Annotated in this window: 55 protein-coding genes, 1 tRNA gene, 1 rRNA gene and 1 pseudogene (1 of these 58 running past the window's edge); 55 read left to right on the plus strand and 3 right to left on the minus strand. The window is 41.2% G+C overall.

What is annotated here, in order from left to right; translation table 11 throughout:
• Positions 1–92: ribosomal RNA gene (gene rrf / locus CSV74_RS14510) — 5S ribosomal RNA — on the plus strand; the annotation flags it as partial.
• A gap of 932 nt (positions 93–1,024) precedes the next feature.
• On the opposite strand, the gene CSV74_RS14520 is transcribed toward rrf, so the two are convergent.
• Positions 1,025–1,408 (minus strand): helix-turn-helix domain-containing protein, encoded by a 384-nt coding sequence (locus tag CSV74_RS14520; protein WP_051210609.1) that lies wholly within the window; start codon positions 1,406–1,408, stop codon positions 1,025–1,027.
• 932 nt (positions 1,409–2,340) lie between these two features.
• Between CSV74_RS14520 and CSV74_RS14525 the strand changes: the two genes are divergently transcribed.
• The 15 genes and pseudogenes from CSV74_RS14525 (at position 2,341) to rsmI (ending at position 17,357) form a co-directional block, all read left to right on the plus strand.
• Positions 2,341–3,711, plus strand: a complete 1,371-nt coding sequence (locus CSV74_RS14525; RefSeq protein ID WP_233190972.1) for a polysaccharide deacetylase family protein — start codon at positions 2,341–2,343, stop codon at positions 3,709–3,711.
• An 18-nt stretch (positions 3,712–3,729) separates the two neighbouring features.
• Positions 3,730–5,049: a nucleotide sugar dehydrogenase gene (locus tag CSV74_RS14530; protein WP_099692233.1), complete on the plus strand. Its 1,320-nt coding sequence runs from the start codon at positions 3,730–3,732 to the stop codon at positions 5,047–5,049.
• Between the two features lie 15 nt (positions 5,050–5,064).
• Complete coding sequence (locus CSV74_RS14535; RefSeq protein ID WP_099692234.1) at positions 5,065–6,861, plus strand: glycosyltransferase family 2 protein; 1,797 nt, start codon at positions 5,065–5,067, stop codon at positions 6,859–6,861.
• A gap of 32 nt (positions 6,862–6,893) precedes the next feature.
• Positions 6,894–8,612 (plus strand): polysaccharide deacetylase family protein, encoded by a 1,719-nt coding sequence (locus tag CSV74_RS14540; protein ID WP_099692235.1) that lies wholly within the window; start codon positions 6,894–6,896, stop codon positions 8,610–8,612.
• A 34-nt stretch (positions 8,613–8,646) separates the two neighbouring features.
• On the plus strand, positions 8,647–9,921 hold the full coding sequence (locus CSV74_RS14545; RefSeq protein WP_099692236.1) for a helix-turn-helix domain-containing protein: 1,275 nt from the start codon (positions 8,647–8,649) through the stop codon (positions 9,919–9,921).
• Positions 9,922–10,340: 419 nt separating this feature from the next.
• Complete coding sequence (locus CSV74_RS14550; RefSeq protein ID WP_099692237.1) at positions 10,341–11,765, plus strand: aminotransferase class I/II-fold pyridoxal phosphate-dependent enzyme; 1,425 nt, start codon at positions 10,341–10,343, stop codon at positions 11,763–11,765.
• A 15-nt stretch (positions 11,766–11,780) separates the two neighbouring features.
• A complete protein-coding gene (gene tmk, locus CSV74_RS14555) occupies positions 11,781–12,422 on the plus strand; it encodes a dTMP kinase (protein ID WP_029054848.1) in 642 nt (213 codons plus the stop codon).
• A 54-nt stretch (positions 12,423–12,476) separates the two neighbouring features.
• Positions 12,477–12,722, plus strand: a pseudogene (locus tag CSV74_RS14560) (cyclic-di-AMP receptor); the annotation flags it as partial.
• Positions 12,721–13,161, plus strand: a complete 441-nt coding sequence (locus tag CSV74_RS14565; RefSeq protein WP_029054850.1) for a YaaR family protein — start codon at positions 12,721–12,723, stop codon at positions 13,159–13,161. The pseudogene CSV74_RS14560 and the gene CSV74_RS14565, both read left to right, overlap by 2 nt.
• Positions 13,162–13,229: 68 nt before the next feature.
• Entirely contained in the window at positions 13,230–14,240 is a 1,011-nt protein-coding gene (holB, locus tag CSV74_RS14570) for a DNA polymerase III subunit delta' (protein ID WP_099692239.1), read from the plus strand.
• The gene (locus CSV74_RS14575; protein WP_029054852.1) at positions 14,233–15,060 is read left to right on the plus strand and encodes a PSP1 domain-containing protein; all 828 of its coding nucleotides are present in this window, start codon (positions 14,233–14,235) and stop codon (positions 15,058–15,060) included. Before holB ends, CSV74_RS14575 begins: the two co-directional genes overlap by 8 nt.
• A 13-nt stretch (positions 15,061–15,073) precedes the next feature.
• A complete protein-coding gene (gene yabA, locus CSV74_RS14580) occupies positions 15,074–15,433 on the plus strand; it encodes a DNA replication initiation control protein YabA (RefSeq protein WP_029054853.1) in 360 nt (119 codons plus the stop codon).
• A gap of 55 nt (positions 15,434–15,488) precedes the next feature.
• On the plus strand, positions 15,489–16,232 hold the full coding sequence (locus CSV74_RS14585; RefSeq protein ID WP_099692240.1) for a tRNA1(Val) (adenine(37)-N6)-methyltransferase: 744 nt from the start codon (positions 15,489–15,491) through the stop codon (positions 16,230–16,232).
• Positions 16,219–16,482: a GIY-YIG nuclease family protein gene (locus tag CSV74_RS14590; RefSeq protein ID WP_029054855.1), complete on the plus strand. Its 264-nt coding sequence runs from the start codon at positions 16,219–16,221 to the stop codon at positions 16,480–16,482. Before CSV74_RS14585 ends, CSV74_RS14590 begins: the two co-directional genes overlap by 14 nt.
• Positions 16,482–17,357 carry a 16S rRNA (cytidine(1402)-2'-O)-methyltransferase gene (rsmI, locus tag CSV74_RS14595; RefSeq protein WP_099692266.1) on the plus strand — a complete coding sequence of 292 codons (876 nt, stop codon included), beginning with the start codon at positions 16,482–16,484 and terminating at the stop codon, positions 17,355–17,357. Before CSV74_RS14590 ends, rsmI begins: the two co-directional genes overlap by 1 nt.
• 43 nt (positions 17,358–17,400) lie before the next feature.
• Here rsmI and CSV74_RS14600 read toward each other — a convergent pair whose 3' ends face one another.
• Entirely contained in the window at positions 17,401–17,676 is a 276-nt protein-coding gene (locus CSV74_RS14600; RefSeq protein WP_029054857.1) for a transition state genes transcriptional regulator AbrB, read from the minus strand.
• A 267-nt stretch (positions 17,677–17,943) separates the two neighbouring features.
• Between CSV74_RS14600 and metG the strand changes: the two genes are divergently transcribed.
• From metG to CSV74_RS17070, 32 genes are all read left to right on the plus strand, one after another.
• Entirely contained in the window at positions 17,944–19,938 is a 1,995-nt protein-coding gene (metG, locus tag CSV74_RS14605; protein ID WP_099692241.1) for a methionine--tRNA ligase, read from the plus strand.
• Positions 19,939–20,401: 463 nt separating this feature from the next.
• Positions 20,402–21,169, plus strand: a complete 768-nt coding sequence (locus tag CSV74_RS14610; RefSeq protein ID WP_099692242.1) for a TatD family hydrolase — start codon at positions 20,402–20,404, stop codon at positions 21,167–21,169.
• Between the two features lie 132 nt (positions 21,170–21,301).
• A complete protein-coding gene (locus tag CSV74_RS17090) occupies positions 21,302–22,567 on the plus strand; it encodes a G5 and 3D domain-containing protein (RefSeq protein ID WP_304442376.1) in 1,266 nt (421 codons plus the stop codon).
• A gap of 132 nt (positions 22,568–22,699) precedes the next feature.
• Positions 22,700–23,266: a ribonuclease M5 gene (gene rnmV / locus CSV74_RS14620; RefSeq protein ID WP_029054861.1), complete on the plus strand. Its 567-nt coding sequence runs from the start codon at positions 22,700–22,702 to the stop codon at positions 23,264–23,266.
• A complete protein-coding gene (gene rsmA / locus CSV74_RS14625) occupies positions 23,259–24,152 on the plus strand; it encodes a 16S rRNA (adenine(1518)-N(6)/adenine(1519)-N(6))-dimethyltransferase RsmA (RefSeq protein ID WP_099692244.1) in 894 nt (297 codons plus the stop codon). Before rnmV ends, rsmA begins: the two co-directional genes overlap by 8 nt.
• A gap of 143 nt (positions 24,153–24,295) precedes the next feature.
• Positions 24,296–24,562: a biofilm formation stimulator Veg gene (gene veg, locus CSV74_RS14630; protein WP_029054863.1), complete on the plus strand. Its 267-nt coding sequence runs from the start codon at positions 24,296–24,298 to the stop codon at positions 24,560–24,562.
• Between the two features lie 141 nt (positions 24,563–24,703).
• The gene (locus tag CSV74_RS14635) at positions 24,704–24,877 is read left to right on the plus strand and encodes a small, acid-soluble spore protein, alpha/beta type (RefSeq protein ID WP_029054864.1); all 174 of its coding nucleotides are present in this window, start codon (positions 24,704–24,706) and stop codon (positions 24,875–24,877) included.
• A 358-nt stretch (positions 24,878–25,235) separates the two neighbouring features.
• Complete coding sequence (locus CSV74_RS14640) at positions 25,236–26,282, plus strand: S-layer homology domain-containing protein (RefSeq protein ID WP_029054865.1); 1,047 nt, start codon at positions 25,236–25,238, stop codon at positions 26,280–26,282.
• Positions 26,283–26,457: 175 nt separating this feature from the next.
• A complete protein-coding gene (locus tag CSV74_RS14645) occupies positions 26,458–26,661 on the plus strand; it encodes a hypothetical protein (RefSeq protein WP_143560779.1) in 204 nt (67 codons plus the stop codon).
• 29 nt (positions 26,662–26,690) lie between these two features.
• Positions 26,691–27,758 carry an NAD(P)H-dependent flavin oxidoreductase gene (locus tag CSV74_RS14650; RefSeq protein WP_099692246.1) on the plus strand — a complete coding sequence of 356 codons (1,068 nt, stop codon included), beginning with the start codon at positions 26,691–26,693 and terminating at the stop codon, positions 27,756–27,758.
• Between the two features lie 14 nt (positions 27,759–27,772).
• On the plus strand, positions 27,773–28,123 hold the full coding sequence (locus CSV74_RS14655) for a DUF2200 domain-containing protein (RefSeq protein WP_099692247.1): 351 nt from the start codon (positions 27,773–27,775) through the stop codon (positions 28,121–28,123).
• 191 nt (positions 28,124–28,314) lie between these two features.
• Complete coding sequence (gene ispE, locus CSV74_RS14660; RefSeq protein ID WP_099692248.1) at positions 28,315–29,181, plus strand: 4-(cytidine 5'-diphospho)-2-C-methyl-D-erythritol kinase; 867 nt, start codon at positions 28,315–28,317, stop codon at positions 29,179–29,181.
• 58 nt (positions 29,182–29,239) lie between these two features.
• Entirely contained in the window at positions 29,240–30,082 is an 843-nt protein-coding gene (purR, locus tag CSV74_RS14665; protein WP_029054870.1) for a pur operon repressor, read from the plus strand.
• Complete coding sequence (locus CSV74_RS14670; protein ID WP_099692249.1) at positions 30,070–30,444, plus strand: RidA family protein; 375 nt, start codon at positions 30,070–30,072, stop codon at positions 30,442–30,444. The genes purR and CSV74_RS14670 overlap by 13 nt, the downstream gene beginning before the upstream one ends.
• 254 nt (positions 30,445–30,698) lie before the next feature.
• On the plus strand, positions 30,699–30,986 hold the full coding sequence (gene spoVG, locus CSV74_RS14675) for a septation regulator SpoVG (protein WP_099692250.1): 288 nt from the start codon (positions 30,699–30,701) through the stop codon (positions 30,984–30,986).
• 471 nt (positions 30,987–31,457) lie between these two features.
• Complete coding sequence (glmU, locus tag CSV74_RS14680; RefSeq protein ID WP_029054873.1) at positions 31,458–32,816, plus strand: bifunctional UDP-N-acetylglucosamine diphosphorylase/glucosamine-1-phosphate N-acetyltransferase GlmU; 1,359 nt, start codon at positions 31,458–31,460, stop codon at positions 32,814–32,816.
• A gap of 27 nt (positions 32,817–32,843) precedes the next feature.
• Entirely contained in the window at positions 32,844–33,797 is a 954-nt protein-coding gene (locus tag CSV74_RS14685; RefSeq protein ID WP_029054874.1) for a ribose-phosphate diphosphokinase, read from the plus strand.
• Positions 33,798–33,878: 81 nt separating this feature from the next.
• Complete coding sequence (locus CSV74_RS14690; protein WP_037562170.1) at positions 33,879–34,508, plus strand: 50S ribosomal protein L25/general stress protein Ctc; 630 nt, start codon at positions 33,879–33,881, stop codon at positions 34,506–34,508.
• 80 nt (positions 34,509–34,588) lie between these two features.
• The gene (pth, locus tag CSV74_RS14695; protein ID WP_029054876.1) at positions 34,589–35,155 is read left to right on the plus strand and encodes an aminoacyl-tRNA hydrolase; all 567 of its coding nucleotides are present in this window, start codon (positions 34,589–34,591) and stop codon (positions 35,153–35,155) included.
• A 53-nt stretch (positions 35,156–35,208) separates the two neighbouring features.
• A complete protein-coding gene (locus tag CSV74_RS14700; protein WP_099692251.1) occupies positions 35,209–35,427 on the plus strand; it encodes an anti-sigma-F factor Fin in 219 nt (72 codons plus the stop codon).
• A 103-nt stretch (positions 35,428–35,530) separates the two neighbouring features.
• Entirely contained in the window at positions 35,531–39,064 is a 3,534-nt protein-coding gene (gene mfd / locus CSV74_RS14705) for a transcription-repair coupling factor (protein WP_099692252.1), read from the plus strand.
• 83 nt (positions 39,065–39,147) lie between these two features.
• Complete coding sequence (gene spoVT, locus CSV74_RS14710) at positions 39,148–39,684, plus strand: stage V sporulation protein T (protein ID WP_029054878.1); 537 nt, start codon at positions 39,148–39,150, stop codon at positions 39,682–39,684.
• Between the two features lie 575 nt (positions 39,685–40,259).
• Positions 40,260–41,465: an NAD(P)-dependent malic enzyme gene (locus CSV74_RS14715; protein WP_037562171.1), complete on the plus strand. Its 1,206-nt coding sequence runs from the start codon at positions 40,260–40,262 to the stop codon at positions 41,463–41,465.
• A 513-nt stretch (positions 41,466–41,978) separates the two neighbouring features.
• Positions 41,979–42,572, plus strand: a complete 594-nt coding sequence (gene ytaF / locus CSV74_RS14725) for a sporulation membrane protein YtaF (RefSeq protein ID WP_099692254.1) — start codon at positions 41,979–41,981, stop codon at positions 42,570–42,572.
• 51 nt (positions 42,573–42,623) lie between these two features.
• On the plus strand, positions 42,624–44,216 hold the full coding sequence (locus CSV74_RS14730) for a putative polysaccharide biosynthesis protein (protein WP_233190976.1): 1,593 nt from the start codon (positions 42,624–42,626) through the stop codon (positions 44,214–44,216).
• A gap of 5 nt (positions 44,217–44,221) precedes the next feature.
• Positions 44,222–45,682 carry a bifunctional methyltransferase/pyrophosphohydrolase YabN gene (gene yabN, locus CSV74_RS14735; protein ID WP_099692256.1) on the plus strand — a complete coding sequence of 487 codons (1,461 nt, stop codon included), beginning with the start codon at positions 44,222–44,224 and terminating at the stop codon, positions 45,680–45,682.
• A complete protein-coding gene (locus tag CSV74_RS14740) occupies positions 45,679–45,969 on the plus strand; it encodes an RNA-binding S4 domain-containing protein (RefSeq protein WP_099692257.1) in 291 nt (96 codons plus the stop codon). The genes yabN and CSV74_RS14740 overlap by 4 nt, the downstream gene beginning before the upstream one ends.
• 164 nt (positions 45,970–46,133) lie before the next feature.
• Positions 46,134–46,430: a sporulation protein YabP gene (gene yabP / locus CSV74_RS14745; RefSeq protein ID WP_029054884.1), complete on the plus strand. Its 297-nt coding sequence runs from the start codon at positions 46,134–46,136 to the stop codon at positions 46,428–46,430.
• Entirely contained in the window at positions 46,427–46,912 is a 486-nt protein-coding gene (gene yabQ / locus CSV74_RS14750) for a spore cortex biosynthesis protein YabQ (RefSeq protein WP_099692258.1), read from the plus strand. The genes yabP and yabQ overlap by 4 nt, the downstream gene beginning before the upstream one ends.
• 29 nt (positions 46,913–46,941) lie before the next feature.
• Positions 46,942–47,355, plus strand: coding sequence for an FtsB family cell division protein (locus CSV74_RS14755; RefSeq protein ID WP_029054886.1), 414 nt, complete (start codon positions 46,942–46,944; stop codon positions 47,353–47,355).
• 121 nt (positions 47,356–47,476) lie between these two features.
• Positions 47,477–47,902, plus strand: a complete 426-nt coding sequence (locus CSV74_RS14760; protein ID WP_029054887.1) for a S1 domain-containing RNA-binding protein — start codon at positions 47,477–47,479, stop codon at positions 47,900–47,902.
• Positions 47,903–48,170: 268 nt separating this feature from the next.
• Positions 48,171–48,299 carry a hypothetical protein gene (locus tag CSV74_RS17070; RefSeq protein WP_255408347.1) on the plus strand — a complete coding sequence of 43 codons (129 nt, stop codon included), beginning with the start codon at positions 48,171–48,173 and terminating at the stop codon, positions 48,297–48,299.
• Between the two features lie 135 nt (positions 48,300–48,434).
• Here the strand turns inward: CSV74_RS17070 and CSV74_RS14765 are convergent.
• Positions 48,435–48,508, minus strand: a tRNA-Met gene (locus CSV74_RS14765).
• Between the two features lie 208 nt (positions 48,509–48,716).
• Here CSV74_RS14765 and CSV74_RS14770 point away from each other — a divergent pair.
• The 7 genes from CSV74_RS14770 to cysK all read left to right on the plus strand — a co-directional run.
• Entirely contained in the window at positions 48,717–51,116 is a 2,400-nt protein-coding gene (locus CSV74_RS14770; RefSeq protein ID WP_051210614.1) for a SpoIIE family protein phosphatase, read from the plus strand.
• Positions 51,117–51,151: 35 nt separating this feature from the next.
• Positions 51,152–52,561: a tRNA lysidine(34) synthetase TilS gene (tilS, locus tag CSV74_RS14775; RefSeq protein WP_099692259.1), complete on the plus strand. Its 1,410-nt coding sequence runs from the start codon at positions 51,152–51,154 to the stop codon at positions 52,559–52,561.
• Between the two features lie 19 nt (positions 52,562–52,580).
• The gene (gene hpt / locus CSV74_RS14780) at positions 52,581–53,123 is read left to right on the plus strand and encodes a hypoxanthine phosphoribosyltransferase (protein WP_085132333.1); all 543 of its coding nucleotides are present in this window, start codon (positions 52,581–52,583) and stop codon (positions 53,121–53,123) included.
• Positions 53,124–53,254: 131 nt separating this feature from the next.
• Positions 53,255–55,267: an ATP-dependent zinc metalloprotease FtsH gene (ftsH, locus tag CSV74_RS14785; RefSeq protein WP_099671478.1), complete on the plus strand. Its 2,013-nt coding sequence runs from the start codon at positions 53,255–53,257 to the stop codon at positions 55,265–55,267.
• Positions 55,268–55,406: 139 nt separating this feature from the next.
• Positions 55,407–56,171 (plus strand): type III pantothenate kinase, encoded by a 765-nt coding sequence (locus CSV74_RS14790; protein WP_099692260.1) that lies wholly within the window; start codon positions 55,407–55,409, stop codon positions 56,169–56,171.
• A 12-nt stretch (positions 56,172–56,183) separates the two neighbouring features.
• Positions 56,184–57,053, plus strand: a complete 870-nt coding sequence (gene hslO, locus CSV74_RS14795; protein ID WP_099692261.1) for an Hsp33 family molecular chaperone HslO — start codon at positions 56,184–56,186, stop codon at positions 57,051–57,053.
• A 300-nt stretch (positions 57,054–57,353) separates the two neighbouring features.
• Positions 57,354–57,671, plus strand: partial view of a cysteine synthase A gene (cysK, locus tag CSV74_RS14800; protein WP_099692262.1) — the 5' portion only. Its footprint extends 609 nt past the window's final position; 318 of the gene's 927 nt are visible here — the first part of the coding sequence; its start codon is at positions 57,354–57,356; the stop codon falls past the right edge of the window.

The following is a 57,671-nucleotide window of genomic DNA, read 5'->3' on the forward strand; positions in this document are numbered from 1 at the left end:
ACACCCGTTCCCATACCGAACACGGAAGTTAAGCTCTTCAGCGCCGATGGTAGTTGGGGGTTTCCCCCTGTGAGAGTAGGACGTTGCTAGGCACGCGAAGCCATTCCCTTTGGGGAGTGGCTTTTTTGTGTTTTATAGTGGAAAGAGATTGAATTGAGGATGATGTATTATGTACTTTACGCACTTATAGATCTGGGTTATTTGCTCTATTGTGCTGCTTAACTGCTCAATGTATCAAGGTTGGTTAGTGCTCTATCGTTCCACTTAACCGCTTAAAGGGTCACGAGAAGCGCTCAATCGCACTGTGTATCCGCTGAAAGAATCACGTCAAACGCTCAATGAATAATAACCACCGCTCTATCAACCCGCTATACCACTTAATAAACCTCATCAACCACTATACCACTCGAGCACCATCCTCCATAACCATCACCAGTATTCTAATATGAAGTAAAACAGGCTAGAGAATTGAAACAATAATAATAGAATCCATGTCATAAAGCCCATGGATTAGATGATAAATATCTCTATTCAATTAGATTGAAGTTGGCTCATTAATCATACGGAATAGTATATATCGTCTTGACTTTCGTAGCGTACAGCAATGGAATGCCCATTGTCTGATTGGAATTTAAGTGCGGTAGTGTCTAGGTCACCAGTAAGTATAGAAAACGAATGTCGATCTTGTTGGGAGGGTAGAAGAGAATAGTGGATAATATCATGGATAAGAGAAGACATTTCTTCGTACGATGTAAAAATATAATACTCATTGACCATATATGCCGGCATACTGCTCATCTCCTAATATAAATAGAATGAAGACACGAGCGACGGGAAAGGAAAAGTAAATAATTATCTATTCAGCAAGTACTAGAGCGTTGACTTCAAAGTATAAAGCCCGAAGTATACTATATGAATCAACAACTATACATGTGAATAGAAAAATCATTCTACAGTTATTATATAGTAGGTTTATATAAAATACTATTGAGTATTGTCGGAAAAATTAAAATGGTAAAATAGATTATTTTTTTAAATTGTACATAGTTTGCATGAATGCTAACAATGCATTTTTATCTGTGTCAGATAACCTTATACCGTTGAAGGATATTTGTTCTTGCAATAAATTCTCTAGTTCAAGTTCTTTAGACGGCTTATTATTTTTAGATGAAGAGATAGCTTGATCTACTGTTCCATTAGGCAGGTAACCTGCCAATATTAATAACTCATTTTTATCTGCTTCTAACGCTGCTGCTAGTGCACAAATCGTTTCACGAGAAGGGTTGTATCTACCTTTTTCCAATGAAGCGATGAAAGAGTAGCTTAGATCAGCTAGGTCTGCCAAATAACGTAAAGTCATTTGTCTCTGTTCACGTAATTTTCGTAGGCGTTTTCCAAATTCGTTCAAATAGATCCTCTCCTTAGCCATTTGTAATTTAATATTGAAGAGTATGTACTACTATCATAACCTATTTATTGATAAATAACAGAAAATACTGGTATGAATATTTTTAGGTAAAAAGACTTCACTTGAGAATGCACAAAACGTTGAAAAAAATAAATTTGAAAGACTATACTACCAAAAAAAACTAAGTAGAAAAGAAGTTGAATAATTCACTACTAACAAACCGTATTTTATGCTATATAACCATTTTACACAATTTCTATATGTACTTCTATACTCCATGTCCCTCAGTTTAATAATTTATAGAGTAATATCCAACATATTAACCGAAATAAAAGAATAACAAACTTCTCTGTTCATTTCATACTACTATAATTGGTGCAATTAACTAATAAATGTGTTGACAAAAAGTACAAAACAACATATTATGTGTTGTAAGGCTGAACAAAAGTTTTTTTGCTCAATTTGTTTAGAAAAACAACACATAATGAATTACTGGAGAGGGGGTAATAAATAACCTTATTAAAATTGAAAACAACCTTGTACTATGTGAATGTCTATTCTTACATCCATCTGAATGTACTAAGTTCACAGTTCAGTTCCAATGAAGAGCTAGTGGTCTAAGGCATGAACGATAGGTATTGCAATGAAAAGATAGTTATAAGATCTGTAACATAAATCAAATGTACTAATAAAATATTATATTAGCAGCTCTGAATTTCCTATTAATATGAGTCGATTAGTATACTTCCTACAAACTCTGAACTATATATTCAAGTCTTACGTATAAAAGTATCAAAATGATGATGATACGGAAAGTGTAGGTGTTGAGAATGCGTTATGAAAATTGGAAATCTCATAGGCTTAGCAAATTAAAATCTACTTCGCTACTGTTACTTCTCAGTTCCTTATTAGTGGTAGGAGGATGTTCACCATTGTTTGGGGGTGAAAAGAGCGGTGAATCAGCAGCGGTTGCGCTAGCCAGTGAAAAGATAGATCCATATGTGGGTGAGAAAAGTGAAGTTCTTTCTTATGTATGGACTACTAGGAAGGAATTATCTCTTACATTTAACGGAATGGCTGGCAAAAAGACGATGGTTTCACTTTTGGATGCACTAGAGCAAAACAATATTTCAGCCACATTCTTTTTGCCGGGCATTCGGGTAGCAGAAGAGCCTGAAATCGCCAAAATGATTTTGGATCGTGGCCATGAAATTGAAAACAACACATTAAATCAAAAGGACCTTCGGAATATAAGTTATGAGCAACTGTATAGAGAAGTCAAGCTCAGTAATGAAGTAATTCAGAAGGAAACCGGTATAACACCTCGTTATGTCAGAACGAGATCAGGTGAATACAATGAGGATCTTCAAGCCATAACAGCACAGCTTGGCATGGATGCGGTTATCAATTACACGATCAACCCACGGGAAGGGGATATGCAGAGTGCTAAATCAATCGGCGAATATATTGAAAGGTATATAACACGCGGGTCGATCATTTCCATGCATACGGATATTAATCCTGAGGTTGTTGGTGCTATTCCGTATATCGCGAAAGCCGTTGAAAAAATAGGCTATAAATTAATTCCACTAAAAGAACTAGTTGATAGAGGTACTAAGCGTAAGCCACTTGAACAAATCACAGGCTATGATGAAATTAAAATTAATCCAAATTATAGAGATGTTAAACCAAATATCTTCTACGATGCTCCTACAGAAGAAAAAGTGATCGCGCTGACATTTGACGACTGGGCAAGCGATTACACAGTAACAAAGATTCTCGATATTTTGAAAGAGGAGAAAGTGCCTTCCACGTTCTTCTTGATTGGTAAAGGTGTAGAGAAGAACCCAAACTTAGCACGCGCTATTTATGAGCAAGGCCATGAAGTTGCAAGTCACTCTTACGGCCATGAGGTAGTAACAGGGATGACACCTGAAGAACTACAAGAGGATTTGGTTAAAGCGCATAAAGTGATTACAGAAGCGATTCAAGCGAAACCGACTATGCTGTTCCGTCCTGCTACTGGTGAAATAGATGAAAATACAGCGAAAATTGCAATGGCGACAGGTTATAAAAGCATTGCATTATACGATGTCACACCATTTGACTGGGATACAGCAAACGATGCCGATGAAATTGTCAAACGTATTGTCAACAAACGGGGAGATGGAAGTGTCATTGTACTTCACATCTTGGATGGCACGCAGACGATTGAAGCCCTTCCTGAAGTTATCCATACATTACGCGAACAAGGCTACACATTTAAACACATGACAGAATTAATGCGAATGAAGAATAACTAAAAGATGGAGATGGTATGAATGGCCAATTCATTATACGAGCAAATCATGTATAAACAAGAAATCATTGCAGTCGTTGGTTTAGGTTACGTCGGACTGCCAGTAGCTATCGCTTTTTCTGAAGTGGCAGATGTAATAGGATTCGATGTCAGTGAAAAGAAGATTGATCAGTTACTTGCTGGAATTGACGTAACAGGTGATGTTGGAGATGAACGAGTCCGTGATACGAGCATGTTATTTACATCAAATGAAAAGGACTTGCAAGACGCCAAGTTTTTCGTCGTGGCAGTTCCAACACCTATTCAGGCTGGAAATCTTCCCGACTTGAAAGCTCTTCAGTTGGCCAGCCAGGTGGTAGGACGAAATATGAGGAAGGGATCAGTCGTAGTCTATGAGTCAACTGTATATCCCGGAGTTACAGAGGAAGTGTGCATACTTGAACTTGAAGCTGCATCCAACCTGAAATTTGGTACGGATTTCACAGTAGGATATTCACCAGAGCGCATAAATCCAGGCGATCAAGTCCATCGACTTGAAAACATTATTAAAATTGTCTCTGGCAGTGATGAGGAAACACTAAATACTGTAGCAAGTGTATATGAAATGATTATAGACGCTGGCGTATATCGTGCGGAATGCATCAAAGTAGCGGAAGCTGCAAAAGTTATCGAAAATGCACAGCGGGATATTAACATCGCTTTTATGAATGAACTCTCCATGTTGTTCAATCAAATGAAAATCGATACGCAGGCGGTATTGCGTGCAGCAAAAACGAAGTGGAACTTCCTACCGTTTTCTCCCGGATTAGTAGGCGGTCACTGCATAGGAATCGATCCTTATTATTTAACGTATAAAGCAGAGGACTGCGGATATCGATCTAAAATACTACTAGCAGGGCGCCATATCAATGATTCTATGGCTGCGTATATTTCCCAGCAAATTCTCAAGACTCTTGTACAGCAGAAAGTGAATATGAATACTATCAGGGTAGGTGTACTAGGTCTTACTTTTAAAGAAGATTGTCCTGACTTCCGTAACACAAAAGTACTCGATATTATCAAGGAATTAAAGGAGTACGGAATCGAACCAATTGTCGCAGATCCATTGGCGGATCCCCAGGCGGTCAAAGAACAATGTGACATCACGCTTGTCTCCATTGATGAATTCAAAGACTTGCACGCAGTGATCGTGGCAGTACCACATGAAATATACAGGGGGCTAATGTTGGTAGATTTTCAACAAATGTTCAAAACAGAATCTACTCAATTATTGGTAGATATAAAAGGTGTCTTTAATAAAAAACAATTTGAAGACCAGAATATTCGGTATTGGAGTCTATAAGAAAGGTGTGGAATTATGGTGAAAGAAAAATCTAATGCCAAAACAACAGGTAGATACACTAGTGAATCGACCCTTCTTCCAAACATTCCAATACTGCAGAGAGGTGAAGAAGGAGAAATAATCCAAACAAATCGACTGTTGAAGGATTCCTACTCATGTGATTTCAACGTAATAATGAAAAATGAAAAAGTCGGTAGCAAAATGAAAATGAAAGCTATTGAAATATCCAAAAAAGAGCTGATTGTGGACTTCGACTCGTCCATGAATTCACTGAAGGCCGGCGATGTCGTAAACTTACGTTTTAAAATACCTAAAGGAACGATGGAGGAAGAATACGAGTCGACGGTGAGAATTCGAGGAACAGTTAGTTGGCGGGAAGTGAAGATGCCGAATGACAAAATCACTTGGAAGCTGGTCTTCAAATTCTTTCAGTCACTGGATTCTTACTTCCAGCGAGTAAAGTGGAGATTTATTACTACCTTCACACTTGCCAGTCTTTTACTTGTCTCATTCTTTATTGTATTAATGCGCTTTGAAAGTCTAGTCTATTTCAAGTTTAATAAGTTCATTTATTTCTATAGTCTGATTGCAGCTACATTTTTGCTAACCCGGTATATATTTGGTGCTTTCTATAGGAATGTACCAATTAACTCTACTTATCGTCCAGGTGTTTCTGTTATTATTCCGGTTTTTAATGAAGAAGAGTGGATCCAAAAAACGATATACGGTTGTCTGAATCAAAACTATCCAATCGATAAACTAGAAGTAATCGTCGTCGATGATCAGTCTACGGATCTCACGGTAGAAAATATTTGGAAGGCAGTAGAAAAGTTAGAAAGTGAAGACGAAGTATACAGAATTAAAGAACGCTTACATGTCTACGTGATGCCGAAAAATGGTGGGAAACGGAAGGCATTAGTAGATGGTGTCGCAATGGCCAAGCATGATCTAGTCGTTTTTGTCGATTCGGATAGTATCTTGAAACCTAATGCTATTTTGAATTTAGTCCAGCCGTTTCAAGATCCTAAAATGGGGGGAGTCGCAGGGAGGACAGATGTTGAAAATAAATATACAAACAGTATTACTAAATTACAAGTCGTACGTTATTACATTGCTTTCCGCGTCATGAAAGCAGCCGAATCATACTTTGACTGTGTCACTTGTTTATCGGGTCCACTGTCTTGCTATAGAAAGTCTTTGATTATCAAGAACCAAGAGAATTGGCTAAATCAAACTTTCTTAGGACAGCCAGCAACATTTGGTGATGACCGCAGTATGACCAACTATATTCTACAAACACACCGCACGGCATACCAAGATAAGGCAATTTGTTCAACAGTTGTACCTGATAAATTTGGTGTGTTTTTAAATCAGCAAATGCGCTGGAAACGCTCTTGGTTGCGTGAATCACTACGAGCAGGAACATTTATTTGGAAGAAGGAAGTATTGATGGCTCTGTTCTTTTATGTGGGTCTGATTGTACCAATTGCAGCACCGGTTGTCGTACTATACAACTTAGTCTATGTGCCGCTGTTTCATGGAATAGTCCCCACAACTTTCCTGATGGGACTATTTCTTATGGCCTTTATGCTGAGCGCCACCTACTTGTTCTTTAAGAAAAGCAGTCTATGGGTCTTCGGATTTGTCTTTGTTTTGATGTATGAGGCTGTTCTTTTGTGGCAGATGCCTATTGCATGGGTGACATTCTGGAAGTCAACTTGGGGAACGCGCGATACACCACAGGATATTGAAGCGCGTGAGAAGAAGTTGGGGAAGAAGCAGAAAAAGGATCCTCTAACTATCAAATCATAACTATATGAATTTGTAGACAAGGAGAATGACATATGAAACGAAACAGTAATGAAATATTAGATTATGAAAAGAAGAATCGACGGAAAGTCAGACGATCAATTTTTCAATTGTGTATTTTATTGGTTATTGTTTTCCTTGTGTTCCAAACGTTTGTCGAAATGAATCGTTATGATACATCAGACACTAAAGAGTGGAAGAACAAGCGAGGTTTTATTGCTCTTTCGTATCCAGGAGTATCAAGGGATGGGTCAGACTCTCTATTTGCCAAAAAACAATTGCAACAACAACTGGAAGCATTGATGGAACAAGGATACGAGACAATCTCTCAACAAGATATTTTGAATTTCTACAATAACAAGAAACCGTTGCCTGAAAAAGCATTGTTCCTTGCCTTCGAAGATGGACGTACGGATACGAGTGTATTCGTCAACCCACTGTTGAAGAAGTATAACTACAAAGCGACATTGCTCTCTTTTGCCAACAAATTAGACGAGAACGATAAGCGTTTTCTTCAACCTTCACATCTAAAACAGATGCAAAAAAGTGGCTTTTGGGAATTAGGTAGTAATGGTAACCGTTTAACATACATTAATATCTTCAATAAAGAGGGGACATTCTTGAATATTCGAGATGACGAAGAAATACTGAGTAAAGACGAAATCAATTCGTACAATCACTTTTCAATGGACTTCATTCGCGATCAGAACTTGATTCCGAGTGAGAACCGAGTGGAAATGGAGAAGCGCATTACAAATGACTATGAAGAGATGCGCAATGTTTATCAAAAACAAATGGGTACTATGCCTGGCGTCTACATGATTATGCATGCAAATGGTCTGTATAATACAGCAAATAAATTGGTTACAGAAGTCAATGACAAAGAGATTAGAAAGACATTTGATATGCACTTCAATCAAGAAGGGGATGCATACAACACAAGAGATAAAGAACTATATAACCTAAGCCGCGTGCAGCCAAAGACATCTTGGTCAACGAATCATTTACTCATGAAGATTCTAAGTGATACAAATCAAAAGGTAGATTTCGTGAAAGGTAATGAGAAACAAGCCAAACAGTGGAAGACAATTGAAAGCGCAGCGGAGTTTCATGATAATACAATCACTCTTACTTCAAAAGCAAAAAAGCATGGAAAATTGGTACTGACAGAAAGTACTAACAAGGATATACAGTTCACAGGAAAAGTGGGAGGTACTGCTGAAGGCCAACAATCCATATACTTACGACGTAGTGATAATGGCAATTCATATGTAAAAATTGCATTTGAAAACGATCAACTAGTGATTGAAGAAAAGGTGGCAGGGCAGTTGAAAGAGTTACTTGAAACAAAGCCGATTCCGAAAGCCACAATGGAGCAAATAACGGATCAAGATAAAACTGCCTCAGAAAAAGCACAACGACAAAAAATATTTAATGAAAAGAAATTTAAAATTGAACTTCAAGATAATAAATTAAACATCTGGCTGAATGATAGAAAGGTCGTCAATAAGCTAGTCGTCAATCGAGAGATTCAAGCTGGAAAACTAGCACTAGGTTCTACATGGATACCAGGAGAATTTAATGATCCAATTCATGATGCACAGTTCAGTGATGTGACGATTGCTTCCTTGGCTAACAGTGATGTTGCGCAGACGATATTATTTACAAATGAAATACAAAAGCCACAGCAACTAATGTATACGTTTGTTGGATCAATTAAGTCGGCAATGAACTGGGTAGTTGATAATTTCTAACAACTAGCATGAACTAAAAAAGGCGGAGATTTCATTGCTTACTAATAAAAAAATATTACTCATTGTAATTTCCTGTTTCTTTGTTAGTGGATGCCAGGAAAAAAAGCAGCAAACTATGGATGTATCAGTTCTAGATGAATTGGTATTTTCAGCTTGGGTGACGGAATGGCAATGGCAAAGTGGTGTGGAAGACCTCCGACAAGTTCAAGGTGTAGATAGGGCACAGGTTTTTGCAGCCTATTTTGATGAAGAGGATCACGTGTACTTGCGAGACAAAATGGACGATGCTATTGACGCTATGAAGAAACTATCAAAGGAACGTAATATACCTCTCGATTTAACGATTGTAAATGATCAGTTTCTACCTGATGGAACAGTCGTGCACAAAGATTCTGAGTTAATTGGACGCTTGGTAGAAACACCAGAAAGTCGCAAAAGACATATTGATAATATTTTGGATTATATCGATGCCTATCAATTTGAGGGTCTAGAAATAGACTATGAAAATATAAGTAAAGAAGACCTACCCAACTTGCTTCAATTTTATAAAGAGCTATATGACGTCCTTCAAGCACAAGGAAAACCGTTACGCATTCTATTGGAACCAAATTTACACGTGGAACAATATAATTTTCCGGTAGGACCAGTCTACGTCATGATGGCATATAATTTATATGGGGGCCATTCGGAGCCAGGTCCGAAAGCAGATGACGAATTCATCCGAAAAGTAGTGAATAAAATGAAAACTCTACCTGGGCAGCCGGTTATCGCCCTATCAACTGGCGGTTTTAGTTGGCTGCACGGAAGAGATGAGATGAAAACCCTCACTGAATCAGAGGCAGAAGATCTTGCTGAGAAAAATAAAGTTATACCTATGCGAGATCCATCCAGTGGCGGTATGTACTTTAATTACCAAGATAAACATGGTGAAATGTTCACTGTTTGGTACGGAGATCAGCAGACTTTGTACCAATGGATGAAAATTGCAGCCGAAGAGGGGCAAATGAGGGTTTCTTTATGGCGAATGGGTGGAATGGAAACATCCACATTGGAATTCCTGAATAAAGCAGTCAATTACAAAGCGAGAGTGAGAGGAGAAAACGGGATGTTTGCCAATCATATAAAAGAACTCAGGAAAGAAATGAACCTGACGCAGGCTGAACTGGCTGAGCGGGTAGGCATCGGGCGTACAGCATTATCCAAAATAGAGAATGGAGCTTACTATCCAAGCGCTAAAACAATGAAGAAAATTTCAGATGTGCTTAATAAACCAATCGGAGAAATATTTTTTAATACAAATATTTCGTGAGGATACACAGATCGCTATGAATGCTTTAACAAAAGATATGTGGAGCAAATTTTCAAGCACCATATATCTTTTATTATGGCGGCATCGATCCTAGATACAACGAATCAAAGAATATACGACACATTTCTAGTGAATTAGGAAAGTCTCGTTCGCTTGAAGAATCTGAAGGGATTTTTTTATCGAGAGTGATATAGAAGGAGATATACATTATCACTATCCTTCCTTGTCGCTGTCGTGTTACAAGCAATATTACAGAAAACACATTCAGAGAAGCCTGTAGTAGTACTACATAAAAAATAACCGAAATACACTTATAGCAATTACAGCTGTAAGGATGGGTTCATACAAATAGCGATTCTCCTTTACTCAGGAGTGTCGCTTTTTGCTATACTGAATGAAAGTAAAGGAGTGCGTAATAGATGAAGTATCAAGATCGTCCACTTGTGCAAGCTTTGCAGAATTTCCATGACCGGAGTCCGGTGTCATTCCATGTGCCTGGACATAAAGGTGGTGCATTATCCGATTTGCCGGTTGCTGTGCGTCAAGCCCTTGCATATGATTTGACGGAACTGACAGGACTAGATGACTTGCATGAAGCGACAGGAGCGATTAAAGAAGCAGAAGACAAGTTGGCATGTCTTTATGGAAGTGAACGGAGTTTCTTTCTGGTGAATGGTTCGACTGTAGGAAACCTGGCTATGCTGTATGCAACCGTTCAGCCCGGAGACTTGGTAATGGTACAACGTAATGCACATAAATCTATATTCAATGCACTGGAACTGACAGGTGCGAATCCAGTGTTTCTATCGCCAGATTGGGATGAACAGACGCAAACCGCTGGAACGGTTTCCTTGAAGACTGTAAAAGAAGCACTTGCACAGTATCCCGACGTAAAAGCAGCCGTTTTTACCACGCCTACTTATTACGGAATAATAAATAGAGATCTTAGACAGATTATAGAAGTATGTCATAGCTATAGTATACCGATTCTCGTTGATGAAGCGCATGGAGCACACTTTATAGTGCATGATGCATTTCCAAAGAGTGCACTTGAACTCGGAGCAGATCTGGTCGTTCAGTCTGCGCATAAAACATTACCGGCGATGACGATGGCATCATTTTTACATATACGTTCAAAATTTGTAAAGGTAGAAAGAGTAGCACATTACCTCCAAATGTTACAGTCAAGCAGCCCATCTTATTTAATGATGGCATCTTTGGATGATGCAAGGTATTATGCAGAGACGTATGATGAAAAAGACTATGAAAGTTTTCGAATATACAGAAATAATTTAATTCAAGGTCTATGCAACATAGCGCGCGTTGAAGTAGTGAAGACAGACGATCAACTGAAGTTGCTCATACGCGCAGCAGGTCATACGGGATACGTCTTGCAAGAGGCATTGGAGCAGCAGGGCATTTATCCTGAGTTGGCGGATCTATACCAAGTGTTGCTTGTACTACCTTTGTTGAAAGCAGGGGATGAAGAAAGCTGCGTTGACCTGGTGGATCAATTTAAGGTAGCGATGGACTGCTTAGCAGAGAAAGAAACTACTTCAATGCGGTTCAACAACTTTACGTCAAACAGTTCTCCATCATCGGTAGTATATACAGCAAACCAGCTTCATACGATGGATATGGAATGGGTAAGTATGCAGAGCGCAATTGGAAAAGTGGCAGCGGCCGCAATTATTCCGTACCCGCCAGGTATTCCACTTTTATGTGCTGGAGAGCGTATTAACCAAGAACACATGGTACAAATATACGATCTATTAATGGCCGGTTGTAGATTTCAAGGAGCCATCAATCGAGAGATGAAACAAATAAAAGTAGTTATTGAATAGATAGGGGAAAAGAAGATGACAGGATTATTCATTAGTTTTGAAGGGCCGGAAGGGGCTGGTAAAACTACCGTATTGCAAAAAGTAGCAGAGCGCTTAAAGGCACATGGAGAAGATGTGGTCATGACACGAGAACCGGGTGGAATTCCTATTGCAGAAAAAATTCGAGAAGTCATCTTGGATTCAACTCACAGTGCGATGGACGGCAAGACGGAAGCGTTGCTGTATGCGGCTGCGCGTAGACAACATTTAGTAGAGAAAATTATACCTGCTCTGAAACAAAATAAAATTGTATTATGTGATCGTTTTATTGACAGTTCATTAGCATATCAAGGGTTTGCACGTGGACTAGGCATAGATGAAGTACTAGCAATCAACTTGTTCGCGATTGAGGAATATATGCCCGATTGCACAATATTCTTCGATGTGCCACCTGAAGTAGGATTAACTCGGATATGGAAAGACAAAGATCGTGAACAGAACCGTCTGGATTTGGAAACGCTGGAGTTTCATGAGAAAGTGTACAAAGGCTATCAGGAAGTGATACTAGGAAATGAAGGGCGAATCCAGGTGGTGGATGCACAACTATTACCAGCACAAGTAATTGAAAATGTTTGGCAAATTGTAAGTTCAGAAGTCAACTTACATAAGAATCCATGATATAATAAAGAAGAAATATATTTTTTTAAAGAAATCGGAAAAGGGGAGAGTACTTTGAAACTGATTGTAGCAGTGGTACAGGACCAGGATAGTAACCGATTATCTTCTGCATTGACTAAAAGTGATTTTCGGAATACAAAATTAGCCAGTACAGGTGGATTTCTTCGCGCAGGTAACACAACGTTTCTAATGGGTGTGGAGGATGAGTTAGTCTCCAAGGCATTGGATTTAATTCGTGATAATTGTCGTTCTCGCGATCAAATGGTCGCACCAGTTTCACCAATGGGTGGTAATGCTGATGAAAGTCAATGGTGAATACCGTACAGGATTGGATAAGTTACCTCCTGATCCCCTTCGGCATACACAAGGTAATGCCAAATTTGGACAAATGGTAGAAAAACAAGGATTGCGTCTGCAAGGAGAACAGATTACACGGTTGTTTGGGGACATCTCAAGTGCCGGGGATCGACTCGCAAGATCTCGGAATTTACGTGATATGGCGAAGTACAAGATGCTAATCAAACGTTTCTTGAAAGAAGCAGTAGATTCAGGTATTGAGTTAACACAATCTCATACATGGAACCAATTCGGTGAAGGTCGCCGGTTGAATCTTGTCCAAACAATAGATGAAAAACTAATCGCGTTGACGGAAGCGCTGTTGGATGAAGAAGAATCATCCATTGATTTACTTGCCAAAATAGGTGAAATCAAAGGTCTTCTTGTCAATTTATATACGTGATCCCGTGCCGCAATCATATGTAGCACGGGGTTTTTTGCAACATCTTTACCAACTAAGGAGGGGCTTGCATGTCACAGAAGTTGCACGACCATGCATTGCAGTCTCAGAAGCAAGTTATTGATAGACTAACTATGATTCACAAAAGACAGCGTATTGGACATGCCTATATATTTGATGGTTCAAATGGTGCAGGAAAAGAAGCGGTTGCGCAATATTTTACGAAATTATTATTATGTATGGATCCAAAAGAAAATGTTCCATGTGAAACATGTCACTCGTGTAAACGTATAGAATCGGGTAATCATCCAAATGTAGTACTAATCAGACCCGATGGACAGGACATCAAAAAGGATCAAATGTCTGAGTTGATTATGAAAATGACGAAAAAAGGATATGAAGAAGGACGGAAAGTATATGTGATTGTGAATGCGGAAAGAATGAATTCTTCAGCAGCCAATACATTGCTGAAGTTTCTAGAAGAACCTGAAGGAAACGTCACAGCTATTTTGCTTACAAACTCCTATCCATCGATATTGCCGACAATTCAATCACGTTGTCAGCGGATTTCACTACAGTCGATGAATCGTCAAAACAGTATTGAAAGTCTCGTAGAAAAAGGAGTTACAGCCTCTATGGCATCCACTGTAACGATGATGACAGCAAATGTCGATGCGGCTTATGAAATGGCTCAAGAAGATTCCTTTGTACAGAGACGGAGATTAGTGTTAAAATTAGTAGAGGCAATTGAACAGCGAACTCCAGGTGAGGCATTGTTGTTCATTCAGACAGATTGGATGCCTTTTATGAAGGAGAAAAGTGATTGTGAACAAGGACTCGATTTACTTCTCTTTGCATACCGTGATATTGTGGCGGTCAAAGCAGGGTTGCAGTCGACTATATCCTATCCCGATCAATTGGAAGTCTTCACAGGACATTCTGTCAAAAATACTTATAGCAGTTTAACTGTTAAAATAGATGCCGTCTTGCAGGCGAAAAAACGATTGCATCAAAATATGAATCGTACGCTTTTACTAGAACAATTGGTGCTTACTATGCAGGAGGGGTTATTGTTTGTTTAAAGTCGTAGGCGTCCGCTTTAAAAAAGCGGGAAAGTTATATTATTTTGACCCATTGGATATGCCGATTGAAATTGGCGACTATGTTATTGTGGAAACCGCAAGAGGCGTCGAGTACGGTAAAGTAGCCAGTCGAAGTAATGAGATAGATGATGAAGATGTCGTCTTGCCACTGAAAAAGATCATTCGTCTTGCAGATGAGGGTGATCGTGAACGTGTGAAAGAAAATGAGCAAGAAGCAAATGAAGCATTTGATGTCTGCGTAGAAAAAATTACAGAACATCAATTGGATATGCGTTTAGTAGATGTAGAATATACATTTGACCGAAATAAAATTGTGTTTTACTTCACTGCTGAAGGTCGCGTGGACTTTCGTAATCTAGTGAAGGATCTTGCCGCCATTTTCCGGACGAGAATTGAATTGCGCCAAATTGGTGTACGAGATGAGGCGAAAATGCTAGGCGGTATTGGACCGTGTGGTAGAATGCTTTGCTGTTCAACATTTTTAGGTGATTTTGAGCCTGTATCCATTAAGATGGCAAAAGATCAAAACCTTTCGCTGAACCCATCGAAGATTTCCGGTCTATGCGGTCGCTTGATGTGTTGTCTGAAGTATGAAAATGACGCATATGAAGAAGCAAAAGCGTTAATGCCTGATCTTGGTAAACAAGTAATTACACAAGATGGAGTAGGAAAAGTAGTCGGACTGAACTTATTGGAGCGTGTGCTTCAAGTGAATATACCAGCATTTGAACGAGTAGTAGAATATGCGTGGAGCGAGATTGAGGACTTACAGAAAGAAACAGCTCAATTGACTAAATGATGAGGTGGAACAGTTGAAAGAAGTGAACTTTCTTGACAGGGTAATGGAGTTTGAACAACAGTTGGATTCTATGCAAAAACAATTCAGGGAACTCATTGGATTTGTTGCAAAGATGACTGAAGAAAACCACTCGCTTCGTCTGGAAAACCATCATCTGCGAACGCGACTCGATGAAATCGATAAGATTACACAAGAAATAGAAGAGGCCGCGCGTGATGAACGTCCAAAGAAGCTTGATGTGGGCGAAGGCGTAGACAATCTGGCTCGCTTGTACAATGAAGGTTTTCATGTGTGCAATGTACACTACGGCAGTAGCCGTAAAGGTGAAGATTGTCTATTCTGCCTGTCATTCTTAAATAAACAGAACGGTTGAGAGGTCAATTCCTATTTTTAGGTATTGGCTTTTTCTTTTGAATGAAGGAGTGTAGATTGTGAACCTACAAAGTGATGAACGACTGGATTATTTATTAGCAGAGGACTTGCGCATCATTCAAAGTCCTTCTGTTTTTTCCTTTTCATTAGATGCAGTGCTGTTGGCGCGTTTTGCCTATATGCCGTTCCGTGGTGGAAAGATTGTAGATTTGTGTACGGGTAATGGTGTAATACCTTTGTTCTTGAGTGCTCGTACAAAAGGCGAAATCATTGGTATTGAATTACAAGAACGCTTAGCGGATATGGCGCAGAGAAGTATAGCGCTTAACGGTCTAGAACAACAGATTACGATTGAAAATGAGAACGTCATAGGTATTGCGAAAAAAATTGGTTATGAGTTGTATGATGCCGTTACATGCAATCCGCCTTATTTCCCGGCAAATGAAGCAAGTGCTAGAAATAAAAGTGAGTATTATACGATTGCTAGGCATGAAGTGGAGCTGACATTGGATCAAGCGGTGAAGTCTGCAAGTGAGTTGTTGAAACAAGGTGGAAAAGCAGCGTTTGTTCACCGTCCCGGTAGACTTCTCGACATCATTACATCGATGAGGCAGTATCGTCTAGAGCCAAAGCGCATTCGTTTCGTCTATCCGAAAGAAGGAAAAGAAGCGAATACACTATTAATCGAAGCCATTAAGGATGGAAAACCTGATCTGAAAATCCTACCTCCTTTATATGTCTACCGCGAAAATGGGGAGTATACAGAAGAAGTGAGGCAGTTATTGTATGGAGCAGAATGAACACTTCTTCTATGTTCTGACATGTAATGATGGATCATATTATGCTGGATATACAAATGATTTAGAACGCCGCTTGCGTGTACATAATGAAGGAAAAGGTGCAAAGTATACGAGAGGGCGCCTACCTGTAAAATATATTTATCAAGAATCATTTGAAACGCAGCGACAAGCGATGCAAGCAGAATATCAGTTTAAACAATTAACCCGAAAAGAAAAAGAACAATATATTAAAAAGGAGCGGTCCACATGATTACGTCACAAAAGAGTGCCGAAGCAACAAAGTTCGGGAAGTTGTTCATTGTAGGCACACCAATCGGCAACCTCGAAGACATGACATTCCGTGCAGTCCGCATCTTACAGGAAGCAGATTATATTGCGGCCGAGGATACGCGTAATACGATCAAATTATGTAATCATTTTGAGATTACTACACAATTGATCAGCTATCACGAACATAATACACGTGTGGCGGGAGAAAGAATTATAGAACTCCTTCAAGATGGGAAAGATATTGCTATTGTCAGTGATGCAGGAATGCCATGTATTTCAGACCCCGGTGCAGACCTTGTGGAACTAGCGATTGAGCAGGGAATCGCTGTCGTTTCCGTTCCGGGACCGAACGCAGCTATTACAGCATTAGTAGCTTCAGGCATTGCACCACAACCATTTCTGTTTTTTGGGTTTCTATCGCGCCAAAAGAAAGAGCTAAAAACACAGCTGGAGAAATTACAGCGCTATGAAGAAACATTATTATTTTATGAGGCGCCACATCGTTTAAAACAAACATTGCGCAGTCTAGCAGAACAATTTGGGGACGAACGAAAGATTGTGATGGCTCGCGAATTGACGAAACGATTTGAAGAGTTGTTGAGAGGGACAATTGCAGAAGCAGTTGAGTGGGCAGAATCTAATGAAATTAGAGGCGAGTTCTGTTTGGTTGTGGAAGGTAATCAGAATGTGCAACACGAAGTCGCGACTGCTTGGTGGACAGACTTATCGATTAAGGAGCATGTCGAACATGTAATAGAAGAAAAAGAAATTCGTTCGAAAGATGCGATCAAGGAAGTAGCGGATATTCGTGAGTTGAGTAAACGGGATGTTTATCAGGCATATCACGTAGAATAAGACAAAAAATCCTGAACGCGTAAGCGATCAGGATTTTTACAAATCAATTGATTTTATTTTGAATTTCATCCATCAATTGTTTTGCGCCTTCAGGACTCAAAATTAACTTACCGTCGATCAGACGAAGGTTATCATCTGACACTTCTCCTGTAATAGAGCATGTCATATTCGGCATGTACTTTTTCAAGATAATTTTGTCGTCGTCCACGTATATTTCTAGCGCGTCTTTTTGCTCAATACCGAGCGTACGACGAAGTTCAATCGGGATCACAACGCGGCCTAGCTCATCAACTTTTCTTACAATTCCAGTAGACTTCATGAAAAAAATTCCTCCTACACTCCTGATTTAGCATTCGTCAAAATTCGACATATTTCTCTTGTCTGTTAAATATCATACCAACTCTTCCAATAATCGTCAATCATCATAACTCAAATAAACACTATTAATTTTTAATAACTTTTTGACAGGTAAAAAATGAAAGATGTTGAAGGTATGAGGATTGCAGTCATTGAGCAAGCTGAAAGAAGTTATAAAAACATACGGGTTCGGAGGAGAACATGGCACTTTTGTGCAACATCCTATAAAATGAATATATACATTAATTATTTGGAGGAATTACGCGTGGAGAATCAATCTAAAACATTTTACATCACTACACCTATTTATTACCCAAGTGGGAAATTTCACATAGGAACGGCATACACGACAATCGCATCGGACGCAATGGCGAGATATAAGCGTTTACGTGGCTATGATGTCAGATTTCTAACTGGAATGGACGAGCATGGCCAGAAAATTCAAGAAAAAGCGGAAGAAGAAGGCCTACCTCCAATTAAATATGTCGATGGCATTGCAGATATCGCGAAAGATTTGTGGAAACTGATGGATATCTCTTATGATGACTTGATCCGTACGACGGAAGATCGTCATAAGACAATCGTTGAAAAGATATTTAAGAAGTTCCTCGATAATGGAGATATTTATAAAGGACAGTATGAAGGATGGAAATGTGTTCCGTGTGAATCGTATTTTACCGAATCTCAATTGGTAGATGGAAACTGTCCAGACTGTGGTCGTCCGGTTCACCGCGTAGAAGAAGAGTCATACTTCTTCAATATGAAAAAGTATGCAGACCGTCTTCTAGCGTATTATGAAGAAAACCCTACATTTATTGAACCTGAATCACGTAAAAATGAAATGATCAATAACTTCATCAAACCAGGACTGGAAGATTTATCTGTTTCCCGTATGTCATTCGACTGGGGAATTAAAGTGCCTGGAGATCCAAAACATGTGATTTACGTTTGGGTCGATGCATTGACGAATTACATTACAGCACTCGGTTACATGTCCGATGACGAGTCTTTATTCAATAAATATTGGCCTGCGGATGTTCATGTGGTTGGGAAAGATATCGTTCGTTTCCATACAATTTATTGGCCAATCTTCTTAATGGCACTCGATTTACCGTTGCCGAAGAAAGTATTTGCACATGGTTTCATCATGATGAAAGATGGCAAAATGTCGAAGTCTAAAGGCAATGTCGTCTATCCAGAAATGCTCGTTGAACGCTATGGCCTTGATGCTACACGATACTTCTTGCTTCGTGAATTACCATTTGGTCAAGACGGTGTATTTTCACCGGAAGCATTTATTGAGCGTATTAACTATGACTTGGCGAATGACTTAGGAAACTTATTGAATCGAACAATCTCTATGATTAATAAATATTTCGATGGTGAAGTCCTGACAGAAGGTCTTGTACCAACTGAATTTGATGCACCGTTACGCGACATGATTCAGCACACAGTGAAAAAATACGAGACATCTATGGAAAAGATGCAATTCAGTGTCGTACTTTCCGATGTGTGGGCATTAATTTCTCGTACAAATAAATATATCGACGAAACATCTCCATGGGTATTGGCAAAATCAGAAGAAGATCGCATGAAGTTGGCGTCGGTTATGTACCACTTGGCGCTATCTCTTCATCATACAGCGGTACTTTTGCAGCCATTCATGACAAACGCACCAAAACAAATGGTAGAACAATTGGGTCTATCTGAAGAGTCATTGGGGTGGGTTACATTAGATGAAGGCTACGCGATTCCTGCAGGCACGACTGTCATCAACAAAGGTGTTCCGATCTTCCCGCGTTTAGAGGCAGAAGTAGAAGTCGAGTACATCCGTAAACAAATGGCAATCACAGCACCTGCTGAAGTAGAAGAGAAAGTGGAAGAAGTGAAAGAAGAAACAAATGAAATTACGTTTGACGCATTCATGAATGTAGACATGCGTGTAGCAACTGTCACGGCGTGTGAAAAAATGCCAAAAGCCGACAAGTTGTTAAAGCTACAAGTGGACTTAGGCTACGAGCAGCGTCAAGTAGTGTCTGGAATTGCGCAGCATTACAGCGCTGAAGACGTAGTAGGCATGAAAGTAATCGTCGTAGCAAATTTGAAGCCGGTTAAACTGCGCGGAGAATTATCAGAAGGTATGATTTTAGCAGGCGAAAAAGATGGCGTGCTAAAACTTGCGACAGTTGATCCTGCATTAGAGAATGGTGCACAAGTAAAATAATACATCACGTAATAAAGCTGTCATTAGAAGTTGGAATCAACGACTTCTCGTGGCAGTTTTTTTATTTTAGGCATCATGTAAGTGATTGGAGAGTAGGATGCGGAGTTATGTTGTTGTTGCGCATGAGTGATTAGTGCTTGTTGTGTAATGGTTTGGTCAGTTGATGAGTAAGAAGGAAAGTAGGGCAGTAGGGCTGTATAATAATTATCCTCACTTTGGTGCTCGCGGAAGGTTTTCGTACCCACTTAGCTTTACTTTTATTTGATGTCACAATTGTTACATCAAACCTATAAAAGCTAAAAGTTTTCCACGCACCACCTACTAGTTGCGCATGTCTGGTAGTAAAGCATTTTGAACACTGTAGACAGAATAGACAAACTCTTTGTTACACAACTGTAATACAAATGAGATGAAAGACATAATCAAAGCTACTAGAATAGAAAACAGTGTTAGGAGAGATACTATGTTTATTGATACACATGTTCATTTAAATGCAGATCAATACGAAGAAGACGTGGAAGAAGTCATTCAACGTGCAATTGATGCAAACGTAGAAAAAATGGTCGTAGTTGGGTTTGATACGAAAACTATTAACAAAGCCATGGAGTTAGTAGAACAATACCCATTCATCTATGGAGTGATTGGTTGGCATCCTGTTGATGCAGTAGATTGCACAGATAGTGATCTGCACTGGATCAAGGAGTTGTCGGCTCATCCGAAAGTCGTCGGCATTGGAGAAACCGGTCTCGATTACCACTGGGATAAATCACCAAAAGACATACAGCAAGAGTTATTCCGTAAGCAGATACGACTGGCAAAGGAAGTAGAATTGCCAATCATTATTCATAATCGCGACGCAACAGGCGACGTAGTTCGTATTCTACAGGAAGAAAATGCAGCGGAAGTCGGTGGGATTATGCATTGTTACAGCGGTAGTGTTGAGACAGCTGAACAATGTATAGAAATGAACTTTCTTATCTCGCTAGGCGGACCTGTGACGTTTAAGAATGCTAGAATGCCGAAAGAAGTAGCAACAGAGATTTCACTCGATAAGCTACTGATCGAAACGGATGCACCGTACTTAGCACCGCATCCTTATCGAGGGAAGCGCAATGAACCGTCCTATGTCACATTAGTGGCGGAGGAAATTGCGCGGTTAAAAGAAGTGTCGGTTGAGGAAGTAGCAAAGCAAACGTCTGCAAATGCATTACAACTGTTTAAGATTCAGTGAACGACATATGTCAATTATTTGTCTATTAAAACTGAAATATCTCTAGCTATAAATGGTTAGTAGTTTGGAAGTTTGACAGTGTAATTTAAACGCTATATACTCAGCCGAGTAATGAAAGGGGAAATTCTTAACATGTTTCAGAAGAACACTAAGTTTATGCGCATTGGAATTTTATTTATGGCAATGGCATTATTCGTAGCAACAACGTCACTCGTATTGATTGACGGAAAAAAGAAAAACATTTCAATGGACCTTAATGGCAAGCAAATAGAATTACGTACAGCAGCAGCTACAGTGGGAGAAGTACTAGCGGCTAATGACGTAAAAGTACAAAAACATGATCTAGTAGAACCGACAGTCAACACACCGCTTGAAAACGATACAGAGATCAAATGGCAAAAAGCAAACAAAGTAATAATTGATGTAGATGGCGAGACTCAAGAACTTTGGACAACAGAAGCTACCGTAAATGATGTACTTAAAACAGCGGAGATTGAAGTTGCTACACATGACGAAATCGAACCGGCTCTAGAAACCAAAATTACAGAAAACCAACCCATTGCAATTGCTAAAGCATTCCCTGTCACTGTCAAAGACGGCGGTAAAGAGCGTACAGTATGGTCAACTCAAACTACAGTAAGAAAGTTTTTGACTGACCAAAACATTCGACTTGCAAACTTGGATAAAGTAGAAGGCGATACAAGTGCAAAGTTGACGGCATCTAATGCGGTGGTTAAAATTGCACGTGTAGAAAAAATCACGGATGTAGTTGAAGAAACAGCAGACTTCAAAACTAAAAGAAAAACAGATATGACTATGCTTAAAGGTAAAGAAAAAGTTGTCACTAACGGTAAAAAGGGTAAACTACAAAAGAAATTCCAAATTACGAAAAAGAATGGAAAAGTAGTTTCTCGTGAATTAGTTGGTAAGACGATGGTAGAAGAACCTACACATAAAGTTGTTCATGTAGGAGCTAAAGCACCAAAAGTAGAGGTAGCAACTGCAACTCCAGCAAAAGCATCTACAAACGCAACGGCAAAATCTTCTGGTACACCAGCAAAAGCGCAAGTAGCAGTATCACGTGGTACTAGTAGCGAGCCAAGCGGTGGAAAAGAATTCTATGCGAACGCAAGTGCGTATACAGCTTATTGTAATGGATGTTCAGGAATCACAGCGACAGGTATTAACTTGCGTGCGAATCCGAATATGAAATTAATCGCAGTTGATCCACGAGTAATCCCACTAGGCTCTAAAGTTTGGGTGGAAGGCTATGGTTATGCAATCGCAGGAGATACAGGTGGTGCTATCAAAGGAAACCGTATCGATTTACACATGCCTACAAAAGAAGCGGCTTACTCATTTGGCCGTCGTCAAGTAAAAATTAAAGTCATTAACTAATAATAGTGTACCGATAAGGGGAAGAAAACTCTTCCTCTTATCGGTTTTTTCCGTTTTCTGCCGGTATGGTGTACAGAATTGAAAAAACACAGTAAAATAGAAAGAATGACATCGTAAGAAAAGAGGAATATTGTGAATATAGAAGAAGTAGTTGTGGTGGAAGGGAAGTCTGATACTGTAGCTGTTAAACGCGCGACAGGAGCGGATACGATTGAAACAAATGGATCGGCAATTTCAGACAAGACGATCGAGCGGATTCGTCATGCACAACGGACGCGTGGAGTTATTGTCTTTACCGATCCAGACTTCCCAGGCCGCCGTATTCGAGCAATTATCGAAGAACAGATCCCCGATGTAAAACATGCATTTTTACCGAAGAAAGAAACTATAGCAAAAAATGGACGTGGAGTAGGAATTGAACATGCGAATGACGAAGCGATTCGTCAAGCATTGGCTTCTGTTTACACGGTGAGTGAGCATACAATAGAAGAGATTCCGATGGCGACATTACTAGAAGCCAGATTGATCGGTCACACTGACTCCAGAAAGCGAAGAGAACGTCTGTCGGAGTTATTGCATATTGGGCAGGTGAACGGTAAAGGATTGAAGAAGCGACTGGAGATGTTCCGGATTTCTGTCACAAAGTTAAATGAAGCGATACAAGTTCTCGACGAGGAGGAAATGAAAACAGATGTATAAAGACATAGCAACGCCAGTGAGAACGAAAGAAATTCTACAGAAACATGGATTTTCATTCAAGAAGAGTTTAGGTCAGAATTTCTTGGTGGATTCGAACGTACTGCATAATATCGTCTCTTGCGCAGCGATTACGAAAGACACAGGAGTCATTGAAGTAGGACCAGGAATCGGTGCGCTAACGGAGCATCTCGCACGGCAGGCAGGAAAGGTCGTAGCATTTGAAATAGACGACCGCCTGTTACCTGTACTCGAAGATACGATGTCACCATATCCAAATGTCACCGTGATTCATCAAGACGTACTCAAAGCGGATATTCATCAAGTAATTGAAGAACAGTTCGCAAACTATGAAGACATCGTAGTCGTGGCCAATTTACCGTATTATATTACAACGCCGATCATCATGAAGTTCCTAATGGAAAAAGCACGCGTAAGCCAGCTTGTCATTATGATGCAAAAAGAAGTAGCAGATCGAATCACAGCAGTACCAAGCACGAAGGCATATGGCTCGTTATCAATCGCTGTCCAGTACTATATGGATGCAGAAGTATCTATGATTGTACCGAAGACGGTGTTCATTCCGCAACCGAATGTAGAGTCAGCTGTTCTTAGTTTGACGCGTAGAGAAGAGCCACACGCTCCTGTAGCGGATGAAGACTTCTTATTCACAGTGACACAAGGATCGTTCTTACATCGCCGCAAGACACTGTGGAACAACCTCCAGTCCTCACTCCCTGAAGGACAGGAAAAAAAGGAATTGATTCAACAAGCGTTTGTTCAATCAGGTATTGATCCGATCAGAAGAGGGGAAACATTATCGATACCCGAGTTCATCAAACTGGCTAATGCACTATACCCTCACTTTGGCAAGCTAAAACCGGAATAAAATTAATGACAATTTCCTATGAAAAAATAGTGAAATTCATCATAAAGTTATTGACAAAGACATAGACAAACTGTTAAAATAAAAATTTTGTTGACAAACGCATGGAAAAATGTTATGCTTGTATTTAGTGAGGTGTAAGTAACATGCCAAAAACATTAGCAGACATTAAAAAGTCACTGGACGCTCATTTAGGGAAACGTCTCCACTTGAAAGCAAATGGTGGTCGTAAGAAGACGATCGAACATGCTGGAGTTTTGCGCGATACGTATCGTGCCGTTTTCGTAGTAGAGTTGGATCAGGATGACAATGCGTTTGAAAGAGTTTCTTACAGCTATGCTGATATTTTAACCGAAGCGGTTGAAATAACAGTCCTTGATGGTTCGGACCAAACGGCCTTTATCATCAAATAATTTATTATGCTATTTTAATTTATTCTCTAGTGAATCCGCCGGAATGTTCTGGCGGGTTTTTTTATTATGTTACATAAATAAAGTGTAATTTACCCTTAGCGGCATACACTACATATGTCAGCCGAAAAGGAGGAAACTATAATGGCGAGAAAAGGCGTCATGTCAGATCAATTGAAAGAAGAAATCGCGAAAGAGCTTGGCTTCTATGATGTAGTGCAGAAAGAAGGCTGGGGCGGTATTCGCTCACGTGATGCTGGAAACATGGTAAAACATGCAATTGAAATGGCGAGTAGACAAGTGGAGGAGAAGAAATAATCCAACTAATGTCCGTAGAATTCAAAACAGGCTGACAAAAGTAACTGCAAAGGCGAAATGGCTTTGCAGTTATTTCTTATGTTCAATTATAATTTTTAGGATTTTTAAACAATTGAATAAAAAATGTACTTGATCACCTTTCTACTTGATTAGTCTAGAAACAAGTCAAATAGATAGGTGTAGTATTGTGATCACTAGAAAAGTGAATTGTATTAGTATATATGCATGAATTTCAATTATTTATTTAGCGAATTTAATCCATTTGTGTAGTAATACAATATGTTTTCGCGTATTTATCATTTTAGCTAATTAACGTGATATAGTCATTACATCTTATGGAAAAAGGGGATAAATACGCATGAAAAAGGTTTTTGCAATAATTTTAATACTCGTATTGACGTTTTCAGTAGCTCCTAAAACACAAGCTTCTTCTAAAATATTTACAGACGTACCGAAAAATCATCCGAACTATACTGCTATTATGTATTTATTGGAGAATAGAGTGATTGAGCCAAGTGCGCGCTTTGGTTTGAATGATAAAGTGACACGCGAAGAAGTCGCCATCATGGTGGCTAAAGCGACAGGGTTGGATGGAAAGAAAGCAAAGACGAAATTTAAAGATGTTCCTGCGAGCAGGTATTCCTCTGGTTACATCAACTCTGCTGTGAAAGCAAAAATCATCAATGGCTATCCTGATGGTACGTTCAAGCCTACGCAAAAGGTGACACGTGGTCATATGGCTGCCTTCATCGCGAACGCGTTTAAACTGACCAAAGAAAAAGACATTCGATTTAAAGATGTATCGAAGGGTTCTACGGCGTATAGTGCCGTGCGTAAACTGGCTTTTGAAAATATCACCTCCGGCTATCCTGACGGTACATTTAAACCGAATGAAACATTAACTCGTTCGCATATTGCTGCATTCGTAGCAAGAGCTATGGATCCTGCGTTCCGACCTGCGCCTCCAGTTATGGTGACAAGAGGAATTCACTTTGGAATGGATCCAGCTCAAGTGATACGTGTTGAATCGAAGTCGCCTGCAATATTGCTTTCGAATTTACGTGAAGGAAATAAACGATTATTGATCTATCGGACAACAAAGTATAATTACTATACAGATTTAATTTACTACTTCGAAAACAATAAGTTACAGTTCATAACCTATGACTTTATGGGTGGAGAAGATACCTATCATACTTCAGATGAAATGTTTGCGATGTATAATGAATTAAACGAGCATGCACAACGTGAGTTTGGAGCGGACTATTACTCTGACACGGACTATGAAACTACGTTCAATTCAGGGTGGGAAAAGACTGGTTATGTGGTGGTACTAACAGTGAATGATGACAATGTAAGTACAGCGGCGAATTTAGTGTACCTACCAAATTCAATGATAAAATAATATGTACAATACCAGGGTTGCAGAATGAAATACATTTGCAGCTCCTTTTCTATTACTTAGAACGAACAAGGCAGCACCAATCTTCTATGATTTACGTTATGATGGAAAGAATATTCATATACGTAAGACTATTCTCTAGGGGCTTTTGGTAAATCCGGAAAACGGAGGTAGGAATGTGATGAAAGGAAATGTAGGCAGGGCATTATTCGTGGGTGTCTTTGTCGGTATGGTTAGCTTGATCAAGGAATTACTTAATCCTGACATGCATTCACTGTTATCGATTTTACTCATGCTTCTCGCCGCAATAATCGGTTATTGGCTGGGAAATAAAATGTTGATGAGACGTAAGGGAGAGAAGAACAACAACGCTACTATGTAAAGTACATATTGAAGAGGGGGTTCAACAAGATGTGGAATAACAATAAGTTAACAAAATCACTTGGAATTACATACCCAATCATTCAAGCGGGAATGGCTGGCGGTACGACCACACCTGAATTAATAGCTGCAGTCTCCAATGCGGGGGGCCTGGGTACGCTCGGGGCAGGCTATATGAAGGCAGAAGATATGAGAGAAGTGATAAATCAGATTAAGAAATTAACGGATCAGCCTTTCGGGGTCAATTTGTTTATTCCTGAGGTGTCAGAAATATCCAAGGATAAGATTAAAAAGGCTAATGAATTATTACAACCTTATCGTGAAGAGTTACACGTGGCTGAGCCTGAAGTAAAGGAAGTCTCTACCGCAAATTTTGATAAGCAAGTGGAAGTCATAATTCAAGAAGAGATAGCGGTCTGTAGTTTCACATTCGGCGTACCATCAAAAGATATTGTCCAACGATTACAGAAAGAAAACATCATCGTGATGGGGACTGCTACAACTGTAAGAGAAGCAATTATCAATGAAGAGTGTGGGGTTGATATGGTTGTCATGCAAGGAAGCGAAGCGGGGGGACATCGTGGTACATTTTCAGGAAGCTTCAGTGATTCCATGATCGGAACGATGTCGCTTGTTCCTCAAGCTGCAGATCATGTACACATTCCAGTAATTGCTGCAGGAGGTATTATGGACGGAAGAGGTGTCTTAGCAGCTCTTACACTCGGAGCACAAGCGGTTCAAATGGGGACCGCATTCGTGACGGCTGTTGAAAGCGGAGCGAAAACACAACATATCGATGCCATTCTCGAAAGCACGGAAGATCAAACTGTCATTACATCCGTATTTAGTGGTAAACCAGCTAGAGGCATTCAAAATGATTTTATCCGTGAAATAAAACCTTATGAAGAAGATCTACCGGATTATCCTATCATGAACACATTGACAACAGGGATTCGTAGTGAAGCTGCCGAGCAAAATCGTCCCGAATGGATTCATCTTTGGAGCGGACAGTCTCCTCGCTTAAGTACTAGACAACATGCCGCGGCTTTGCTGTCGGACATCGTTCTTCAAGTAGAAAATATAATTAGTAATAGATGATTGGCGGGTGAACGATGACTACACATAAGATTTATACGATGAGTTTTGCCAAGGTCTATCCGCTCTATATTAAAAAAGTAGAGAAAAAAGGACACACAAAATCAGAAGTCGATGAAATCATTCGTTGGTTGACGGGATACAGCCAAGAAGAGCTGGAAGTACAGTTGGAAAAACAGACAGACTTTGAAACTTTCTTTGCGGAAGCTCCGAAGTTGAATTCTTCACGGGCGCTAATCAAAGGTGTTATATGTGGAGTTAGAGTGGAAGAAATAGAAGAATCAACGATGCAGGAAATACGTTATTTGGATAAGCTGATTGATGAGTTGGCAAAGGGGAAAGCAATGGAAAAGATCTTGCGCAAATAACAAATGAAATTCTATTCGTTCAAAAATAGCTGTAGGAAAACATCTGCTACAGAACTATGGAACGAAAATTGACGTAACAAAATGAATTACGAAGCCTTTGCAGTTCTTTTTTTTATTTAATCCCCTTATGTTCTATTCATTCTGTGGTAATATATGAGCAAGAACAATGCAGTGGGGAGGGAGCTTTTATCATGATTTACGAAAAGGCGCCTGCGAAGATCAACTTAACATTAGATGTGTTGAGCAAACGGCCGGATGGCTATCATGATGTCGAGATGATTATGACAACGGTTGATTTAGCTGATCGTATTTGGCTTCGTCCAACGATGGACCAATCCATTACGATTCAGTCATCTCATCGATTTGTGCCGAATGATCGCAAAAACTTGGCGTACCAAGCAGCGGATTTATTGCGCAAACGCTATCGCTTGGATTATGGGGTTGAAATTACTCTAGATAAGAATATCCCAATTGCTGCAGGACTGGCTGGTGGGAGTTCAGATGCAGCCGCGACTCTTCGTGGATTAAACCGTCTATGGGAACTCGGATTGTCTTTGGACGAGCTGGCTGTCCTAGGTGCAGAAATCGGATCAGATGTATCATTTTGCGTATATGGTGGCACTGCGATTGCAAGAGGGCGAGGGGAAGACATCACACATCTACCTGCTCCACCTAACTGCTGGGTCGTGCTGGCGAAACCGACAATCGGTGTATCGACCGGCAATATTTATGGACAGTTAAACTTGTCTTCTATTACGCATCCGCAAACAGAGCGTATGATGGAAGCATTGCAAGAAAGTAATTATGACAAGATGTGCGCATCGCTAGGGAATGTGCTAGAGCCTGTGACGATGGGTCTTCATAAGGAAGTTGTCATACTCAAGGAGCAAATGGAGCGTTTTGGAGCAGACGCTGTTTTAATGAGCGGTAGCGGTCCAACTGTATTCGGGCTGGTGAAACATGAATCGCGTGTGCCGAAAATAGTAAATGCCTTAAAAGGGTTTTGCCAAGATGTACATGCCGTGCGTATGCTTGGGGAACCTATTGTAGTTGATTAATGCCGGACGATTATGATAATCTACTTATAAATCATTCGGATTTAGGAGTCGGTATTATATGAAATGGAAAAGAAGTGAAAGGCTTGTTGATATGACACGTCATTTGCTGGAAAATCCACACACACTCATTTCTTTGACGTTTTTTTCGAACCGGTATTCAGCCGCCAAGTCCTCAATTAGTGAAGATCTTGGTATTTTGAAAGAGACATTTGAAGAGAGCAGCACGGGTCGTCTAGTGACGATTTCAGGTGCTGCTGGTGGTATTAAATATATCCCGTTAGTCGGTCGTGAGGAAATAAAAGAAGTCATTCATTCATTAATGAATGAACTAAGAAAATCGGATCGACTACTTCCTGGCGGTTATCTGTATATGACGGACTTGTTGGGAAATCCCCGTTTTCTCGATCGAATTGGCAAGGTAATTGCGACAGCTTTCTTTGATAAAGAAATTGACGTAATTATGACGGTTGCAACGAAAGGCATTCCGATTGCCCATGCGATTGCCCGTCATTTGAACGTGCCTGTCATCGTGGTGCGACGAGACAGCAAAGTGACGGAAGGTCCTACTGTCAGCATTAATTACGTTTCTGGCTCTGCACGCAGGATCCAAACAATGGTGCTGTCAAAGAGAAGTATGCAGAGTGGTCAAAAAGTATTGTTGACAGATGATTTTATGAAGGTTGGCGGCACGATGCAGGGCATGAAAAGCTTGCTTGAAGAATTCAACTGTGAACTGGGTGGCGTGGCGGTCTTGGTAGAAGCCGAACACCTCGAAGAAGTTCTGGTAGACGATTATCTTTCATTAGTAAAATTACGTGCAGTCGATGAGAAACACCGTAAGATCGAGTTGGAAGAAGGAAATTATTTCACGAGAGGCGGTAATGAGTTATGGAATATGTAAAAACAGAACAAGCACCACAGGCAATTGGACCGTATTCACAAGCAGTAAAAGTGAACGGTGTAGTGTACACGTCAGGACAGATTCCTTTGACACTTGCAGGCGAAGTGATAGGTGGCGGGATAGAAGAACAGACGAACCAAGTTCTTCGAAATTTAAGCAAAGTACTGGAAGAAGCAGGTTCAAGTTTACAAAAAGTCATTAAAACGACAGTGTTTATTCAAGATATGAATGAATTTGGAGCGTTAAATGCCATTTATGAAGAATACTTCGGAGAGCATAAACCAGCTCGCTCGACAGTAGAAGTGGCTCGTCTTCCAAAAGACGTACGAGTAGAAATCGAAGCGATTGCGCTTTGTGAGTAATTGAATGTGAAGCCCGACGTGATCTAGTCAAGATCGTGTCGGGTTTTTCTTGTTAGTAGAAAATGATTAGGATGAAACTAGCTGAAAATATGAAGTAATATACAAACATTAAAAAATTCACAAAAGATTCTATTTTCATTTGGCGTGAAAACTAGTATTATAGAATAAGCACCAGTATTATGGTTAAAAGAGTAATTATACCAACTAACCTAGAATACGTTCAGTGTGAAAACGACAACAAGGGAGTGGGGAAAATGGAGATCACAGATGTGAGATTACGCAAGGTAGACACGGAAGGTAGAATGAGAGCAATAGCTTCCATTACGCTTAACGATCAGTTTGTCATCCATGATATCCGAGTCATCGAGGGGAATGACGGATTATTTGTGGCAATGCCGAGCAAGCGCACACCGGATGGGGAGTTCCGCGATGTGGCGCATCCGATTAATTCGGATGCACGGACGAAAGTACAGGAGTCCATCCTGGCGGCTTATCATCAAGTAGATGAACAGCGAGGGGAATTGCAAGAGGCTGTTCTATAATTTTATTACCTTAGAGTAAGCGTTTCCATACGTCGTATCCTTAAAAAGGCCATCTGTTTAATTAGATGGCCTTTTTATCATTTTGAAATGGAAATTTAGAAGCCTGCATGGATATCGGGATAAGGATTGGTGTTGATCTTGAACTTGCGTAAGTTAAAATACAACAATAATTCACATACTACCTACAGTGAGTAAAAAAGCAACCTCACTTTTTCACTAGGAATAAAGCGTCCGCCAACTGGAGCTTCCATCCCCGCGTACTTACTAATTAACTCACCGTTGCAATAACCAGTTAGTTTGAACACTTCGTCAAAATGTACCTGCCTTTTTATTCCTATACCAATATAATCGCAAAAAGATCAATAATGATAAAATAAAGTTATGTAATTGTCAAGGGGATATGCTTGAAAAAATCAATCGTTTCCGATATAGTCAATTATGAATTTATCAAACAAGGATGGAGGCTGACAGATGACAAATACATATGCGATTGTCCTAGCTGCAGGACAGGGCACGCGAATGAAGTCGGATCTTTATAAAGTACTTCATCCAGTCTGTGGCAAGCCGATGGTTGAGCATGTGATCGATCACATTCGCGATCTCCACTCAGATCGGATCGTCACGATTGTCGGACACGGTGCCGAGATGGTAGAGCAAACGTTGGGCGGCAAAAGTGAATACGCTCTGCAGGCAGAGCAACTAGGCACTGCACATGCCGTGCAGCAAGCCGAGAAGGTACTTGCGGATCTTGATGGCACAACACTGGTTGTCTGCGGCGACACACCATTGATCAGCACAGAAACGATGGCAGCGCTCCTTGCGCATCATCATAAAACAGAAGCCAAGGCGACAATACTTACTGCAATTGCAGATGATCCAACGGGTTACGGTCGCATCATCCGTGCCGAAAACGGTGACGTAGTGCGAAACGTCGAACATAAAGACACAAACGACGGAGAGCGTCTTGTTAAGGAGATTAATACAGGTACTTACTGCTTTGACAACCGGGTGTTATTCGACACACTAAAAAAAGTGAACAATGATAACGCACAAGGCGAGTATTATCTCCCAGACGTATTAGGAATTTTAAAATCTGAAGGACAGCGAATATCAGCTTATACGACACCGGATTTTCATGAAACACTAGGCGTGAACGACCGCGTGGCACTAGCACAAGCTGAAAAAAGTATGCGCCAACTGATTGCGGAAAAGCATATGCGTAACGGTGTCACGATTATTAGCCCTGAGCAGACAGTGATCAGTGCAGAAGCTGAGATTGGCCGTGATACTGTCATCCAACCTGGCGTCCTCATTGAAGGAGCTACAAAAATCGGCTCACAATGTGTCATTGGTCCTAACAGCCATATTCAAAACAGTACGGTGGGCGACCACACAACGATTCATTCTTCTGTTGTTCGTGATAGTACAGTTGGAAATCAGACAGCAGTTGGTCCTTTTGCACACTTACGTCCTGAAACACAGCTCGGTGATCATGTCAAAGTAGGTAACTTTGTTGAGGTGAAAAAATCTCAGCTTGGTGACGATAGTAAAGTTTCTCACCTCAGCTACATAGGGGATACAGAAATTGGAAAGAATGTTAACGTTGGCTGTGGTACGATTACTGTGAATTACGATGGAAAAAACAAGTACAAAACAGAGATAGAAGACAATGCATTTATTGGCTGCAATGCCAATTTGGTCGCACCGGTCACGATAGGAAAAAATGCGATTGTGGCAGCGGGATCCACAGTCACAAAAAATGTTCCGGAAAATTCACTTGCAATTGGACGCGTTCGGCAAGAGAATAAAGAAGGATACGTAAAAAACTAATCTTACCCAACCAACAGGAGGGCCATCATGGCAAATCAATATCCAAACGACAAACTGAAAATATTTTCTTTAACTGCGAACGAACCACTTGCAAAAGAAGTAGCAGATCAAGTCGGGCTTCCGCTCGGCAAGCTCTCAGTCAAACGTTTTAGTGACGGAGAAATCCAAATCAATATCGATGAAAGCATCCGTGGCTGTGAAGTATTCGTTATTCAATCTACTTCTAATCCGGTCAACGATAACTTAATGGAACTTCTCATTATGCTAGATGCCTTAATGCGTGCATCTGCGCGTACGATTAACGTGGTCATGCCATACTACGGGTATGCACGTCAAGACCGTAAAGCGAGTTCACGTGAACCTATAACGGCTAAATTAGTTGCAAATTTACTAGAAAAAGCAGGTGCTGATCGTGTAATCGCAGTAGACTTGCATGCACCACAAATCCAAGGTTTCTTCGATATTCCAATTGATCATTTGATTGCAGAGCCAATCCTAACGGAGTATTTCCAGGGTCAAGGATTAGAAGATCTTGTTATCGTTTCACCTGACCATGGTGGTGTAACACGTGCACGTAAAATGGCGGATCGTATGAAGGCACCCATTGCCATTATCGATAAGCGTCGTCCGCGTCCGAACGTAGCGGAAGTAATGAATATCGTTGGCAATGTAGAAGGGAAAACAGCTATTCTAATTGATGATATCATCGATACAGCCGGTACTATCACGATTGCTGCGAGCGCCCTAATTGAAAGTGGAGCAAAAGAAGTGTATGCTTGTTGTTCACACCCTGTTTTATCCGGACCAGCGATTGAGCGCATTAATAATTCTAAAATCAAGCAGTTAGTGATTACGAATTCTATTAAATTGCCGGAAAGTAAACAATCTCCAAAAATTAAACAGCTATCGATTGCGCCTTTGTTGGCATCTGCAATTATTCGTGTGTTTGAGAACAAGTCTGTAAGTACATTATTTGAGTAATAATAATTTAACTGATATCTTCTGATATTGAAAACCAAAAGATTTTTAAAAAACTTTTTGATAGGATAGGTGAGTATACAAATGAGCACAATTAAGTCAAATTTAAGAGAAACTGACAAGAAGACAGTAAGCGAATTAAGAAAAAGCGGATGGATTCCTTCCGTAGTATACGGCTATAAAACGGAAAGCACTCCAATCGCAGTAAAAGAGCGCGATCTTCTAGACACACTTCGTGAAACAGGAAGAAACGGTGTAATCAAATTAACTGTAGACGGCAACGATGTAAACGTCGTATTAAACGATTATCAGGCTGACGTATTGACTGGTTTCCTTACACACGCTGACTTCTTGGCGATCAACATGACAGAAGAGCTTGAAGTAGACGTAGCGATCAACCTTGTTGGAGATGCGCCAGGTGAAAAAGCAGGCGGAACAATTCAACAACCGGTATGGGAAGTTACAATTCGCGTAAAGCCTTCTGACATTCCTGATCATATCGACATAGATGTTTCAGAACTTGAAATTGGTGAAACAATTCTTGTTGGAGATATCCGCGACAAAGTGAAGTTTGAAATCGTAACTGAAGACGAAGTAGGATTAGTAACTATTTCTGCACCACGTACTGAAGAAGAATTGGAAGCATTAGATGAAGCAACAGAAAACACTGGAGCTGAGCCGGAAGTAATCGGTGAAGATAAAGAAGAGAAATAAGTTACAAAATGGGCGCACGAGTTTGAACCGTGCGCTCCTTTTCTATGTTTATATATCATTTAGAAAAGGAAGAGAAGAACATGAAATTACTAATTGGTCTCGGAAATCCCGGGAAGAACTATGAAAACACGCGTCATAATATTGGCTTTCAAGTTATCGATGAATTGGCTAAACGATGGCAAGCTCCAGCATTCCAGCAAAAATTCAATGGTCAATTTACGACTGTCCATACAGTTGAAGGCAAAGTGATACTATTGAAACCGATGACCTATATGAACTTGTCCGGAGAATGTGTCCGTCCTTTGGCGGATTATTTTGAAGTGGACGATGAAGAAATGGTCGTGTTATACGATGATTTGGATTTACCTGCCGGCAAAATCCGACTTCGTCAAAAAGGCAGTGCGGGCGGTCATAATGGTATGAAGTCACTCATTGCACATCTAGGTACTACTGAATTCAACCGCATTCGAATTGGCGTTGATCGTCCAATTGGTGGGATGAAGGTCGCTGACTACGTCTTGTCTCCTTTTAGCAAGGACGAGCAACCATTGATTGAGGACTCAATTCAAAAAAGCGCAGATGCCTGTGAAGAATGGACGACAAAAAAACTACCATTCCTTGAAGTGATGAATAAATTTAACGGGTAAGCATAATATATCAGCACTTTGCCTATACTTTGAAAAAGGAAGGTGAAGTGAATATGATCCGTTATTCTTGTAATCACTGTCATACGGAAATCGGTTCCATTCCATTTGAATCGGTCAAGGATACCCTCAGTCAAATAGACGGTGAAGATAAAAGTTCATTTTTGACCGTAGATCCGGATGGTGGTCTGCATATACGATGTATTTGTGAACACTGCGAGCAATCCTTGCAGACGTTTCCGGATTATTACACCTTAAAAAAATGGTTACAATAAGTAACAGATGCTTTGGCGCTGATAGCCAAAGCTTTTTGTGCATAAAACATTCTGTTCAATATAAAGAGATAGACTAATTTAAGAGATAAGGAGGAATAGTCGAGTGGGAGTAATAGAACAGCTTTTTCTAGAAGAGAAAGAGATTCAAGGCTTGCTGAACGACTTGGAAGACGGGCAGGACCAGCAGTTGATCACAGGTCTTTCGGGCGGATCCAAAGCAGTTTTCTTTAAATTGATTCAACAATCACTGACACGTCCTGTCTTGATTGTTTCGCCAAATATGCTTCAAGCACAGCGAACGTATGAAGACTTGAGCAAGTTGGTCGGCGACAAAGACATTCACTTATACACCGCAGAAGAACTTGTTGCTGCAGACTTTTCATTTGCAAGTTATGAACTGCGTGCCGGTAGGATTGATACACTGGATCACATGGCGCGTACAGGCAGTGGTATTTATATTACACCGGTTGCAGGATTGCGAAAATTGTTGCCGTCAAAGGAACGGTGGTTGGCGCATTACGTAACAGCTTCAACAGATGAAGAGATTGATATAAGCAACTGGCTAGAAAACCTAGTATCCATGGGCTATATACGAAAAGAACTGGTGAGCGCACCGGGTGAATTTGCGTTACGCGGTGGAATACTAGATATTTATCCGCTAACGATGGCAGAACCTGTCCGTATTGAGTTATTCGATACGACGATTGATTCCATTCGGACATTTTCAGCGGAAGACCAGCGTTCAACAGGCAAATTGGACTCCATTACGTTATTGCCAGCGACCGAATTCATCTGGACGCCTAATGAATTACAGCAAGTTTCAGAAAGAGTGGAGCAAGCGCTTGGTGATAGTTTGAATAAAATCAAAAGTGAAGAATTGCAGCAGCAACTATTGATGACAATCATGCAGGACATCGGCATGATGAAAGACGGAATTGTGCCAGACACGATGAAGAAATACGCTTCATTTTCTACTGAAGCGAGCGCCATGCTGACTGATTATTTCCCTGCAAATGGTGTCATACTATTTGACGAGCTAGGGCGAATACAAGAATCTGTGGCTACTTTGGAATCCGAAGAACAGGAATACCAGCTTGCCATGCTTGAAGATGGAAAAATGTTGCATGACACGAAACTCGCTTGGAAATATGAGCAAGTACTTACGGATATTAGTCAACAGCGACTCTACTTATCTCTGTTTACACGTACAGTACCTGGCTTTACTATCAAGAAGTCTATTTCGATTTCCTGTAAGCCAATGCAACAGTTCCACAGTCAGATGCCACTGTTGAAAAATGAAATAGAACGTTGGAAACAAGGGAACTATAATGTCTTTCTATTGGCTTCTTCAACTGAGAGAATGAAGAAAATTCAAGAGATTTTACGAGAGTATGATATAGAAGCAACGATAGATGGCAAGCCTAGTAAAGAAGGTGTGCTGTCCATTATAGAAGGGGATTTGTCTGCGGGGTTTGAATTGCCGTTTCAGAAACTTGCAGTTATTACAGACTCTGAATTATTTACTGGTAAGCCGAAACGAAAAGCGCGTCCGCCTAAACTAACGAATGCTGAACGCATTAAAAGTTATTCGGAGATCAAGCCGGGCGACCATATTGTCCATGTTCATCATGGTATTGGGAAATACTATGGCGTAGTTACACTGGACGTTAAAGGCATCCAGAAAGACTACCTGGATATTCGTTATCGCGGCGAGGATAAACTCTTCGTGCCAGCTGATCAGATTGATTTAATCCAAAAGTATGTTGCCTCCGGAGAGAAAGAGCCGAAGCTACATAAACTTGGCGGTACGGATTGGGTCAAAACAAAACGAAAAGTCACAGCGGCCATTCAGGATATTGCGGATGACTTGATCAAGTTATATGCCAGACGGGAAGCGGAAAGAGGCTTTGCATTCAGTGAAGATGATGATTTGCAGCGTTCATTCGAAAACGCTTTCCCTTACGAAGAAACACAGGACCAGTTACAATCCATCAATGAAATTAAGAAAGATATGGAAAGTGTACGGCCTATGGACCGATTATTATGCGGAGATGTAGGATACGGAAAAACGGAAGTTGCGATCCGTGCAGCATTTAAAGCTGTGACGAACGGTAAACAAGTGGCGTTCTTAGTGCCAACTACCATTCTGGCGCAGCAACATTACGAGACGATGAAAGAACGTTTTGCAGATTATCCTCTGACGGTTTCAGTTCTTAATCGTTTCCGTTCTAAGAAAGAGCAAGATGAAACGATTAAAGGGGTGAAAGCGGGTACTATCGACATTGTCATTGGTACACATCGCTTATTGTCAAAAGACGTAGTTTATCAGGACCTTGGGCTTCTCGTAGTTGATGAAGAGCAACGTTTTGGTGTAACGCATAAAGAAAAGTTAAAGCAATTAAAAAATAACGTGGATGTACTGACATTGACTGCAACACCCATACCAAGGACTTTGCATATGTCGATGGTTGGAGTGCGCGATTTATCTGTAATTGAAACTCCACCAGCCAATCGTTTCCCTGTCCAAACATATGTCATGGAACATAATGGTGGGCTCGTTCGTGAAGCGATTGAGCGGGAAATGGGACGCGGTGGACAGGTCTTCTATTTATATAATCGCGTAGAAGATATGGATCGTAAAGTGCAAGAAATTCGTGACTTGGTACCAGAAGCGCGTATCGCCTCTGCGCATGGTCGGATGGGTGAGGCGGCTCTCGAAGCGGTAATTTTGAGTTTCCTCGAAGGAGAATTTGATGTGCTCGTTACAACGACCATTATTGAAACCGGAATCGATATTCCGAACGTCAATACGTTGATTGTCCATGATGCAGACCGAATGGGGCTATCACAACTTTATCAATTACGTGGCCGGGTCGGTCGTTCTAATCGCGTAGCGTACAGCTATATGCTTTATCAGCGTGACAAAGTATTGACGGAAGTTGCCGAAAATCGCTTGCAAGCAATCAAAGAATTTACTGAGCTTGGTTCAGGCTTTAAAATTGCCATGCGTGATCTATCCATTCGGGGTGCAGGAAACTTACTTGGTTCGCAGCAACACGGATTCATTGATTCTGTTGGGTTTGATCTGTATTCGCAGTTATTACAAGAAGCAATAGAAGAAAGGCAGACGGGTGTCGTGAAAGAAGACAAGGTGGATGTCGAAATTTCCTTGCCTATTAATGCTTACCTTCCAGAATCATACATTCAAGACGGTTATCAAAAGATTCAAATGTATAAACGCGTAAAAGCCATTACGGGCGATGATGATTATTTGGAACTTGTCGACGAGATGATAGACCGTTTTGGTGATATGCCATTCGAAGCGGACTTATTACTCCGTGTTGGACGTATGAAAGCGCGGGGACGTGACGCAGGCGTACTATCCATTAAAAATGTACAAGGTATAGTGGAAATCCGCTTGTCAGCAGAAGGAACTGCTCGTGCTGACGGTGCGAAGCTGATGGAACGTTCGTTAAAGTTTGGCCATGCGGTTGGACTGACAATTGACAACGGTCAAATTATTGTAACCGTGAATGAAAAGAAGTCTAATCAGTTTACGGAATTCGATATGGTAGAAGATATGGTACACACGATGCAAGAAACAGCAAAGGAAGTAGAATCTACAGATGCCTTGTAACACCTCGATTGCATAAAATGACCAATGTTGATGCATACTGTTCTCAGAAATACATTTAATTTCGAGAAAGTGAGGCATTATACATGAAAGCAACGGGTATTGTCCGCAGAATTGATGACTTGGGAAGAGTAGTTATACCAAAAGAAATTAGAAGGACACTTCGCATTCGTGAGGGGGACCCTTTGGAGATATTCACTGATCGAGAAGGGGAAGTCATTTTAAAGAAGTATTCACCTATTTCAGAGCTTGGCGAATTTGCGGTGGAATATGCAGAATCACTTTATGAAACGATTGGTACTCCTGCGCTAATTAGTGACCGCGACGAGATGCTAGCGGTAGCAGGTCTTGCCAAGAAAGACTATATGAATCGACAGTTGGCCCCGATGTGCGAAGAAATCCTTAACGGCCGATCTACTGTCATAGAAAAGCATGAGAAGACGGTAGAATGGGTGCCAGGTCAAGTGGAGCAGGTTAAATCTTATTGTGTTGTACCAATTATTACAAATGGCGACGCAATCGGTGCAGTCTATTTGCTATCAAAAGTTCATTTTGTTGGAGAGGTCGAGCAAAAAGCAGCAGAGATGGCGGCCAATTTCTTGGCAAAACAGATGGAAAGTTAAACGGATTTAATAAAAGTATTAAATTTTTAACCAAAACTCACAGTAGATGAATCTATTGTGAGTTTTTTGATGTGCAATTCACTAAAAATGTAATTCGATATACTGTTTACAGATGAATGACAAGTAGAGATAATTTATTTGACCTATAAATTGTAAAAAATACAAACGATAAACTTACATATAATCCCTATTAAAGCGTTTGTATGGAAGAAAAGATTTCAATATTTTTCATCAATTAAAAAGTGAAATATTTCACATACTACATACATAAATCGCTTTTTGGGATCGCTTTTCTTTACGTGAAGCATTTCACAAAAGCCCTTAGTGAAGGGCTTCACAAGGCATAAATTGAAAAGTGAAAGGTTTCACATACTACGAAAAAGCATAAATGTCAAAACTTTTTTAAAAATATTTAAAAGCTATGAAAAACCCGAAATAGAAGTAATGTAACCGCTTACGAATTTTCAATTTTGGGAGTTGGTAGAAAATTGATGCTTGTGTTTACTTTGCGTTTGCGCTTATAATCACTACCAACACGAATGAACAACAAAAAACCAGATAGGGAGAGCGATATTATGAACAGGAATTACAAATCTTCTTTACACATGCATCAAATTCACAATGGAAAAATGGAAGTCGTTTCGAAAGTGCCGTTAGAGAATAAAGAGGATTTAAGTTTGGCGTACTCACCAGGAGTTGCTGAACCTTGTGTAGAAATCGCTCGAGACCCGTCTCTTGCATTTGAATATACAATTAAAGGGAATCTGGTTGCGGTTGTGACAGATGGAACGGCTGTACTTGGACTCGGAGATATCGGCCCTGAAGCATCTTTGCCGGTAATGGAGGGGAAGGCTTTATTGCTGAAGCAATTCGCAGGGATCGACGCATTCCCGATATGCCTAGATACAAAAGATGTGGATGAAATTGTAAATATAGTAAAGGCGATAAGCCCAACATTTGGGGCTGTAAACCTCGAGGATATCTCTGCTCCTCGCTGTTTCGAAATTGAACGGAGACTACGTGAAGAATGTAGTATTCCGATCTTCCACGATGATCAGCATGGTACAGCAATTGTAGTAGGTGCAGGATTACTAAACGCATTAAAGGTAGTTGGAAAAGAAAAAGAAGAAGTGAAAATCGTCTTGAACGGTGCGGGTGCTGCTGGAATTGCGATTACTAAACTATTATTGAGTATGGGCTTCGAAAACATTATTATGTGCGATTCAAAAGGCATTATTTATGAAGGCCGTGAGAATGCGATGAATGACATCAAGCATGAAATGTCACGCATCACGAACCTCGAGAAAGTCGAAGGTTCCTTAGCAGAAGCAATGAAGGGTGCAGACGTATTCGTCGGTGTATCTGTTGCGAACTTGCTGACGAAGGAATTGATTGCACTGATGAATACAGATCCAATCGTATTTGGGCTGGCGAATCCAATGCCAGAGTTGAAGCCTGAATTGGCAGACGAATATGGAGTGCGTATTATTGCGACGGGTCGCTCTGATTATCCTAACCAAGTCAACAATGTCTTGGCATTCCCTGGAATCTTCCGTGGAGCACTGGACGTTAGAGCGACAGAGATCAATGAAGAGATGAAGCTTGCTGCGACATATGCGATTGCAGATTTAATCAACGATGAAGATCTACGCGATGATTACATCATTCCGGATCCATTTGATGACCGTATCCCAACAATTGTTGCACATGCAGTAGGAAAAGCTGCAATGCGCACAGGCGTATCCGTTGCAAAGGAACTGATTTTACCTAATCCCAGTTGAAGATGAATGATGAAACGTCTTTCCTATCAAGCATAGGAAAGACGTTTTTTATTTTATAAAGTGAGTGGTTGAGGAGAAATGAGCATGATTTGATGTTTTCGGTGGACTTTTGGTCATTGGTTCGAGGATTATTGACATGGGCGGGGGTGACGGCGCTCATAAATTCTCACAAACGCTCATAGTTCATGTTTATCCGCTCTATGATGCGCGGCTTCCGCTCTATCTACATGCACAACCGCTCTATCACAATCTGCAACCGCTCATACTTGCCGCGCAACCGCTCAAAGCGTTTACGATCTCGTCTGGTCTTGACCTTAAACAAGTAAAAACCGTCATAATTTCAGTCAATCCCTACAATAAAGTTTCAAGCTACTTGTAGTCTGCGGCACAAATCCCAACCCAGCCTCCCCAAGCCTACGGAAAAAACTGATTCTTTTATGCGCCTAGCGCACACACGCCTCCCTCATAGTGCACGTATAGTATGATAAAACCAAATAGGCTGGAGGGAGCGGAATGACTTGGCTACTGATCGTAGGCTTTGCAATTTCATCTAGCATTGACAACTTTGGAGTCGGACTTTCTTACGGGGTACAGAGGGTCCGCATTCCATTCACGTCAAATGCACTCATCGCGGCAATTTGTTTTATCTTTAGTTTGATCGGCATCATCTCCGGTGCGTGGCTGGCCGAAATGTTACCAGGCATACTACCTGATCTCATAGCGTTTGCTGTACTTAGCGTCATCGGAATACGCATCATGATAATCGCCTTTCGTCAACAAAGAAAACATCAAGCGAATGTGTTCAGTGAACCGGAAAAGATGGATTTTGACGGATCTTCACATATTAGTCTTGGGGAAGCATTGCTACTCGGTATTGCGCTTTCTGCGAATGCATTAACGAACGGTGTTGGAGCAGGTCTTTTGGCATTGTCGCCGATTGCAATCGCATTATCTGCGGCTGTTGGCAGTTATATAACATTGTCTATTGGTGTGGGATTGGGTGCGAAACTGGCAGGTGTACAAATTGGTAAGATGTCAGTAGGGCAGTTCGGAACATTCATGAGTGGTGTCATAATTTTATTGATTGCGGTCACACGCCTACTCTGACATGATGAGATGGTATACTAGAAATCATTATTGAGTGAAAGAGGCGCGTATATGGCGTTGACTAAATGGAATATGAAGTCGTTTATGAAAGGTGCATCGATTTTAACTATTGCCGCTATCATCGTCAAAGTGCTGAGTGCGGTCTATCGTGTGCCATTTCAAAACTTAGTTGGAGATAAAGGATTCTATATTTATCAGCAAGTATATCCATTCATCGGGATATTTATCGTTTGGACGTCTTCGGGTTTTGCTGTCGCGGTGTCTAAGCTGCTTGCGGAAAGCAAAGGTCCTGGGGAGTCACGTGGGATTTTACGCGTGTCACTCGCCTATCTTCTCGTTTTATCTATAGGGATTTTTCTGCTATTGCGTTCTGGTTCAACTTTTTTTGCTGAATTAATGGGAGATACCGCCCTGGCACCTGTTTTGCAAACCGGTGCGTATATCGTTCTCGTACTACCGTTCCTGGCTGTACTAAAGGGTGTCTTTCAATCGGAAGGGCAAATGATACCTGTAGCCATTTCAAACGTCTCAGAGCAGTTGTTCAGAGTAATCATTGTTCTGGCGGGTACGTGGATTGCAATACGTGCGGGAATATCGCTTTATAAAATAGGGGAAATTACAATGTGGGCGGCGATCGCAGGTGAAGTGGTAGGTGTCTTAATCTTGACGTGGTTTTTCCTACAACGGGAAAGTATGCCGGTAGATGCTGTAAAGCCATGGCGAGTGATCAAAGATCTGACCAAAATTAGTATCGGCGTTAGTGCAAGTTCATTAATATTATTAGTATTTCAATTGGTGGACTCTTTCACAATCTATAACGCATTAGTCGAGGCCGGTGCAATGAGTGAGGCTGCAATGGAAATGAAGGGCGTCTATGATAGGGGACAGCCGCTTGCGCAAATGGGTATTTTGCTTGCATCTACGTTGGCGTTGGCGCTCGTGCCGTTAATCGCGCACCATGCATCCAAAGGTGATGGACGAGGCGCGTTACCGTTCATTAGTTTGACGTTCCGGACATCTATTTTATTCGGCTGGGCTGCGACGATAGGATTGGTTCTCGTACTCCCTTTTGTCAATGAAATGTTGTTTCAAACACGCACAGGATCTGTCGCGCTAATCATCTTCTGTATCCAGATTTTCTGGTTGTCGATTATTTTACCACTGACAGCTATCCTTCAAGGGAGCGGAAAAGTGCGTGAGCCGCTGCTACTCATGTTGCTTGGCGTCGTAATAAAACTGTCGACTACGCCACTGATGGTTCGACAATATGGTATTGAAGGCGCTGCTGTATCAGGCGCTATTTCGTTCGCGCTCGTTGCTGTATTATTGATTATTTACTTTAAGAGATTTTGGAAGTTTCCATTGGCTTCGCGACGTTTTTATACCGTGCTGATTAGCGCAGGCGTTGCAATGGCGGGGGTATTAATTCCTTGGATGCTTTTAGCGAACTATTGGTTGTTTGACGGTCTATCCTCACGCGCAAGTTCAACGTTAACTGCACTGTCAGCTGTCGCCATTGGAGCAATCATATTCCTTTTCGTCATCTTGAAATCACGTATAATGAAGGAAAAAGAGTGGTACTTACTGCCTTTTGGAAAGCGATTGGCGACCGCTCAACTATGGCTAACTAAAAATAGAAGGTGAATTATGTGAATAAAATAACAGTTATCGGCCTTGGTGCGAGTGATTTAGAACAACTGTCACTAGGTACGTACCGATTATTGAAACAAGCGGACCATCTCTATATTCGTACGGAAGAACATCCCGTCGTTGCAGAATTACGTTTAGAAGGATTAAAAATGGAAAGCTTTGATTCGATTTATGAAGCAAATGATTCATTTGAAGACGTCTATCAGCAAATCGTCGATAAACTTCTTGAACTGAGTGCGCAACAGCCAATTACATACGCTGTGCCAGGTCACCCGCTTGTAGCGGAACGTACGGTCCAATTATTGATTGAAAAAGAACGAACAGGTGAGATTGAGCTTCATATCGCAGGCGGCAGTAGCTTTTTGGATCCAATTTTTACGGCGCTGCGTATCGATCCGATTGAAGGTTTCCAATTGCTAGACGGTACGGACTTAAAACGGGACGACGTGCGCATGGATCAGCACGTATTAATTGGACAAGTGTATGATGCATTTGTCGCTTCTGATGTAAAATTGTCTTTGATGGAGAAATATCCCGATCATCACGTCGTCACAATCGTTACGTCGGCGGGTTCCCGAGATGAAAAATTGACAGAAATACCGCTATTTGAGCTTGACCGTGCAGTGACGTTGAATAATCTAACGACTGTCTATGTACCACCGCTACTAGATCACGAACAACGACTGAAAGAGTGGAGTTCATTCAGGGACATCATCGCCACGTTACGTGGACCAGACGGTTGCCCTTGGGACCGCGAGCAAACGCATGAATCATTGAAGCGCTATTTAATCGAAGAGTCCTTTGAGTTAATTCAGGCCATCGATGAAGAAGATGACGACGCAATTATTGAAGAACTAGGAGATGTTTTACTACAAGTCTTCCTCCATGCACAAATCGGGGAAGACAATGGGTACTTCTCAATGGAAGACGTACTCGAAACTGTCGGGTCCAAAATGATACGACGTCATCCACACGTATTTTCGCAAACACAAGCTGACACAACCGAAGAAGTGTTGACGAACTGGCAAGCCATCAAGGAGCTGGAAAAACCGAAACCGTCTACGCTGTTAGAAGGACAAGAACGTTTGGCATCTTCCTTGCTGACATCTTATAATTATCAAAAAACCGCAGCCAAAGTGGGATTTGACTGGCCTTCCATAGAAGGAGCTTTCGACAAGTTTCAAGAAGAGTGGATAGAATTTGAAGAAGAAGTGAAGAGTGGCGGGCCGGAGCAACAGCTAGATGAGCTTGGTGACGTACTGTTCACTATCGTCAACATTGCGAGATTCCTGAAGATCTCACCAGAAGAGGCCATGTGGCACACCAATGAAAAATTCAAATCTCGTTTCCAGTTCGTGGAGCAATCTGTGAAACAAGGAAGCGGAAATTTTGAAGACTATACATTAGATGAACTAGAAGAATTCTGGCAACAGGCCAAACGAAAGGAAGAATCCAAATGAGACTCGATAAATTTCTAAAAGTATCTCGCTTTATCAAACGCCGGACGCTTGCGAAGCAAGTGGCTGACCAAGGCAGAATTACGATTAATGGGAAAGTAGCCAAAGCGTCCTCGGTCGTCAAGCCGGGTGATGAGCTGTCAATCCGCTTCGGCCAGAAGATTGTCAACGCTACAGTAAATGAGCTGAAAGCATCGACTAGAAAAGAAGATGCAGCAGGTATGTATACGATCACTAGCGAAGAACGCTTAGAGAAAGTGGAACCTGAATTTGTAGATGACGAAGAGTAAAGCTATTTATCGAAGAGGCAGCCTGACATCAGGTTGTCTTTTTTAATAGACAGGCTAAAGGGGGCTAGAATATAGGATTTGCACTTCAACTTAAAAACAGCTTGTCATGTTTGGCCAAGCCTCTGCATAGGATATGGGGAACGTACTAGAGAAGGGGGACGCATATGCAGATTCAAACAGACAGCTCGATGTATACTATTCCATCAGGAGACCACGTAGTGACGATGCGCAATCGCAAAAGAATGGACCTCACATCCGTGAAAACGATCGACCGCTTTGACCAGGAGGAATTTCTCGTTAGAACATCGCTGGGCGTATTGCAAATCCGTGGGGAGGAACTGCGTATTGTACATCTAGATGTGGACAAGGGCCTACTTACGCTTGAAGGTACTGTCCAAACACTTCAATACGATGACGAAGAAGCAGGCTCGCGCAATTTCCTCCATAAATTATTCGGATGAGTCTATCCGTCCAGTTCTTCAGTCTATTGGCGATGATCGGGACAGGGATTACTGCTGGAATTGTAATGGATTTATTCGGAACCATTGTCGCCGCGTGCGATAACCGTTCGTTCATTAGAAGATGGGCATTCTGGTTGGAATGCCTTATCTGGATTGCGTTGGGAATGGTGTCGTTTTGGGTATTAATCATGGTACGCGACGGGGCATGGAGAATGTATGACCCTGTTGCACAGGTTAGTGGCCTGTTATTGTATGCAGCAATCTTCCATCATCCTGTGAGAATCATAGGTAGGCTACTGTTACTTGTGGTGCTTAGGCCGATTTGGCTCATCATTCGTCTTGTCTACCTAATGATTCAGCGCATTTTCTATTTAATTTCCTCTATTCTGTTACTAATCACGTCACCGTTTATAAGATTAGTAAAGAACATAGGGAAATTCCTTCAAAATAAAGGCAGAGTACTATATAATAGATTGCACTAGTAGAATTACGCCAGAAAGGTGTGTGCGCCATGAAAAAAACACAGAAGCCCTCAACAAAGAATGTGACATCAATCGATACAGACTATGTGCGCTCCATGCAAAAAAAAGAAAATTTTAAGAAAGCGCAACAAAAACGTCTGCGTAATCGGTTGGCTGTATTTTTTGTTATCGTCTGTGTGGTTGCTGGAAGTTTATTCAATATGAATGCAGGACAGAAAGAAATCCTGGCTGCCAAACATAAGGAAAAAGCCCAAGCAACAGCTACACTAGAGGATTTGAAAGAACAGCAAGAACAACTGAATAGGCAATTGATTCGTTTGGATGATGACGAGTACATTGCTAAGCTCGCACGTAAAGAATACTTCCTGTCTGAGTCCAATGAGATCATTTTTTCCATTCCTGATAAGAAAAAAGAGTCAGAAAAAGACATAAGAAAAGAGTAGTCATGTTGACACTCTTTTTTTGTTGGCTATAATATAGGTAGGAGCCTGTAAAATACAGGCACTGCCAATATGGTTGATAGGCTTACGAGCCGCTTAAAACTTAAGGAGGAGCATTTTTTTTATGTCAATTGAAGTAGGCAGCAAGTTAGAAGGTAAAGTAACCGGGATCACAAATTTTGGGGCATTTGTTGAATTGCCAAGCGGATCCACAGGATTAGTCCATATTAGTGAAGTAGCTGACAATTATGTCAAAGATATTAATGATCATTTAAAAGTCGGCGATATGGTTGAAGTCAAAGTAATGAATGTGGGATCTGACGGTAAAATCGGGCTTTCCATCCGTAAGGCTAAACCTGAGTCAGAACAACGTCCACAGCGTCCACAACGTCCAACTAGACCTCGTCAAGGAAGCAAACCGAGCTTTGAACGACCAGAGAATTTTGAGCAGAAGATGGCAAAATTCATGAAGGACAGCGAAGAACGTCTAACTACCTTAAAGAGAGCGACAGAGTCCAAGCGTGGCGGTCGTGGAGCCAGAAGAGGATAACTTGCTGACTGATTCAACTGTAAACTAAAATTAGATGACATCCTATACGTATGTTCCGCACTATGGAGCATGCGTTTTTGTGTGTCTTAAAATGTATATGTTTTGACTGGCGTTGGGTATTCGAAGTAGTGAGTGTCATGCTTTGGACGCACACAGGCACGTGGGGGATTACCTTCAGCCATGAGCCAGTTGTCTCATGCACACGGCCTAGCCAGCAGTTGTTAAGTAGTTATCAAATCAGGTAGTGGTTTATAGAAGAAAAAGATCAGTGACTATACGATTCCATTTTTCTATCGTGGCAAAGCAAGTATTTGAACTGCACTACATACTAACTAACGAAGGTGCTGCCAATGATCGCCCCGCTTACTTAGCCGGTCAAACCGCCAACTTTGCATAATAGAAGAAAAACCTTCGTGAACCAACTATTACATGTCGATTCTTACTTACTATTCAAAAAACCAAGATACCTCCTGATCTCCCACATCAAAAAAACTCCCTTGCTTAAGCAAGAGGAGCCTTCGTGTTTTTATTATAGCGGCGGAGGGATTCGAACCCACGACCTTTCGGGTATGAACCGAATGCTCTAGCCAACTGAGCTACACCGCCAAGACATACGCACGTTGATATTATACAACTTCCAACGCAACGTCTCTTATCATACTAGGCATTTGAACAACTGTCAACACCTCTTTTGCTTAAAAATAAACATACGGAATACGTCGAAATGTTTTGTTAATATGCCGCCACGAACAGACAAAATTTCTCGTGAATCCCATGTATAGTTTTATGTAAGAGAACATAGGGGGTATGGGAAATGAAAATGATTGACAATATGGAGAGACCAATTGTGCAGATGTTCAGGGCGTACTGGCAAGAACTAATGAATAGAAAAGTATACTTGCTAACTGCTCTTCTATTCCTAGTAGGATCATTCTTTTTATCGCAAGCGGTAGTATTCGATATGGCAGTACCATTCTTCTTGCCGATTTGGGCGTTGGCTAGTATGCGTTACCGTCAACACATGATCTATGTATTTATAGGGGGTATGGCGGGCAGCGCGTTTCTTGGGGTGGGACAAGCTGTCATTCATTTAGCACAATTGTTACTGTTTCATTCAATCATTAAAATTCCAGTCGTGAAGAGATCCATTCCGATCGCTGTGGCAGGAGCAATGATTATACCGCAATTAGTCTGGCAGCTTGTAAAGTACGGTGACGGGATGTTGCCTTTAGCGATTCAGTTGTCGATAGGGTTAGAAGCATTGCTTGCATTGTTCATGACAATTTTCATGTTACTAGCTTTTCCTTCTATAGAAAGAATGCTGTATGGACCGTGGAATCCCGAGCAGATCAGTGCGATGTGTATTGTGGGAGCGCTGGCAGCTACCGGGATGGGAGGATTCCAAATTGGTGCGGTATCTGTTGCGGGGGTCTTCTTATTTTTAGCGATATTTGTAGCCGCCGTAGTAGGGGGAGTACCGTTCGCTACAACTGTCGGTATGATTATCGCATTGATAATAGGTGTATCAGAGTTGTCCTTTACGGGCATGATGGCGTTATATGGTATGACGGGATTACTAGCGGGTTCACTAAAACGCTTTGGAAAGCTTGGGGTCATCACCGGCAGTGTCTTTGTTTCGCTCTTTTTCCTTCTATATGATGCGACACTGCCTCTGGATACCGTTCACTTTTCCACGGTTGGTGCTGCGGCCTTACTGTTCATATTGATTCCTTCACGCAAATTAAGCCAAATACGACAAGTTTTATTGCCGAAACAAGAAGGAATATCCGAAAAACGACAGCAATGGCTGGCGGATAAACTAGATGGTCAGTTGGCGGAGTTCCAGCAATTTGCTCATTTCATGTCAACGCTCGTGAATGATCGTTTGTCTCCTGAAGAGGAAGTTGCAGCGACAAGTCAAGTGCCGTCTATTTGTCAATCCTGTTTTCGTTACCGAAAGTGTTGGGAGAACGAAGAGGACGGTATAGAACCATTGATTGATGAATGGGAAACAACCTATTCAGCAACGAAAAAGGCGGCTCGTGTACGAGTTGAACAGCAGATGAAGTACAAATGTCTACGTTTTAAGGGACTAATGAATGAATTGGAAGAGAGAGGGGCCAATAAGTTATTGATGGGGCAGTTACAACATGGGCGGAAAATGTTAGCCTTGCAATTGCGCGATATGAGTACTCATATTGAAAAAGTTATGAGAGAGGTAAAGGAAGACCTAACTACGTATAAGTTGGCTGAAGAAGAGCTTGCGAATCGTTTACAATCACAAGCAATAGAGTTTTTCCAAATAGATATTTTATCGGAAGAACGGGGTGCCTGCAGAATTGTAATTTCTGTACCGGAAAAAAAGGCAGATTTTGAAGCGGAAACGACTGTTGGAGAGTATTTATTACTGCCGATCTTGGAGCAAATGTACGAAGAGCCGATGCATATTTCAAAGTCGACTTATCAGCCGTTTCCATTTCCGCATGTACAATTGACCTTTAGTTCTGCCGTTCGTTTTTCGCTCGAATATGATATCGTCACGACGGCAGGAAAAGGATCGTTCAACGGTGGTGATGCGTATGAGTTGTTCAAGATTCATGACGGATTGTCAGCTGTACTGTTATCAGACGGAATGGGACAGGATATCAATGCATACCACGAAAGTAGAAAGGTAATCCGACTGATGCGGGAATGCTTGGGTCAAAAAATGGATCCTGAAACTGCTATCCACACATTGCATTATATGATGGCATTGAATGGACTGGATGATATGTATGCAACGCTCGACTTGGCGTTAATTGATTTACAGGAAGGGCGACTGTGGTCGTGGAAAGCTGGTTCGATGAGTACTTACATTAAAAGAAGTGATGAGTGTATCCGGTTAGACAGCAAAACTGTACCATTTGGCTTCTTACCATCATTTTCAATAGAGGCAAAGAATGAAAAGCTAAAGTCAGGTGATATCGTCGTTATGACAACGGATGGAATATTTAATGGAGATATACCGCTTGATATCCAGGAAGACGTGATGAATCAAACGATAGAACGTTTTAAAGATATGGATTGCCGAACGATTGCCGATCAAGTAATGATGGAGATGGAGCGTGTATTTGAGTCAGTGGAAGATGATCGTACGATTCTTGTAATGAAGGTTGGCCATATTGTGCCAAAGTGGTCAAAAGCTAATAAGCAACCTCGAATCATTTCTAGCTAAACAATGTTAGAATAGAGAGAGGAGGGAGATGGATCATGAAAAGTTTGCAGCAAAAGGTATTGAAGTTTATCGACAAGCAAACGTTGATTTCTCCCGGCTCTCGTGTATTAGTCGCGTGTTCGGGTGGTGTGGATTCCATGGCACTGCTTCACTTTCTCGCTACGCATCAGCAATCTCTGGTCATTGAAGTGGCGGCCATCCATGTAGATCATATGTTACGTGGAGTTGAATCTGCTGAAGATGCGTCTGTTGTGAAGCAACTGTGCAAGGAATTCGGGCTACCCTTTTATTCTGAACAAGTACCTATTCCGGCTATCTTAGAAAGCCAGGGCGGTAATGTGCAACAAGTGTGTCGCCAACAGCGTTATGCGTGTTTCGAACAAACGATGGAAAGTGAGCGGTTTACCGTTCTAGCAACGGCCCATCATGCGGAAGACCAACTGGAGACAGTGCTGATTCAATTAAGTAAAGGGCAATCATTAAATGGTATGCCGATCCAGCGGTTGTTTCACTCGGGGCAAATTATACGTCCATTCCTTCCATTAAAAAAGAGCGAATTGTACACGTATGCGTCATATCACAAAATAAACTTCCGAGAAGATCCAAGTAATCAGCAAGATAATTATCTGCGTAATCGTATGCGGCATCACATACTTCCAATCTTAATAGACGAAAATCCATCCGTCGCGGTCAACACAGTCCGACAAACAGAACAACAGCAAGCGGATGAGATTTTACTAAATGAGCTAGCCGATCAACATTGGCGATCGATTGTTACGTATACGGATGAGCAGCTTCCCTCTTTTCAACGGGAGGCATTTCTTGCTATTCCCTACGCTTTACAAAAGCGCGTGATTCAACTACTATTAAAATGTCTAACTAACCCAGCAACAGAGAACGCTGAGTGGCATTTTGCATTAGTGGATGAACTGTTACAACACATTACGAACTCAGCTGGGAATATCACAATTGATTTGGCGTATGGCTATCGGTTTGTCAGAGAATATGATAAACTGCTAATTACAAAAATGGATATAGATACAGCGTCTCTTCGTCCAAAAGTACTTGCGAAAGGTACTTGGCATACGTGGGGAAATATTCAGTTTTACTGGCATCATGCCAACGCACATATGATCGAAGAACTCTTACCATCAGATGAGGTCAGGTATTTCCAATTACCTGAGTCAGAACTTCCGTTAACTGTACGGCTTCGGATGACCGGAGACAGAATGTTGATCAAAGGAATGTCCGAGACAAAACGTGTCAAGCGGATATTGATTGATGAAAAGATAGGAATTAGGCAAAGGCAACAGCAGCCTGTCATTACGACGGCAAGCGGTACTGTGTGTGCAGTACCCGGTGTACGGTACAGTGAGATGTTTTCACACCGCCAACTAGAAGGCGATTCATACATATGGATTACGCGAGAAGGCGAGACAAGATAAAATAGAGGGGGACGGGCCGATGATCGCGCAAGATATCGAGCATGTTTTAATTTCAGAAGAGCAACTAGAAGAGAAAGTCCGAGAACTCGGAGCAACATTAACTGAAGAGTACCGTGAAAAATTCCCATTAGCAGTCGGTGTACTTAAAGGTGCATTACCATTCATGAGTGACCTGATCAAACGAATTGATACGTATATCGAATTAGATTTCATGGATGTTTCTAGCTATGGAAATGCGACAGTTTCATCAGGTGAAGTAAAAATCATCAAAGATTTGAACACAAGCATAGAAGGCCGCGATGTGTTAATTATTGAAGATATTATCGACAGCGGAAAAACATTGAATTACTTAGTGGAACTGTTTAAATACAGAAAAGCAAATTCTATCAAGATTGTTACGTTGTTGGATAAGCCGACAGGACGTAAAGTAGATTTAAAAGCAGATTACGTAGGTTTTGATGTACCAGACGCATTCGTAGTGGGGTATGGGTTGGATTATGCGGAGAAATACCGCAACTTACCGTATATCGGCGTATTGAAAAAGGAAATCTACTCTTTCTAACAGGAGTGTAATGAACCGAATTGAAGGCTGTTTTTTAAAAGGCATTTCTTTTGTTAAGTAGTGTCAATCTATGCTAAAATTTACAATAGTTTTCTGTTTAGTTTTTGTTGAATGAGATGAGGAGGCTTGGGATGAATCGAATACTTCGATACTTTCTTTTATATGGATTAATCTTCCTGGCAATAATGGGGATTTTCAGTTCGCTTAACAATCCAAATCCGAAGATGAAACCAATTCGGTATGATGAATTCGTCACAGCGCTGGAACAGGGGAAAGTTGAAAATGCAACTTTTCAGCCATTGCAGCTTGTGTATGAAGTAAAAGGGGAAATGGCCGGCTACGAAAAAGGTGAAACTTTCGTAACGAATATTCCAGAAAATGATATGGACAGTATTGGTGAGATTGTCAAAACGACAAGTACCGAGATTGACATCCTACCGCCAAAAGAAACAAGCGCGTGGGTATCGTTCTTTACAGGACTCGTACCATTCATAATTATTATTATCCTTTTCTTCTTCTTGCTGAACCAATCACAAGGCGGCGGTGGCGGCAAGGTGATGAACTTCGGGAAAAGTAAAGCGAAACTGCAATCAGACGATCGAAAGAAAGTACGTTTCAATGATGTTGCAGGTGCAGATGAAGAAAAAGCTGAGCTCGAAGAAGTCGTGGACTTCTTGAAAGATGCCAGTAAGTTTGTGGAGTTAGGTGCACGAATTCCAAAAGGGATTTTGCTAGTAGGGCCTCCAGGTACAGGTAAAACATTGCTTGCGCGTGCAGTTGCAGGTGAATCAGGTGTACCATTCTTCTCGATTTCAGGTTCTGATTTCGTAGAGATGTTCGTAGGTGTAGGGGCTTCCCGAGTGCGTGACTTGTTCGAGAATGCCAAGAAAAACTCACCATGTATTATCTTTATTGATGAAATTGACGCGGTTGGACGTCAACGCGGAGCCGGCTTAGGCGGCGGTCACGACGAGCGTGAGCAAACGTTGAACCAGTTGCTAGTGGAAATGGATGGCTTTGAAGGAAACGAAGGTATTATTATCGTTGCTGCTACAAACCGCCCGGATATTTTAGACCCGGCACTTCTTCGTCCGGGACGCTTTGACCGTCAAATTACGGTTGGTCGTCCAGATGTTAAAGGAAGAGAAGCTGTGTTGAAAGTTCACGCGCGTAACAAACCGCTTGATGAAACAGTTGATATGAAAGCTCTTGCTCAACGTACTCCAGGATTCTCTGGTGCAGACCTTGAGAACTTATTGAACGAAGCGGCTCTTGTAGCAGCGAGAAGAAATAAACAGAAAATCGATATGTCCGATATTGATGAAGCAACGGATCGTGTTATTGCAGGCCCTGCGAAAACAAATCGTGTCATTTCGAAAAAGGAACGAAACATTGTCGCGTTCCACGAAGCGGGTCACGTAGTCGTGGGCTTAATGCTTGATGACGCAGAAATCGTCCATAAAGTAACTATTGTACCTCGTGGGCAGGCTGGCGGATACGCAGTTATGCTTCCGAAAGAAGATCGCTACTTTATGACAAAACCTGAACTCCTCGACAAAATTGCAGGTCTTCTAGGTGGGCGTGTATCAGAAGAAATCGTCCTTGGCGAAGTATCAACCGGTGCACATAATGACTTCCAACGTGCTACAGGTATTGCCCGTTCGATGGTTACAGAATACGGAATGAGCGATAAAATCGGTCCGATGCAGTTTGGTCAGACGCAAGGCGGTCAAGTATTCCTTGGACGTGACTTCAACTCTGAGCAAAACTATTCTGAAGCAATCGCATACGAGATTGACTCTGAAATGCAAACAATAATTAAAGAACAATACGAACGCACAAGACAAATTTTAACTGAAAACCGAGATTTGCTTAATCTGATCGCTACGACTTTATTGGAAGTCGAAACGTTGGATGCGGAACAAATCAATCACTTGAAAGATCACGGTACCTTGCCTGACCGTCCATACGAAAACAACGATGGTAGTAATGTTGACAAGAAAGTTGTAGAAGAATCCCCTGTGGAAACTACAACTCCGGATAGCACGGGTGCACCATCTGACCCGTCAATCGGTGACTTGCCAAGTGAAGGTGGAGCGGTAGATAAGACGCTGCCATCTATTGACGAAGAACGCAGAGACTAAGCGAACCCAACAGCCGACTGTATACAGTCGGCTGTTTTCTTATGAAGGGGAAGTGCGTTCGGTACACATTCACAGTATCTGCATGTGAAATTATGATATGATGTACGGGAAAAAGTCAAAGTAAGAGGGGACAGCGACTATGTTATTAGTATTAGATACAGGCAATACGAATATTGTGTTAGGTGTATATGAAGGGAATCAATTGAAGCACCACTGGCGGATGGAAACCTATCGACATAAGACAGAAGACGAATACGCTATGCAAGTAAAGGCGATGTTCCAGCATGTGGGGCTTTCATTTACTGACATCACAGGTATTATTATTTCTTCTGTAGTGCCGCCTGTTATGTTCCCGTTAGAGCAAATGTGTAAAAAGTACTTTAATCAAAAGCCGATGGTCGTTGGACCGGGTGTGAAAACAGGATTAAATATCAAATATGAAAATCCCCGCGAAGTTGGAGCGGACCGAATTGTTAATGCGGTGGCAGCCATTAGGGAATACGGTAGCCCGCTCATTATCGTAGATTTTGGAACGGCGACTACGTATTGCTATGTTAATGAACATGGCGAATACATGGGCGGATCTATTGCGCCTGGTATTAAGATATCTATGGAAGCATTGTTTGATCGTGCCTCTAAATTACCGCGCGTTCAACTCGCTCGGCCGGAGCATGTAGTAGGTAAAAATACGGTTGCTGCCATGCAGTCGGGTATAATATTTGGATACGTTGGCCAAGTAGAAGGAATCGTCAACCGTATAAAAGAAGATTGCGAAGTACAACCTACTGTGATCGCAACAGGTGGGATGGCGGATTTAATTGCATCTGAAACCAAAGTGATTGATATTGTGGATGACTTCCTGACGCTTAAAGGATTACATCTGATTTATGAAAGAAATTTGTAAGGAGAGAATAAAATGACAACAGATTATTTAGTAAAAGCATTAGCCTTTGAGGGGCAAATTCGTGCATATGCAGTACGTTCAACAGAAACGGTAGGAGAAGTGCAACGTCGTCACCAAATGTGGCCGACAGCGACTGCTGCTCTTGGGCGTACGATTTCAGCAGCGGTCATGATGGGTGCTATGTTAAAAGGTGATGATAGCATTACGGTGAAAATCCAAGGCGATGGTCCACTAGGCCCGATTGTTGTGGATGCTAATGCAAAAGGAGAAGTTCGTGGTTATGCAACGTACCCACAAACGCACTTGCCATTGAATGAGCAAGGGAAATTAGACGTTCGTGGAGCAGTGGGTACGGAAGGTATGCTGTCTATCGTAAAGGATCTTGGGTTGAAAGATTACTTTACAGGGCAAGTACCGATTATTTCCGGGGAAATTGCTGAAGACTTCACCCACTATATGGTAGTATCTGAACAAGTGCCATCGGCTGTTGCTTTAGGTGTACTCGTTGATCCAGATAACACAGTTAAAGCATCAGGCGGATTTATTCTGCAAGTCATGCCAGGAGCAACGGAAGAGACAATTGAATTGCTGGAAGGAAGAATCGCAAACATGACGGCAATTTCCACTATGATTGACAATGGACTGACACCTGAAGGAATCCTAACAGAAGTACTAGATCAGGAAAACGTAGAATTCCTCTCTAAAGTAGATGTGAAATTTGACTGTGAGTGTTCCAAAGAACGCTTTAGCGAAGCAATTAAAGGACTTGGGGCTGTAGAAATCCAAGCGATGATAGATGAAGATCATGGTGCAGAAGCGCAATGCCACTTCTGTCTGGAAAAGTATGAATTCTCTGAGCAAGAACTACAAAAATTACTTTAATCAGAATCTAAACTACTCACCCGTTACCGTTCGTGTTTTGCGGTGGCGGGTAATTTAATGATCTATGCAAACTTATAAATTTAATATAGAAAGCGCTGCCAATATCCGCACAAGTATTGTAAGCATAAATGAATACAGACTTGTATATACATCGACAAAGGACTTCCCGTTCAACCTGTTTTTGCGAGAAAGTGATAAACCGTAATCTTCTGAATGATATTATTGACAAGTGAAATAGAAGGTAGTAACATTAAGTCAATAAAACATATTAAAATACTGGGTATTAGGAGCGGATGACAAATGAGTAGAGTGGGAAATTCAGTTATTGATTTAGTAGGTAACACACCATTAGTAAAATTAAATCGTTTAACAGGTGCAGATGATGCAGATGTGTATTTGAAACTAGAATTTTTCAATCCTGGCTCAAGCGTCAAGGACCGTATTGCGCTTGCTATGATCGAGACAGCGGAAAAAAACGGTGAATTAAAAGAAGGTAGCACAATCATTGAACCGACAAGCGGAAACACAGGAATTGGACTTGCGATGATCGCAGCGGCTAAAGGGTATAAATCTGTACTTGTTATGCCTGACACGATGAGCTTAGAGCGACGCAACTTA

This window comes from Sporosarcina sp. P19, from assembly GCF_002743165.1.
Classification (GTDB): Bacteria; Bacillota; Bacilli; order Bacillales_A; family Planococcaceae; genus Sporosarcina; species Sporosarcina ureae.

What these genes read in the sequence shown, in the direction of transcription:
- hslO (WP_099692261.1), top strand. Translation starts at nt 56,184, where the DNA reads ATGACAACAGATTATTTAGTAAAAGCATTAGCCTTTGAGGGGCAAATT.
- ftsH (WP_099671478.1), top strand. Translation starts at nt 53,255, where the DNA reads ATGAATCGAATACTTCGATACTTTCTTTTATATGGATTAATCTTCCTG.
- hpt (WP_085132333.1), top strand. Translation starts at nt 52,581, where the DNA reads ATGATCGCGCAAGATATCGAGCATGTTTTAATTTCAGAAGAGCAACTA.
- spoVT (WP_029054878.1), top strand. Translation starts at nt 39,148, where the DNA reads ATGAAAGCAACGGGTATTGTCCGCAGAATTGATGACTTGGGAAGAGTA.
- tmk (WP_029054848.1), top strand. Translation starts at nt 11,781, where the DNA reads ATGACAGGATTATTCATTAGTTTTGAAGGGCCGGAAGGGGCTGGTAAA.
- CSV74_RS14670 (WP_099692249.1), top strand. Translation starts at nt 30,070, where the DNA reads ATGGAATATGTAAAAACAGAACAAGCACCACAGGCAATTGGACCGTAT.
- ispE (WP_099692248.1), top strand. Translation starts at nt 28,315, where the DNA reads ATGATTTACGAAAAGGCGCCTGCGAAGATCAACTTAACATTAGATGTG.
- CSV74_RS17090 (WP_304442376.1), top strand. Translation starts at nt 21,302, where the DNA reads ATGTTTCAGAAGAACACTAAGTTTATGCGCATTGGAATTTTATTTATG.
- CSV74_RS14565 (WP_029054850.1), top strand. Translation starts at nt 12,721, where the DNA reads ATGAAAGTCAATGGTGAATACCGTACAGGATTGGATAAGTTACCTCCT.
- glmU (WP_029054873.1), top strand. Translation starts at nt 31,458, where the DNA reads ATGACAAATACATATGCGATTGTCCTAGCTGCAGGACAGGGCACGCGA.
- tilS (WP_099692259.1), top strand. Translation starts at nt 51,152, where the DNA reads ATGAAAAGTTTGCAGCAAAAGGTATTGAAGTTTATCGACAAGCAAACG.
- yabP (WP_029054884.1), top strand. Translation starts at nt 46,134, where the DNA reads ATGCAGATTCAAACAGACAGCTCGATGTATACTATTCCATCAGGAGAC.
- CSV74_RS14635 (WP_029054864.1), top strand. Translation starts at nt 24,704, where the DNA reads ATGGCGAGAAAAGGCGTCATGTCAGATCAATTGAAAGAAGAAATCGCG.
- CSV74_RS14530 (WP_099692233.1), top strand. Translation starts at nt 3,730, where the DNA reads ATGGCCAATTCATTATACGAGCAAATCATGTATAAACAAGAAATCATT.
- CSV74_RS14610 (WP_099692242.1), top strand. Translation starts at nt 20,402, where the DNA reads ATGTTTATTGATACACATGTTCATTTAAATGCAGATCAATACGAAGAA.
- CSV74_RS14760 (WP_029054887.1), top strand. Translation starts at nt 47,477, where the DNA reads ATGTCAATTGAAGTAGGCAGCAAGTTAGAAGGTAAAGTAACCGGGATC.
- CSV74_RS14685 (WP_029054874.1), top strand. Translation starts at nt 32,844, where the DNA reads ATGGCAAATCAATATCCAAACGACAAACTGAAAATATTTTCTTTAACT.
- CSV74_RS14640 (WP_029054865.1), top strand. Translation starts at nt 25,236, where the DNA reads ATGAAAAAGGTTTTTGCAATAATTTTAATACTCGTATTGACGTTTTCA.
- CSV74_RS14700 (WP_099692251.1), top strand. Translation starts at nt 35,209, where the DNA reads ATGATCCGTTATTCTTGTAATCACTGTCATACGGAAATCGGTTCCATT.
- CSV74_RS14715 (WP_037562171.1), top strand. Translation starts at nt 40,260, where the DNA reads ATGAACAGGAATTACAAATCTTCTTTACACATGCATCAAATTCACAAT.
- CSV74_RS14770 (WP_051210614.1), top strand. Translation starts at nt 48,717, where the DNA reads ATGAAAATGATTGACAATATGGAGAGACCAATTGTGCAGATGTTCAGG.
- CSV74_RS14655 (WP_099692247.1), top strand. Translation starts at nt 27,773, where the DNA reads ATGACTACACATAAGATTTATACGATGAGTTTTGCCAAGGTCTATCCG.
- yabQ (WP_099692258.1), top strand. Translation starts at nt 46,427, where the DNA reads ATGAGTCTATCCGTCCAGTTCTTCAGTCTATTGGCGATGATCGGGACA.
- CSV74_RS14740 (WP_099692257.1), top strand. Translation starts at nt 45,679, where the DNA reads ATGAGACTCGATAAATTTCTAAAAGTATCTCGCTTTATCAAACGCCGG.
- metG (WP_099692241.1), top strand. Translation starts at nt 17,944, where the DNA reads ATGAATATATACATTAATTATTTGGAGGAATTACGCGTGGAGAATCAA.
- CSV74_RS14730 (WP_233190976.1), top strand. Translation starts at nt 42,624, where the DNA reads ATGGCGTTGACTAAATGGAATATGAAGTCGTTTATGAAAGGTGCATCG.
- purR (WP_029054870.1), top strand. Translation starts at nt 29,240, where the DNA reads ATGAAATGGAAAAGAAGTGAAAGGCTTGTTGATATGACACGTCATTTG.
- CSV74_RS14650 (WP_099692246.1), top strand. Translation starts at nt 26,691, where the DNA reads ATGTGGAATAACAATAAGTTAACAAAATCACTTGGAATTACATACCCA.
- CSV74_RS14755 (WP_029054886.1), top strand. Translation starts at nt 46,942, where the DNA reads ATGAAAAAAACACAGAAGCCCTCAACAAAGAATGTGACATCAATCGAT.
- veg (WP_029054863.1), top strand. Translation starts at nt 24,296, where the DNA reads ATGCCAAAAACATTAGCAGACATTAAAAAGTCACTGGACGCTCATTTA.
- CSV74_RS14590 (WP_029054855.1), top strand. Translation starts at nt 16,219, where the DNA reads ATGGAGCAGAATGAACACTTCTTCTATGTTCTGACATGTAATGATGGA.
- rsmA (WP_099692244.1), top strand. Translation starts at nt 23,259, where the DNA reads ATGTATAAAGACATAGCAACGCCAGTGAGAACGAAAGAAATTCTACAG.
- CSV74_RS14790 (WP_099692260.1), top strand. Translation starts at nt 55,407, where the DNA reads ATGTTATTAGTATTAGATACAGGCAATACGAATATTGTGTTAGGTGTA.
- CSV74_RS14540 (WP_099692235.1), top strand. Translation starts at nt 6,894, where the DNA reads ATGAAACGAAACAGTAATGAAATATTAGATTATGAAAAGAAGAATCGA.
- CSV74_RS14535 (WP_099692234.1), top strand. Translation starts at nt 5,065, where the DNA reads ATGGTGAAAGAAAAATCTAATGCCAAAACAACAGGTAGATACACTAGT.
- ytaF (WP_099692254.1), top strand. Translation starts at nt 41,979, where the DNA reads ATGACTTGGCTACTGATCGTAGGCTTTGCAATTTCATCTAGCATTGAC.
- spoVG (WP_099692250.1), top strand. Translation starts at nt 30,699, where the DNA reads ATGGAGATCACAGATGTGAGATTACGCAAGGTAGACACGGAAGGTAGA.
- CSV74_RS14550 (WP_099692237.1), top strand. Translation starts at nt 10,341, where the DNA reads ATGAAGTATCAAGATCGTCCACTTGTGCAAGCTTTGCAGAATTTCCAT.
- holB (WP_099692239.1), top strand. Translation starts at nt 13,230, where the DNA reads ATGTCACAGAAGTTGCACGACCATGCATTGCAGTCTCAGAAGCAAGTT.
- pth (WP_029054876.1), top strand. Translation starts at nt 34,589, where the DNA reads ATGAAATTACTAATTGGTCTCGGAAATCCCGGGAAGAACTATGAAAAC.
- CSV74_RS14600 (WP_029054857.1), bottom strand. Translation starts at nt 17,676, where the DNA reads ATGAAGTCTACTGGAATTGTAAGAAAAGTTGATGAGCTAGGCCGCGTT.
- CSV74_RS14690 (WP_037562170.1), top strand. Translation starts at nt 33,879, where the DNA reads ATGAGCACAATTAAGTCAAATTTAAGAGAAACTGACAAGAAGACAGTA.